Origin of the sequence: Citrifermentans bemidjiense Bem (genome assembly GCF_000020725.1) — a bacterium.
Classification (GTDB): domain Bacteria; phylum Desulfobacterota; class Desulfuromonadia; order Geobacterales; family Geobacteraceae; genus Geomonas; species Geomonas bemidjiensis.
This window is the reverse complement of record NC_011146.1, coordinates 745,317-801,362: the sequence shown is the minus strand read 5'-3', so window position 1 is coordinate 801,362 and position 56,046 is coordinate 745,317. Positions and strand designations below refer to the sequence as shown.

General features: G+C 62.4%; 55 protein-coding genes and 1 pseudogene (2 of these 56 running past the window's edge). 27 read left to right on the top strand and 29 right to left on the bottom strand.

Features of this window, described 5'->3' with window-relative positions; translation table 11 throughout:
* From GBEM_RS03355 to GBEM_RS03325, 7 genes are all read right to left on the bottom strand, one after another.
* On the bottom strand, window positions 1-13 hold the beginning of the coding sequence (locus GBEM_RS03355; RefSeq protein WP_012529113.1) for a cytochrome b/b6 domain-containing protein. It extends 722 nt beyond the left edge of the window; only the first 13 of its 735 coding nucleotides appear in the window; its start codon is at window positions 11-13; the stop codon falls past the left edge of the window.
* Window positions 10-1,089 (bottom strand): multiheme c-type cytochrome, encoded by a 1,080-nt coding sequence (locus GBEM_RS03350; protein WP_012529112.1) that lies wholly within the window; start codon window positions 1,087-1,089, stop codon window positions 10-12. The genes GBEM_RS03355 and GBEM_RS03350 overlap by 4 nt, the downstream gene beginning before the upstream one ends.
* Before the next feature lie 45 nt (window positions 1,090-1,134).
* The gene (locus tag GBEM_RS03345) at window positions 1,135-1,794 is read right to left on the bottom strand and encodes a DNA-binding transcriptional response regulator (protein WP_012529111.1); all 660 of its coding nucleotides are present in this window, start codon (window positions 1,792-1,794) and stop codon (window positions 1,135-1,137) included.
* A gap of 29 nt (window positions 1,795-1,823) precedes the next feature.
* On the bottom strand, window positions 1,824-2,090 hold the full coding sequence (locus GBEM_RS03340) for a hypothetical protein (protein WP_012529110.1): 267 nt from the start codon (window positions 2,088-2,090) through the stop codon (window positions 1,824-1,826).
* A 570-nt stretch (window positions 2,091-2,660) separates the two neighbouring features.
* The gene (locus tag GBEM_RS03335; protein WP_012529109.1) at window positions 2,661-4,085 is read right to left on the bottom strand and encodes a sigma-54-dependent transcriptional regulator; all 1,425 of its coding nucleotides are present in this window, start codon (window positions 4,083-4,085) and stop codon (window positions 2,661-2,663) included.
* Between the two features lie 7 nt (window positions 4,086-4,092).
* The gene (locus GBEM_RS03330) at window positions 4,093-6,405 is read right to left on the bottom strand and encodes a hybrid sensor histidine kinase/response regulator (protein WP_012529108.1); all 2,313 of its coding nucleotides are present in this window, start codon (window positions 6,403-6,405) and stop codon (window positions 4,093-4,095) included.
* Window positions 6,406-6,667: 262 nt separating this feature from the next.
* On the bottom strand, window positions 6,668-8,077 hold the full coding sequence (locus GBEM_RS03325) for a sigma-54-dependent transcriptional regulator (RefSeq protein ID WP_012529107.1): 1,410 nt from the start codon (window positions 8,075-8,077) through the stop codon (window positions 6,668-6,670).
* Window positions 8,078-8,631: 554 nt separating this feature from the next.
* On the opposite strand from GBEM_RS03325, the gene GBEM_RS03320 reads away from it, so the two are divergent.
* From GBEM_RS03320 to GBEM_RS03280, 9 genes are all read left to right on the top strand, one after another.
* Entirely contained in the window at window positions 8,632-8,883 is a 252-nt protein-coding gene (locus tag GBEM_RS03320) for a hypothetical protein (protein ID WP_012529106.1), read from the top strand.
* 77 nt (window positions 8,884-8,960) lie between these two features.
* Window positions 8,961-9,347, top strand: a complete 387-nt coding sequence (locus tag GBEM_RS03315; RefSeq protein WP_012529105.1) for a response regulator — start codon at window positions 8,961-8,963, stop codon at window positions 9,345-9,347.
* Between the two features lie 73 nt (window positions 9,348-9,420).
* A complete protein-coding gene (locus GBEM_RS03310; RefSeq protein ID WP_012529104.1) occupies window positions 9,421-9,669 on the top strand; it encodes a hypothetical protein in 249 nt (82 codons plus the stop codon).
* A gap of 39 nt (window positions 9,670-9,708) precedes the next feature.
* A complete protein-coding gene (locus GBEM_RS03305; protein ID WP_012529103.1) occupies window positions 9,709-9,891 on the top strand; it encodes a hypothetical protein in 183 nt (60 codons plus the stop codon).
* A gap of 62 nt (window positions 9,892-9,953) precedes the next feature.
* The gene (locus GBEM_RS03300) at window positions 9,954-10,478 is read left to right on the top strand and encodes a cytochrome c3 family protein (protein WP_012529102.1); all 525 of its coding nucleotides are present in this window, start codon (window positions 9,954-9,956) and stop codon (window positions 10,476-10,478) included.
* Window positions 10,479-10,523: 45 nt separating this feature from the next.
* The gene (locus GBEM_RS03295; RefSeq protein WP_012529101.1) at window positions 10,524-11,432 is read left to right on the top strand and encodes a 4Fe-4S dicluster domain-containing protein; all 909 of its coding nucleotides are present in this window, start codon (window positions 10,524-10,526) and stop codon (window positions 11,430-11,432) included.
* 2 nt (window positions 11,433-11,434) lie between these two features.
* Window positions 11,435-12,790, top strand: coding sequence for a polysulfide reductase NrfD family protein (locus tag GBEM_RS03290; RefSeq protein WP_012529100.1), 1,356 nt, complete (start codon window positions 11,435-11,437; stop codon window positions 12,788-12,790).
* 92 nt (window positions 12,791-12,882) lie between these two features.
* Window positions 12,883-13,725, top strand: a complete 843-nt coding sequence (locus GBEM_RS03285) for a hypothetical protein (RefSeq protein WP_012529099.1) — start codon at window positions 12,883-12,885, stop codon at window positions 13,723-13,725.
* Between the two features lie 37 nt (window positions 13,726-13,762).
* The gene (locus GBEM_RS03280) at window positions 13,763-14,317 is read left to right on the top strand and encodes a hypothetical protein (RefSeq protein ID WP_012529098.1); all 555 of its coding nucleotides are present in this window, start codon (window positions 13,763-13,765) and stop codon (window positions 14,315-14,317) included.
* 12 nt (window positions 14,318-14,329) lie between these two features.
* Here GBEM_RS03280 and GBEM_RS03275 read toward each other — a convergent pair whose 3' ends face one another.
* The 4 genes from GBEM_RS03275 to GBEM_RS21685 all read right to left on the bottom strand — a co-directional run bounded on the left by GBEM_RS03275 (window position 14,330) and on the right by GBEM_RS21685 (window position 20,031).
* A complete protein-coding gene (locus tag GBEM_RS03275; protein ID WP_012529097.1) occupies window positions 14,330-14,566 on the bottom strand; it encodes a hypothetical protein in 237 nt (78 codons plus the stop codon).
* A gap of 143 nt (window positions 14,567-14,709) precedes the next feature.
* On the bottom strand, window positions 14,710-17,178 hold the full coding sequence (locus GBEM_RS03270; protein ID WP_012529096.1) for a molybdopterin-dependent oxidoreductase: 2,469 nt from the start codon (window positions 17,176-17,178) through the stop codon (window positions 14,710-14,712).
* Window positions 17,179-17,235: 57 nt separating this feature from the next.
* Window positions 17,236-19,248, bottom strand: a complete 2,013-nt coding sequence (locus GBEM_RS03265; protein WP_012529095.1) for a dihydropyrimidine dehydrogenase subunit A — start codon at window positions 19,246-19,248, stop codon at window positions 17,236-17,238.
* Window positions 19,249-19,794: 546 nt separating this feature from the next.
* Window positions 19,795-20,031: a hypothetical protein gene (locus tag GBEM_RS21685; RefSeq protein ID WP_226373986.1), complete on the bottom strand. Its 237-nt coding sequence runs from the start codon at window positions 20,029-20,031 to the stop codon at window positions 19,795-19,797.
* Here GBEM_RS21685 and GBEM_RS21920 point away from each other — a divergent pair.
* The 3 genes and pseudogenes from GBEM_RS21920 to coaE form a co-directional block, all read left to right on the top strand.
* Window positions 19,928-20,356: pseudogene (locus GBEM_RS21920) on the top strand (flagellar assembly protein A); the annotation flags it as partial. The gene GBEM_RS21685 and the pseudogene GBEM_RS21920 overlap by 104 nt on opposite strands.
* A gap of 70 nt (window positions 20,357-20,426) precedes the next feature.
* On the top strand, window positions 20,427-21,290 hold the full coding sequence (locus tag GBEM_RS21915) for a FapA family protein (protein WP_264175527.1): 864 nt from the start codon (window positions 20,427-20,429) through the stop codon (window positions 21,288-21,290).
* A gap of 43 nt (window positions 21,291-21,333) precedes the next feature.
* A complete protein-coding gene (gene coaE, locus GBEM_RS03255; protein ID WP_012529093.1) occupies window positions 21,334-21,954 on the top strand; it encodes a dephospho-CoA kinase in 621 nt (206 codons plus the stop codon).
* A gap of 39 nt (window positions 21,955-21,993) precedes the next feature.
* Here coaE and GBEM_RS03250 read toward each other — a convergent pair whose 3' ends face one another.
* Complete coding sequence (locus tag GBEM_RS03250) at window positions 21,994-22,776, bottom strand: IclR family transcriptional regulator (protein ID WP_012529092.1); 783 nt, start codon at window positions 22,774-22,776, stop codon at window positions 21,994-21,996.
* A 326-nt stretch (window positions 22,777-23,102) separates the two neighbouring features.
* Here GBEM_RS03250 and GBEM_RS03245 point away from each other — a divergent pair, with 326 nt between their 5' ends.
* The 6 genes from GBEM_RS03245 to GBEM_RS03220 all read left to right on the top strand — a co-directional run bounded on the left by GBEM_RS03245 (window position 23,103) and on the right by GBEM_RS03220 (window position 28,282).
* On the top strand, window positions 23,103-24,731 hold the full coding sequence (locus tag GBEM_RS03245; RefSeq protein WP_012529091.1) for a sensor histidine kinase: 1,629 nt from the start codon (window positions 23,103-23,105) through the stop codon (window positions 24,729-24,731).
* A gap of 185 nt (window positions 24,732-24,916) precedes the next feature.
* Entirely contained in the window at window positions 24,917-25,144 is a 228-nt protein-coding gene (thiS, locus tag GBEM_RS21600) for a sulfur carrier protein ThiS (RefSeq protein ID WP_012529090.1), read from the top strand.
* A 69-nt stretch (window positions 25,145-25,213) separates the two neighbouring features.
* Entirely contained in the window at window positions 25,214-25,996 is a 783-nt protein-coding gene (locus GBEM_RS03235) for a thiazole synthase (protein WP_012529089.1), read from the top strand.
* Entirely contained in the window at window positions 25,993-26,649 is a 657-nt protein-coding gene (gene thiE / locus GBEM_RS03230; protein ID WP_012529088.1) for a thiamine phosphate synthase, read from the top strand. The genes GBEM_RS03235 and thiE overlap by 4 nt, the downstream gene beginning before the upstream one ends.
* 2 nt (window positions 26,650-26,651) lie before the next feature.
* Complete coding sequence (locus GBEM_RS03225) at window positions 26,652-27,608, top strand: TIGR01212 family radical SAM protein (RefSeq protein WP_012529087.1); 957 nt, start codon at window positions 26,652-26,654, stop codon at window positions 27,606-27,608.
* 17 nt (window positions 27,609-27,625) lie between these two features.
* Entirely contained in the window at window positions 27,626-28,282 is a 657-nt protein-coding gene (locus tag GBEM_RS03220; RefSeq protein WP_012529086.1) for a fumarylacetoacetate hydrolase family protein, read from the top strand.
* 403 nt (window positions 28,283-28,685) lie between these two features.
* On the opposite strand, the gene GBEM_RS22005 is transcribed toward GBEM_RS03220, so the two are convergent.
* The 8 genes from GBEM_RS22005 to glyQ all read right to left on the bottom strand — a co-directional run bounded on the left by GBEM_RS22005 (window position 28,686) and on the right by glyQ (window position 39,887).
* A complete protein-coding gene (locus GBEM_RS22005) occupies window positions 28,686-30,914 on the bottom strand; it encodes a putative bifunctional diguanylate cyclase/phosphodiesterase (RefSeq protein ID WP_012529085.1) in 2,229 nt (742 codons plus the stop codon).
* Window positions 30,911-31,744: a PstS family phosphate ABC transporter substrate-binding protein gene (locus GBEM_RS03210; RefSeq protein ID WP_041262584.1), complete on the bottom strand. Its 834-nt coding sequence runs from the start codon at window positions 31,742-31,744 to the stop codon at window positions 30,911-30,913. The genes GBEM_RS22005 and GBEM_RS03210 overlap by 4 nt, the downstream gene beginning before the upstream one ends.
* A 394-nt stretch (window positions 31,745-32,138) precedes the next feature.
* A complete protein-coding gene (locus GBEM_RS03205; protein WP_012529083.1) occupies window positions 32,139-32,966 on the bottom strand; it encodes a PstS family phosphate ABC transporter substrate-binding protein in 828 nt (275 codons plus the stop codon).
* 137 nt (window positions 32,967-33,103) lie between these two features.
* Complete coding sequence (locus GBEM_RS03200) at window positions 33,104-33,553, bottom strand: YaaR family protein (RefSeq protein ID WP_012529082.1); 450 nt, start codon at window positions 33,551-33,553, stop codon at window positions 33,104-33,106.
* A 93-nt stretch (window positions 33,554-33,646) separates the two neighbouring features.
* A complete protein-coding gene (locus tag GBEM_RS03195) occupies window positions 33,647-33,847 on the bottom strand; it encodes a cold-shock protein (RefSeq protein ID WP_012529081.1) in 201 nt (66 codons plus the stop codon).
* A 166-nt stretch (window positions 33,848-34,013) separates the two neighbouring features.
* Complete coding sequence (gene ppdK, locus GBEM_RS03190; protein WP_012529080.1) at window positions 34,014-36,758, bottom strand: pyruvate, phosphate dikinase; 2,745 nt, start codon at window positions 36,756-36,758, stop codon at window positions 34,014-34,016.
* A 190-nt stretch (window positions 36,759-36,948) separates the two neighbouring features.
* Entirely contained in the window at window positions 36,949-39,012 is a 2,064-nt protein-coding gene (glyS, locus tag GBEM_RS03180; protein ID WP_012529078.1) for a glycine--tRNA ligase subunit beta, read from the bottom strand.
* Window positions 39,012-39,887: a glycine--tRNA ligase subunit alpha gene (glyQ, locus tag GBEM_RS03175; protein ID WP_026843081.1), complete on the bottom strand. Its 876-nt coding sequence runs from the start codon at window positions 39,885-39,887 to the stop codon at window positions 39,012-39,014. The genes glyS and glyQ overlap by 1 nt, the downstream gene beginning before the upstream one ends.
* Before the next feature lie 248 nt (window positions 39,888-40,135).
* Between glyQ and merA the strand changes: the two genes are divergently transcribed.
* Window positions 40,136-41,542, top strand: a complete 1,407-nt coding sequence (gene merA, locus GBEM_RS03170; protein WP_012529076.1) for a mercury(II) reductase — start codon at window positions 40,136-40,138, stop codon at window positions 41,540-41,542.
* A gap of 146 nt (window positions 41,543-41,688) precedes the next feature.
* A complete protein-coding gene (locus tag GBEM_RS03165) occupies window positions 41,689-42,726 on the top strand; it encodes an HD-GYP domain-containing protein (protein WP_012529075.1) in 1,038 nt (345 codons plus the stop codon).
* A gap of 16 nt (window positions 42,727-42,742) precedes the next feature.
* On the opposite strand, the gene GBEM_RS03160 is transcribed toward GBEM_RS03165, so the two are convergent.
* The 5 genes from GBEM_RS03160 to def form a co-directional block, all read right to left on the bottom strand.
* Window positions 42,743-43,585, bottom strand: a complete 843-nt coding sequence (locus GBEM_RS03160; RefSeq protein ID WP_012529074.1) for an NlpC/P60 family protein — start codon at window positions 43,583-43,585, stop codon at window positions 42,743-42,745.
* Window positions 43,586-43,657: 72 nt separating this feature from the next.
* Window positions 43,658-44,683, bottom strand: a complete 1,026-nt coding sequence (locus tag GBEM_RS03155) for a polysaccharide deacetylase family protein (RefSeq protein WP_012529073.1) — start codon at window positions 44,681-44,683, stop codon at window positions 43,658-43,660.
* Window positions 44,684-44,690: 7 nt separating this feature from the next.
* A complete protein-coding gene (locus GBEM_RS03150; RefSeq protein WP_012529072.1) occupies window positions 44,691-45,461 on the bottom strand; it encodes a DUF116 domain-containing protein in 771 nt (256 codons plus the stop codon).
* A complete protein-coding gene (gene fmt, locus GBEM_RS03145; protein ID WP_012529071.1) occupies window positions 45,451-46,407 on the bottom strand; it encodes a methionyl-tRNA formyltransferase in 957 nt (318 codons plus the stop codon). Before fmt ends, GBEM_RS03150 begins: the two co-directional genes overlap by 11 nt.
* Complete coding sequence (gene def, locus GBEM_RS03140) at window positions 46,404-46,922, bottom strand: peptide deformylase (RefSeq protein ID WP_012529070.1); 519 nt, start codon at window positions 46,920-46,922, stop codon at window positions 46,404-46,406. The genes fmt and def overlap by 4 nt, the downstream gene beginning before the upstream one ends.
* 284 nt (window positions 46,923-47,206) lie before the next feature.
* On the opposite strand from def, the gene GBEM_RS03135 reads away from it, so the two are divergent.
* Complete coding sequence (locus tag GBEM_RS03135; RefSeq protein ID WP_012529069.1) at window positions 47,207-47,836, top strand: LexA family protein; 630 nt, start codon at window positions 47,207-47,209, stop codon at window positions 47,834-47,836.
* Between the two features lie 254 nt (window positions 47,837-48,090).
* On the top strand, window positions 48,091-48,285 hold the full coding sequence (locus GBEM_RS21175; protein WP_148212886.1) for a hypothetical protein: 195 nt from the start codon (window positions 48,091-48,093) through the stop codon (window positions 48,283-48,285).
* Window positions 48,286-48,302: 17 nt separating this feature from the next.
* Here GBEM_RS21175 and GBEM_RS03130 read toward each other — a convergent pair whose 3' ends face one another.
* The 3 genes from GBEM_RS03130 to GBEM_RS03125 all read right to left on the bottom strand — a co-directional run bounded on the left by GBEM_RS03130 (window position 48,303) and on the right by GBEM_RS03125 (window position 50,876).
* Window positions 48,303-48,908: a flavodoxin family protein gene (locus GBEM_RS03130; protein ID WP_012529068.1), complete on the bottom strand. Its 606-nt coding sequence runs from the start codon at window positions 48,906-48,908 to the stop codon at window positions 48,303-48,305.
* Between the two features lie 82 nt (window positions 48,909-48,990).
* Entirely contained in the window at window positions 48,991-49,152 is a 162-nt protein-coding gene (locus GBEM_RS21390) for a hypothetical protein (protein WP_012529067.1), read from the bottom strand.
* A 119-nt stretch (window positions 49,153-49,271) separates the two neighbouring features.
* Window positions 49,272-50,876, bottom strand: a complete 1,605-nt coding sequence (locus tag GBEM_RS03125; protein WP_012529066.1) for a thiolase family protein — start codon at window positions 50,874-50,876, stop codon at window positions 49,272-49,274.
* A gap of 117 nt (window positions 50,877-50,993) precedes the next feature.
* On the opposite strand from GBEM_RS03125, the gene GBEM_RS03120 reads away from it, so the two are divergent.
* Both GBEM_RS03120 and GBEM_RS03115 read left to right on the top strand, forming a co-directional pair.
* Window positions 50,994-51,347 (top strand): VOC family protein, encoded by a 354-nt coding sequence (locus GBEM_RS03120; protein ID WP_012529065.1) that lies wholly within the window; start codon window positions 50,994-50,996, stop codon window positions 51,345-51,347.
* Complete coding sequence (locus GBEM_RS03115) at window positions 51,344-51,913, top strand: hypothetical protein (RefSeq protein WP_012529064.1); 570 nt, start codon at window positions 51,344-51,346, stop codon at window positions 51,911-51,913. The genes GBEM_RS03120 and GBEM_RS03115 overlap by 4 nt, the downstream gene beginning before the upstream one ends.
* 19 nt (window positions 51,914-51,932) lie before the next feature.
* On the opposite strand, the gene GBEM_RS21170 is transcribed toward GBEM_RS03115, so the two are convergent.
* Window positions 51,933-52,343 (bottom strand): hypothetical protein, encoded by a 411-nt coding sequence (locus GBEM_RS21170; RefSeq protein ID WP_012529063.1) that lies wholly within the window; start codon window positions 52,341-52,343, stop codon window positions 51,933-51,935.
* A gap of 157 nt (window positions 52,344-52,500) precedes the next feature.
* Here GBEM_RS21170 and GBEM_RS03110 point away from each other — a divergent pair, with 157 nt between their 5' ends.
* The 3 genes from GBEM_RS03110 to GBEM_RS03100 all read left to right on the top strand — a co-directional run.
* Window positions 52,501-53,805, top strand: coding sequence for a pyridoxal phosphate-dependent aminotransferase (locus GBEM_RS03110; RefSeq protein ID WP_012529062.1), 1,305 nt, complete (start codon window positions 52,501-52,503; stop codon window positions 53,803-53,805).
* 432 nt (window positions 53,806-54,237) lie between these two features.
* Entirely contained in the window at window positions 54,238-55,071 is an 834-nt protein-coding gene (locus tag GBEM_RS03105; RefSeq protein ID WP_012529061.1) for a CheR family methyltransferase, read from the top strand.
* A gap of 25 nt (window positions 55,072-55,096) precedes the next feature.
* Window positions 55,097-56,046, top strand: partial view of a methyl-accepting chemotaxis protein gene (locus GBEM_RS03100; protein ID WP_012529060.1) — the 5' portion only. It continues 325 nt past the right edge of the window; only the first 950 of its 1,275 coding nucleotides appear in the window; its start codon is at window positions 55,097-55,099; the stop codon falls past the right edge of the window.

Genomic DNA, 56,046 nt, shown 5'->3' with positions numbered 1-56,046 from the left:
AATTTTCGCTCATGACTTATGCTCCTTTGTGTTCCTGTTTTTACGGGTCAAGAAGCGCACAAAGCCGTGGCCTACCGGCATGATCAGTCCGCCGCAGATGATGGCGAGGCCGATCTTGTTCAAGGCGCCGTTCTTGGTCGACCCCATCATGTAGAAGTCGGGCGTGCCGTAAAGTGCGTCCAGGACCGCTCCCTTTTCCACCGGCACGCGGCTGTAGCTGCCGTCGGCTTCCGGCACCGCGATGAAGCTTGTCTGCATCAGGGCCGGGCCTGAGGTGTGGCAGAAGGTGCAGTTGCGGCGGTCGTCGAGGATCTCGAACTTGTGCGAGACGGAGACCGGCGTCATCATGCCGTGCAGGCGCAGCGAATTCTGGCTGCGGTTGAAGACGCGCAGCTCCTCAAGCGAGACGTAGTTGTCGCGGTTTTTGTCGATCAGCGAGACGATCTCCTTCCCCCCGGACATCTGCTTCAACTCGTCGTACCCCGCCACCTCCTGCTTGCCGAACATCGAACCGTTCTTGCTCTTCACTATGTACATGCTGATGAAATACTCCTTCGATCCGGTATGGCAGGTTATGCACGGCAGCATCCGCAGGTGCAGTTCCGACTGGGGGAGCCACTCGCCGTGCCTGGCCGTCATTTCCAGCGTGTTGTGGCAGTTGGAGCACATGGCGTTGATCTCCTGCCCGGAGATCTCCTTGGGGCTGTGCACCATGTGCGGGTTGTGGCAACCGTTGCAGGTGGTCTTTTTGACGTGCAGCCCAGTGGCGTATTCCCGGTCCACGTCGGCATGGCACTCGCCGCACCCAGCCCTTGCCACCTTCGCGCCGTCCGGATGGGTGGCCGGGACCGCCGCGTGACAGGCCTCGCACCCGATCCTGGCGTGGGTGGTCTGGTTGAAGTGCTTGGTGTCGATGAAGAAGCCTTTGGGCACCTGCGCCGAATCGCCGTGGCAGGCTAGGCAACTCTCGTTCTTGCCGGCCTCCTCACCGTAGGAAAAAGCCGATGCGCCGGGTTGCGCCAACACGCTCAGGCAGACCCAGGCGGCAATCGACAGCGTAAGAAAAAATGCGGTTTCCCTGTATCTCACGTACCCCTCCTTTTGCCGGGGATCGCTTCCCCCAGCGGCTTTGGGTTATTTCTTTTCGCCCTTCGCTTCCTGTTTTCGCACCGCCCCCAGCTTGCGCATCGGCGCCGGCAGGGTGATCCGGAAAACCGGCAGCAACTGCGTCACGAGAAGCAGCGCACAGAAAGCAAGGAACAACCAGATCGCCATGCTGCTTCCCTGCTCCATGCTGGCTGCCGTGGCCAGTGCTACCAGGCTCGTACCGCAAACAAGAACCGCCAGGGGGGCCAGCCAGGAAAGCAATCCCCCTTCCTGTACGGCCGGCTCCGGCGTTGCTGCTGATCTGACGCGCTCCTTGTTGAAGGCGCATTCCACGGCAAGTCCCAGTTCCTCGTTGTCCGTAGCATCGGCCGGTTTCAAGGCGTGATAGAAAATCCCTTCCTGGCGCACCTGCCGGGCCTGTGCCAGCGGCATCTCGTCGGAGACGAGGATGACGTGCAGGTGGCGGTTGCATTTCTTCAAAAGGTGGATCAGGTCTGCCGATGAGATCTTCTGATCGAAATCGTTTCCCAAAAGCAGGACCGGCGTTTGTTTCTCCAGAATGTTGCAAAGTACATGGACTGCCGAATCGGTCGTTTCCACCCGGTACCCCGCCTTCCTGAAGTGCTCAGCCACTTGGCTGCGGAAGTCGGCGTCCCGGTCCGCTATCATGATTCCCCGCTCGTCCATAACTCACCTCGCGCCCTAGCGCCGCTTCGCTACTTCTTCTCTTCCACCGTCGCTTTCGCCTTCTTGCCGACCAGGCCGTAGATCCCCTTGATCATGGCGCTGAAGAGCATGACGCCCGGTATCACCTGGACCACGATGATGGCGCCGATGAAGAACAGGAACAGCTTCGCCATGACCCCGCTCCCCTCGGATACATCTGCTATGCCGGAGATGAGAAGGGTACCGGCCAGCACGACGCCTATGATCGACCAACTCGTCACTTTCCCTGCCAGTGAATTTTCGGTTTCCTTTTTCATGGCTATCTCCTTTTTTCATTTGATTCCCCGTGGGGTTACCCAGGTATTAGCATAGAGGGTGCCGAAACCGTATTTTCTTGATTTAACGCGTGATAACAGCAAGTTAGCGACAGAGAACCGACAAAATGGCGATATCGGGCTGAAGCCACTGAGGCGGGAAGGAGCGGCAGAAAAATAATTGTAATTCCGGCAAGTTAGATTTAAAGGGAGGCGGGTTCAGCAGTTGGGGCAGGTTTCCTGCCGCACAGGAATTTCCTGCGCCGCAAGAATGAAGTGATGGCATTTCCCTCACCCGGCCTTCGGCCACCCTCTCCCAGAGGGAGAGGGGATGGACAAGCGATCTGTTTGCCGTTTTTTCTGGTTCCCAAGCTCCAGCTTGGCACCAGGGTGAAGCTGAAGCTTCGTACTGGCATTGCGTTCCCAAGGTGGACCTTGGGAACGAGAACAAAGAGGCGGGTGGCTGGTCTCCCCTCGCCCTCTGGGAGAGCGGGGGTGAGGGAAAGAGCAGAGAGGTGAGAATATGGCGGGAGTGAGGGGACGGCGGGAACGACCGGGGAGACCGGCGAAAAGCTACGGAGAGCGGTGCAACTCGTGGGTTTTCAAAAGCGCGTACAGCCGCGACTGCGACAGCCCCGAAAGCCTGCAAGCGGCGGGGATGTCGTTGTGGGCAACCGACATAAGGTCGGCAAGATATTGCTTCTCGGCCTTGGCATAGATGGTCTCGCGGAAGTCGTTGAGCCTCGGGAGCTCGCCCTCGACCGCCGGCGGCGCGCTCTGCTCCTCGGCTGCAGGCGGCGCCCCCCGGTGCCCGACGCCGCTCTGGGCGACCTGGGCGCGGATGGCGGTGGGGAGATGCTGCGCGAAGAGCACCGGCTCCTCGCGCGCGGAGATGACGGTGCGCTCGATGGTGTTGATGAACTCCCGGATGTTGCCGGGCCAGCCGTAGGCCATCAGCGTGGCCATGAACTCGGGGCAGCTCCCTTTGGGGGAGAGTCCGTTGCGCTCGCAGAACTTGTCCATGTAGTAGCGGGCCAGCTCCTTGATGTCGTCGCGGCGCTCCCTTAAAGGGGGGAGGTTGATGACCACGGAGCTGAGCCGGAAGAGGAGGTCGCTTCTGAATTCGCCTGTCTGCGCCATGGCGTTCAAGTCCCTGTTGGTCGCCGCGACGAGCCTGAAGTCGCTCTCGATCTCCCGCGGGCTTCCCACCGGCCGGAAGCGCCTTTCCTGGAGCACCCTCAGGAAAGCCTTCTGCGTGGCAAGCGGCAGCTCCCCTACCTCGTCGAGGAAAAGAGTTCCGCCGTTGGCCTCGGCGACGAGTCCCTCGCGCGCGCGTTCCGCGCCGGTAAAGGCCCCCTTGTCGTGCCCGAAAAGGATGCTCTCCACGAGCGTTTCCGGCAGGCTCGCGCAATCGACCACCACGAACTGTTTGTCCGCCCGCTTGCTGTTTTGGTGCACGGCCCGGGCGAAGAGCTCCTTGCCGGTCCCGGTCTCGCCCATGATGAGGACCCCCGCCTCGCTCCCGGCGGCGCAGGCCACCTGGTCCAGGCAGGCGTTCAGGCTCGCGCTGTTCCCGACGATGTTCTCCCGCTTCAGGGCCACCACCCCCTTGGCCCCGGCGAGGGTCAGCTTCTGTTTGCGGTACTCCAGGGCGCGGGCCAGGGTCAGGGTGATGTCCTTGGCGGAGCACCCCTTCTCGATGTAGTCCCAGGCGCCGCTGTTGATGGCGAGTTCCGCCCCCTGGGGATCGCCGTACCCGGTCATGATGATGATGTCCGGCCTGGAAGGGGCCTGCGTCAGTCGGGGAAGGAATTCAAGACCGTTGCCGTCCGGCAGCTTCACGTCCAAGAACACCAAGTCAAAGGCCCCGGTATTGGCAAGCTCCAGCCCAGCCGCGAGGGTGCGGGCGCAGCTCGTTTCATGGCCGCTGCGCCTTCCTATCAGCGCCATCGACTCGCAAACGGTCTCTTCATCGTCGACAATCAGAATCTTCGCCATGGCCTCTTCACTCCTGCTCCCTTCCCGCCAGCACCCGCCGTATCGTCGACGCGAACTCCTCACGGTCCAAGGGCTTCAGCGCCAGCTCGCGTATCCCAACCTGTTCGGCCTCCTCTTTCAACTGCGCTTTCTCCGCCGCGGCACCAAGCCCGGTGCAGAGGATGACCGGGATGTCGGGGCGTATCTGCAAGAGTTCCCGCGAGAGCTCGGTCCCGGTCATGCGCGGCATGGTCTGGTCGGTGACCACCAGGTCGAACCCCTCCGGGTTCCCCCGGAACAGTTCCAGTGCCTGCAAGCCGTCGGCTCCGGTAGTCACCTGGTACCCCAGCCGCTCCAGCATTTTTTTGCAGCCAAAGACCACGTCCTCCTCGTCGTCCACGAAGAGGATGCTTCCGCTCCCGGACAGATCGGCCCGCTCCCCCACCACCCCCGGTGCCGTCCCGGACTGGTCGATGCGGGGGAGGTAGACCTCGAAGGTGGCGCCGCCGCCGGGCTTGCTGCTCACCGAGATGGCACCGCCGTGGTTTCTCACGATGCCGTGCACCACGGAAAGGCCGAGCCCCGTCCCCTCCGAATGGCTCTTGGTGGTGAAGAAGGGATCGAAGATGCGCTCCATGGTCTTTTGGTCCATGCCGTGCCCGGTATCCTTCACGGTCAGCTTCAGGTAGCGCCCCGAGGGGAGGTCGGGGAACCCGGCGACCGCAGCGGTGTCGAGCCCCACGTTCTCGACGGCGACGTCCAGCATCCCACCCTTGTGCCGCATGGCATGGGAGGCGTTGGCGATCAGGTTCATGATGATCTGGTGGATCTGGGTCGGGTCCGCCATGATCAGGCCGAGGTTCTCCCCCATCTCGGTCCTGATGCTGATGGAGGAGGAGAGCGAGGCGCGCATCAGGTTCAGGCACTCGGTGACGATCGGCTCGATCTGCACCGGCTGCCTCTCCTGCTCCCCCTGACAGCAGAAGGTGAGGATCTGCTTCACCAGTTTCCTGCCGCGGTAGCTCGATTTCAGCACCACGTCCAGCAACTCGCGCAGCGGGCTCTCCGGAGGGACGTCGTCCCGCGCCATCTCGGTGCAGGTGATGATCGAGGCCAGGTTGTTGTTGAAGTCGTGGGCGATCCCCCCGGCGAGCGTGGCGATGGCCTCCATCCGCTGGGCCTGGCGCAGTTGCCGCTCCAGCTTCACCTCGTGGGTCACGTCCTTTATCAGCACCGCGTAATTGCTGACCGCGCCCATGTTGTCCGCGATGGACCAAAGGGTCGCGTCTATCTCGTAGAAGTCGCCGTCGTCGTCGGTATGGATGAAGTGCCCGGTCCGGCATTCCCCTTTTTCCAGCGCGTCCAAGAGGTAACGGTAAAACCCGCCGTTCTCCTCGTCGGCGCCGAGCGTGGCGAGGTCGTGCCCGACGATGTCCGCCGCATCGAGGCCGGTGATGATCTCGATGGCGGGGTTCACGTACTTCACGGTGCCGTCGCTGTCCAAAAGGAGCAACCCCTCCATCGACTGCTCTAGCACCGAGGCGAGGAGGAGGATCTCCTTCTCCGCCTTTTTGCGCTCGGCGTCCATCCGGAGCGCTTCTATGCCGTAAGAAAGGTCTGCCGACAGTTCTTCGAGAAGCTTCACCTCCTCCTTGCCGAAGGCCCTTTTTTCCGCGGCGAAGATCACCAGCGCCCCCATGGCGCGGTCCCTCCCGACGAGCGGCAGCGAGATGGAGGAGGCGAAGCCGTGCTGCACCCCGGCCTCCCGCCAGAGCGCCCAAGAGGGGTCGTATTTGATGTTCTGCACGATCTGGGTGGTACAGGTCCTGATCGCCGTCCCGGTCGGCCCACGGCCGTGGTCTATGTCCCCCCAACTGAGATCCAGGTCGGTGAGGTAACCGTCGCGGTCTCCCCACTGGGCCACCGGGCGGACCGTCTTCCAGGCGTCGTGCTCGGCTACCCCTACCCAGGCGAGCCGGTACCCCCCCACCTCGACGATGGTGCGGCAGATCTCCTGCATCAGCTGGAGCTCGCCGCTGGCGCGCACCAGCGCCTGGTTGCAGCCGCTGAAGGTCTTGAGCGCCCGGTTCACCCTGGAGAGGGACTCGCGGCCGCGGGACGCCTCGCCGTCGCTGCGCTTGATCAGCAGGTACAAAAGGCAGGCCGTGCCGAATACGAATAAGGCATGGTTCACTGTTTCGACTGCGTCGTACATGAAGGATTGATGTGCTAGGACCGCGGGGAACAGACAGGACGCAGCGCCCCATGCGACACCGAAGGTGGCATAGGCCATGGTGATGTTGAATGGGGTCAATCTTCTCCTGCTCTCTGCATGGCTCATAGGTTGACCTCTGTCTGGGCAACAACCGTTAGAGAAGAACAATGGAACCCAGTGTAACACAGAGATCGAATCTTGCTATTGAAGGGGAGTTTTTCTGTCAGGGCGCAGGAACGCGGCGCAGTAGCAGGGAGGTTTAGACATTTTACTGTTCCTGCAAAGGCGGCGGCAGGTCCAGTGAGAACTGGGGAGATGTTGCGGGAAAGGAACAGATGAGTGCGCCAGGGATCGACTTGCCAGTTTCAAACCAGTTGCTCTGCAGTGATTACTTGCCGAAGTAGTCCTTCACCGAGATCCCCAGCCGCTTCAGCATGGTCTGGAAGTTGGGGCGCAGCATCCCGGTATCCTCGGCGGCGCGGGAGATGTTCCAGTTGCTCCGCTTGAGCGCGTTGATGACGAAGGCTTTCTCGACGTTTTCCACCGAGCGGTCGCGGATGTGGCGCTTCATCTCCTTCAAGGCCTCGGCGCTGGTCGGCACGAAGCCGTCGAACCCGGTGCAAAGCTCGGTCTCGGCGGAATCCCCCAGCTCCAGGTTCTCCTTCTGGATCACGTCCCCCTCGGCCAGCACCACGGCGCGCTCCAGGGTGTTCACCAGTTCCCTGACGTTGCCGGGGTAGGAGTAGTTTTCCAAAAACTGCATCGCCTCGGGCGAGATGCCGCGCAGGTCCTTCCCTACCTCCTCCATGAACTTGTTCATGAAGTGGCGGACCAAAAGCGGGATGTCCCCCTTGCGCTCCCTCAGGGGGGGGAGGTCCAGGGGGATGATGTTGAGCCGAAAATAAAGGTCTTCGCGGAAGATCCCCTCCGACACCATGGTCTTCAGGTTGCGGTTGGTCGCGGCTACGAGGTGTATGTTGAAGGAGACCGGCTGCGTCCCGCCGATGGGAGTCACCTGCCTCTCCTGCAGGGCCCGCAAGAGCTTCGCCTGTGTGGCGAGGCTTATGTTGGAGACCTCGTCCAGGAACAGCGTGCCGCCGTCGGCGACCATGAAGAGCCCCATCTTGGTCTGCATCGCGCCGGTGAAGGAACCCTTCACGTGCCCGAACAGCTCGCTCTCCAGGAGGTTTTCGGCAAGTGCCGTGCAATCGACGGCGACGAAGGGAAGGTCCCTTCTCGGGCTGTTCTTGTGGATCGCCCGCGCCGCCAGTTCCTTTCCGGTGCCGCTCTCCCCGGTGATGAGGACGGTTGAGTCGGTGGCGGCAACCTGCATGATGCGGCGGTAGACCTTCTGCATCTCCCGGCTGTCGCCGATGAACTGGTCGAAGCCGTGATGGCAGTCGATCTCCTTCTTCACATAGAGATCTTCCACCGTGTTCTTTTTCTGCTCCAGCGCCAGGTGCACCTTTTCCAGTATCTGTTCCGGGGTGAAGGGCTTCACGATGTAGTCGACCGTGCCGTTTTTCATCGCATCGACCGCAGTCTCCACAGTGGCGAAGCCGGTGATCATGATGACCGGGGTATCCGGCTGCAGCGTCTTCACCGCGGCAAGGACCTCGAATCCGCTCACCCCCGGCATCTTCAGGTCGGTTATTATCAGGTCGAATTCTTTTTGCTGGAGATGCTCAATGGCGACATGACCACTCTTTGCCGTATCCACCGTGAAAGAATCTCCCTCCAGTATTCTGGCAAGGCCATCTCTGATCACAGACTCATCATCAACCACGAGAATATTCATGCAAGCCACCATTTCATACTTCAGTTATAGATGCGCCACGTTGTCATGAGGTTAGACGAGGTTGTTGAGCCTGGTGCAGCCACTTTGTCCTGAAAGTTGCCGCTGTGAGGAGGCTACTGGCATAGTAGCAGTCCATCAATAGCCCACAATAAAGCTGGTGTCAACAAAAAGACATGAAAAGACATTCACCCCGCTTCCCCTCTTCAGTTCGGTGCGCCGCTTCACCCTATACACCGGGGGAGGCGGCGGAGCGAAAAACGGGTGTATTGCATAGCCATACACCACCCTACCTAAGCTTAGTACCTGAAATCATTCCCTTTTAGCTGAAAAGCCCTCTTTTTGGCTCTGAAGGGGGCAAATCGCGTGTATACCCCGCCTATACATTTCCCCCCTGAAAGCGCCTCTCCCGTGCGCTCTCCTCACGCTAACTCACCGAAATTAAACGAAGTATAAAATTAAAATTCATATGGCACGGTCGATGCTATTCAGGTAGCCAAGCCGGTAAAAGCTGTCATCCGCTGTCTGGAAACCTGAAAAAAGGAAAGGAGATTATCATGAAACTTCTATCCGCAGCTACAGCGTCACTATTGGTTACCGGAACCCAGGCCCTGGCCGCCTCCGGAGCAAAAGAATCGACGGGGCTCGGCCTTGCCGGCATCGTTTTCATAGCCTTCATCGCCGTGGTGATCCTGTTCCAGCTGCGCCCCGGCCTGAACATGTTCGTTGACATCGTGAAAGGTATTTTTTCCTCGGAGGCCGAAAGCCGCGCTCAAGACGCGGTCAAGGAGAACAAGACCGGGGTGTGACTCCTGAAACCGCCGGGCCGAGCGTCCTTTGGTCCGGTGCCCGCTTGCAACGTTCCAAGCCATGTGAGGGTAAAGCCATGCAAGGACTTCTCATAGTGGATGAAGATATGGATTGCAGAAAGCAGATGGCAGAGATGTTCATCGAGTCCGGCTACAACGTGATCGTTACCAATTCCGTGGAGAGCGCGCTCTCCGGGATACTGAAGAAGACGGCCCAGGTAGTGCTTTTGGGAACCAAGTTCGACGAGTTCACCGCTGCCGAATTGATACCGCTCTTAAAGCAGTGCAACCGCAGGCTGACCATCATACTGATCGCCGCCGGCGCGTCGCTGCCGCTCTCCAGAAAGCTCAGAAGCGAAGGGATTTTCTACCACGCGCTGAAACCGGTGAACGCCGAGGACAGGGAGGAGATCAGGCAGGCGGTGCGCTGCGCCTTCGACAGCCTGAGACCGCAGCTCGCATGACAATAGCCCAGGAACAAACCGGGTATCGCGCCCGGCACGTCCTTTTCAACATCAACTAAAAAGGAGGAACACCATGAAAACGAGAATGCGTATGTCGGCGGCAGTCAACACTGCCATAGTCTTCTTCATGACGACAGCTAACGCTTTCGCCGCCTCTACCAGCAAGGTCTTCGTCAGCAAGCTGGGGATCTTCATTTTCCTGGGCTTTTGCGCACTGGTGCTCGTGGTGCAGTTGATCCCGGCCATGATGACCCTTTACGGCATGCTGAAGGGGCTTGGCAAGGAGCAGGAGAAATCGCCGTCGCGCGTGAAGTCGCACTAGCCGCCAGGCTTTCATTACCGTCAAAAAGGAGCCACTACCATGGTCGAGCAATCACTGGGATCGATAGGACAGATCAAGGAGGTCTTCACTCTGGTCGACTTCTACCAGTACATCAAGGGGGTCGAGTACCTGATCTGCGTCGCCTTCTTCATCGGGTTCCCGATGTTCTACCGCTACCTGCACCACAAGGAGCAGCAGACGAAGACGCAAACGCATCACTAGTAGCTAGCTGCACGGTTCAAGGGAGTCCGCCTCCCCAACTCTCACAGCCAGGAGAACATGACATGTCCTCTTATAAACACCTTATAGTTGCTGCGCTTTCCCTGGGCGCCATTTCGGTGTTCACCCCTCTCGCGGCTCAATGCGCGGCGGTTCCCGACTCCGTCACCCTCAACCAGAACGGCACGCTGTACAAACCGTTCGACTTCAACCACGCGAAGCACATCCAGCAGTTGAAGGAATGCGCCGGCTGCCATCACCACACAACCGGCACGCTGGTGCTCGACCCCGATTGCGCCAGGTGCCACCAGAACTCGAGCCCCACCGCCGTGGTCTCCTGCAAGGGGTGCCACTCGGCGCAGCCTTTCTCCCCGGAGACCTTGGCCGAAAAGCATGCCGACAAGCAGCGCTACCACAAGGACAAGATGGGGCTCAAAGGGGCCATGCACCAAAACTGCATCGGCTGCCACCAGAAGGAAGGAGCCGGTCCGGTCGGCTGCCAGGAGTGCCATACCCGCACGGAAGCGGGAGAGGCGTTCAACAGCTCTTCGCGACTGGGGGCCAAACCCGCCCATGCCAAGAAGCACTAGAATCGACATCGATAGCAGCTCATTCATGATTTGAGGAGGACGCTGATGAAACGAAGAAACTTCCTGAAGGCGTGCCTGATTGGCGGGACCACCATAGCGATGGGCAAGACCAACAAGGGGTGGGCAAGTGGTTCCTTCGAAGGATACCCGGAATCGATGGGGGTCCTGGTGGATACCACCCGCTGCATCGGCTGCCGCAGCTGCGAGGCTGCCTGCAACAAGGAACAGAAACTGCCGGAGCCGGACACCTCCTTCGACGACAAGTCGGTATTCGAGGAGCCCCGCCGCCCGACGGCCAAGGCGTACACGGTGGTGAACCAGTACGAGAAGGAAAAGCCCGGAGGCCCCGTCTACCGCAAGGTGCAGTGCAACCACTGCAACGAACCGGCCTGCCTCACCTCGTGCTTCGTGAACGCCTATACGAAGACCAAGGAGGGGGCGGTCATCTACAACTCCAAGGTCTGCGTCGGCTGCCGCAACTGCATGATCGCCTGCCCCTTCAACGTCCCGGGGTACGACTACGAAAGCGTCACCAACCCGGTGATCAAGAAATGCATCCTTTGCTACGACACCCGCCTCAAGGTGGGCAAACCCCCGGCATGCGTCGACATCTGCCCTCAAGAGGCGCTCACCTTCGGGCACCGGGCCGACCTGATCAAGATCGCGCACGAGCGTATCCGCTCGAACCCCGACCGCTACCTAGACCATGTCTACGGTGAAAAGGAGGTCGGCGGCACCAGCTGGCTCTACCTCTCCGGCACCGAGTTCGACAAGATCGGTTTCGACCCGTCGCTCAGCAACGACCCGATCATTTCCAACGTGAAGGACTTCCTCGGCATGGTGCCCATGGTGCTTTCCATCTGGCCGGCACTCTTTTCCGGGATCCACCTCCTCTCCAAACACGAATCGGGGGGAGAGGGACATGACACCGAATCCAAAGAGGAGGAGCCCTAACCATGAAAAACATGATTAAACACGGCTTGGCCGTCGTCGATTCGCCCTATGACGAGTCCGGGAAGAAGCGGACCGTGGTCCAGAAGCTCCTTCTGGGGCTCTCCCCGAGCCAGTACCTGTTGCAGGCGTTCAGAAACCCCTTCAACTGGATACTCGCCGCCATCTTCGCCATCGGCATCCCGATCCTTTTGGGGCGCTTCGTCTTCGGGCTCGCCTGGGCCACCAGCGGCTCCAACGACTACCCCTGGGGCCTTTTCCTGGGCTTCGGCCTCTTCGCCATGGTGCCGCTATCCTCCTCGGGGTTCCAGTTGGGAACCGCCTGCGAGATCTTCGGCCGCCACGACCTGGAGCCGATCGAGCGGCTCGCCCTTTTGAACGGGCTTTTGGGTTACTTCTTCGCGGTAGTCTACCTGCTGGCGGACCTGGGGCAGCCCTGGCGGCTCCCCTACCCGATGGTGGTCTCCTTCGGCCCGGCGGCGGTCCTCTTCCTGGTCGCCTGGCACGTCGCCACCTACCTCTCGGTGCAGGTGGCCGAGGTCTCCACCGCCTTCTTCGAGTGGATCGGGTTCCCGGCGGGCAAGCGCGGGGTGCGCAGGATCACCTTGGGGCTCACCGTTTCCGGGATCATCCTCTCCACGCTGCACCAGGGGGCGTTAGGGGCGCTCTTCACCTACGCGCCCGGCAAGGTGCACCCGCTTTGGTATTCCTCATCCTTCCAGTGGCTGCACTTCTTCGTGTCGTCCCTTCCCGGGGGCCTTTGCATGGTGATCACGGTCAGCACCATCGCCTACAAGTTCATGGGATGGCGCACCGACAGAAGGTTCAAGGAAGCCCTCGACCGCTGCACCGTGACCCTCGCCAAAGGGGCCTGCATGGGGATCGCGACCTACATCACCATCAAGCTCATCGGCATCGCCCATGACAACAAGTGGAGCTACCTGGACAGCGGTTGGGGGCAGTGGTTCATGCTCGAGATCATCGTCGGCTTCATGCTGCCGCTCGTGCTGATGACCTACGGCGTGCACACCCGCAAGATGGGCGTCATCCGCCTGGGCGCCTTCGCCACCGTCTTCGGCGTGGTGCTGAATCGGGTCAACACCGCCATCATCACCTTCAACTGGAAACTGCCGGAAAGGGAGATCCCGCCCTGGCGCGAGGTCGTCATCAGCCTGACCATCTTCGCCATCTACATCGTGGTGTACCGCTTCATCCTGTACCGCCTACCCATCCTCTACAAGTGGAGGCAGCAGGAGGAAGAGGTCACGGTAACCGAGGCGGTGACCGCACCGGCGGCTGGCCACCGCGAGGCGAGCCCCGTGGCCGTCGCCTCCTACAGCAAAATGACCAAATTGGATTGACCCTCGCGAAACCGGCGGCGGCTCAAAGGACGAAACGAGGTCCGGCGAGCCGCCAGGGTAAGGCGCGCGAAGAGCGCAAGGGAGATGGCGCCATGTTCGACAAGATCGCAGGAAGGGCCCTGGTCCCCGTAGGCATAGTGGTAACCGGATTTCTCGTGGTCTGCTTCGTGCTCCTTTACGCCGCCATAAAGCAGGTGGTGATCCGCGACTCCATACTGCAGGCGAACAACCTGGCCGGCGTCGTGCTCAAATCGACCCGCTACGCCATGATGAAGTCCGACGCCGAACTGAACCGGGCCATCATCCAGAACATCAGCGCGCAAAGCGGCGTGCAGCACGTCAGGATCTTCAACAAGAAGGGGGTAGTCGCCTTCTCCTCCAAGCCGGAGGAAGTGAACCGCCAGGTGGACAAGAAGGCCGAAGGGTGCGTCATGTGCCACGAGAAGGAGGCGCCGGTTTCGACCCTGGGGAGCATGGAGAAGGCGCGGCAATTCAAAAACGCCGCGGGCGAAGGGGTTTTGGCCATAATGGCCCCGATCTACAACGACCCGGAATGCGCCAACGCCGCCTGCCACTTCCACCCAGCAAGCCAGAAGGTCCTGGGCACCCTGGACATCGGTCTCTCACAGGAGGCGACCCAGGGGGCACTGGCATCCATCAAGATCCAGATGCTGATTTTCTCACTCTTGACGCTGGTGCTGACAGTAGCCGGGGTGATCACTCTGTTAAAGATGATCGTTTTGGTGCCGATGAGGAAGCTGCAGGAATACACAGAGAGAAGCGAGAGGAACTCTGAAACATTGCGTCCTACGAATCTGCCTTACGAGCTTGACAAGATCGCTCAATCTTACTACTTTATCAGAGTTAAATTAAACGAGATTGAGCAAGGATCCTTCAAGCCGGTCAACAACGCAGCCCCCTGCCGGAACAAGTAGCTGTAACTTAAGCCAGTGTCAGCAATCGAGTGTGTGAATGGAGCAGGCGGAGAACGATAAGACAGGGGTTATGGGGCAGGCGCCGTGCGACTCGCAGGCAGCGTTGCGCCAGGGACTTTTGGACGAGATAAAGCGCCTGAAGAGGTTCTCCAACCGGGGACTCTGGGCGCTTTCCCTGTTTCTGCTTTTGAGCATGCTGGCCTGGCGCGAGTTCTGGTTCCTCCCGACGCCCCAGGCCGTGATCCAGGCGCTGGGCGCGCCCCCGACGCCACTCATGATCAGCCTGGTGCTGGTGCTCTACACCTTTTCCGCCATCATCCTGAGCCTCTCCCGGATGATGGCCGGGCTCAGGCACCCGAGCAGCTTCTGCCACGTCGGCTACTTGGCCGGCTTCTACCTCTTCTACTATTTCGCCGAGGCCTTGGCCGACAACTACTGGGCGGTCTTCGGCGCCGGGTTCACCATCCTCTGCCTGGAGAGCTACCGCATCTGGACCTTCTGCAGCGACCAGGTCGGGAAAAGGACCGAGCAGCTCGCCTTCCTGGACCGAAACGGCCGTCTCCCCCCCGAGGAAGATTCCCCCGAGTTGTAAATTCCCTTCACCTCAGTTCTCGGCGACCTGCCGCTTCTCGTAGCTGCTGCAGGGGCGGCCGGTCTTCATGCGCGGCACGTCCAGCACCGTGTAGATGGTGCAGTGCCCTTTCACGTTCAGCTTGCAATCGAGGTAGCCGCAGACCACGTAGGCGCGGTCGTTGGGGCCGGTAAGGACCTTGTCCAGGGTTTCGGCGACCTCGCTGTTGGCGCCTGCCAGGACCGCCACACGTGCCAGTTTCTCATCCATGGTACACCTCCCGATAGATGCGGCTTGATACTGCGACAGCGGATCGAATGCCAGCCTAACATTTGCCGTCAAGGCTTGCCAGCAAAAAGGCCCCGGTCGGAAACCGGGGCCTTTTTCGTTGCATGAGCGGTTGCGCGTAGGCGCTACCCCTTCTCCACCTTCACCTCGGCCAGGTTGCAGCCGCCGGCAAGAAGCGCGTTGGCGTTCAGTTCCCGGAAGTGCGAGGGGGCGAAGAGGAGCCCCGGCTGCAGCTTGTCGCTGATCTTCGCCGGCGCGGTGAAGGACGCGTTAGCCGAGATCACCTTGACGCTCCCCCCCTCTTCTATGCCGAGCTTGCCGGCGTCGGCCGGGTGCAGCTCGACGAACCCTGCCGGGGCGACGCTCAGGTTCGCGTCGGAGCGGGTGGTGGAGGTGCCGTTGTGGAACCCGATCGGGCCGACCAGGAGCTGGAACGTCGCCTGTGTGGGCGCGGCCGGCTTGGCGATGGGGGCGAGGGCGGGCGCCACCTTGCCGTTACCGGACTTCACGAAGCCGTTCCTGGAGCCGTCGAACGGCTGGTAGGCCGGGATTTCGCTCTTGATCTGCGCCATGAGGCTTGCCGGGGTGAAGGAGGGGACGGTCCCGGTGACCTTGCCGTAGAGGTCGGAGACGATGGCCCAGTCCTCGCGGGCGGCGCCGGGGGCGGCGGTCGACTTGAAGATCGGCTGCACCCGGTTGTCGAGCGAGGTGAAGCTTCCGCTCTTCTCGGCGGCGGCGGAGGCGGGGAAGACCACGTGGGCGAACTCGAGGGAATCACCCTGGAACACGTCCTGGACGATGAGGAGTTCGAGCTTTCCGAGCGCCTTCCTGATCCTCTGGTTGTCCGGGAAGGAGGCCAGGTCGCACCCGAGAAGGTAGAGCGCCTTGATCGAGCCCTCTTCGATACCCTCGACCATCCCCCAGAGGTCCTTTCCGTCGGCGCCGGGGGCGACCCCCATGTCGAGGAGGCCGACCGTGTTGTTCTTGGCGTCGACCGGGAAGAGCCCACCGCCTTCCTTCGCGGCCGAACCGGTCAGGATGGCGAGATCGGCGAGCGCCGATATCTTCTGGGCGGCGTCTGCGCTTCTGATCAGGTCGGCGCCGAAGACGATGGAGACGCGGCTTTTGCCCGCGATGAGCGAGGCGGCGTCGGCCACGGCCTTTTCGGTAACCCCTGCCTGGCTGCAGAGCTCGGCCATGGTGAGCTTGTCGAGGGCGTCCTTGATCGCCTCGGAGCCGGCCGGAAGCACGCCGCCTGCGGCGAGGATCCCCTTCATCAGGGCGTAGATCACGGAGAGCTCGCTCCCCGGGAGGTGCTTCAGCTGCGCGTTGGAGAACTTCCTCAGCTTCACGTCGCGCATGTTGACCAGGACGAGCCGCGCGTCCTTCTTGGTGGCGGCCTTGATCACCCGGTATTCGAGGCCGGTGGCCTCGGCGTTCAGGTCGCAGCCGAAGACCAGGATGGCCTGGGCGTTGTCGAGGGCGTCGATGGTGGTGCTGGCACCGGTGAAGCCGAAGCGGCGCGACATCTGGGCCTGGGCCTGGGCGAAGCCCAAGCGTGCCTCGGAGTCGACGTTCGCGGAGCCTATCGCCTCGGTGAGGAACTTTTTGAAGAGGAAGTTCTCCTCGTTGGTCACCCTGGGCGAGCTAAGGCCTGCGACGGCCTTGCCGCCGTTTTGGGAGACGATCTGCTTCAGCTTGTCGGCCGCGGCGGTGAGGGCGGTCTCCCAGTCGGCTTTGGCCAGGCGGCCGGAGCCGTCGCGCAGCATCGGGTCCGAGATCCGCTCCAGCGAGTGGAGGTAGCGGTAGCCGAAGCGGCCGTTGATGCAGAGGTTGCCGTTGTTGTAGCTGCCGTCGTCGCTCGTGACCCGCTCGATGCGGCCGTTTTTGGCATGGTAATCGATCTGGCAGCCGGCGCCGCAGAAGGCGCAGACGCTGGGGACCGTGTTGAAGGACCAGGGGCGACCCTTGAACTTGAAGGGCTTGGTGATGAGAGCCCCGGTCGGGCAGGCGGCGACGCAGTTGCCGCAGAACTCGCAGTTGAGCGGTTTGCCGTCCACCGTGTCGATGATGGCCGCCTCACCCTTGTTCACCACCTCGATGGCGTCGCAGCCGACGATCTCGTGGTCCACCTTGACGCACTTCTCGCAGAGGATGCAGCGGTTCGGGTCGCTTTCGATGAGCGGCCAGTCGTAGCGGATCGGGCGGCGCTCGAGGACCGCCGAGTACTCCTGCTTGTTCGCGTCCAGCGCGTAGCAGGAATCCTGCAGGTCGCACTCGCCGCCGGCGTCGCAGACCGGGCAGTCCAGCGGGTGGTTCACCAGCATGAGCTCCATGATCTTCTTGCGCGCTTCCCTGAGCGCCGGGGTGTCGGTGGTGACCTGTATCCCTTCCTTGACCGGGGTGTTGCAGGCGGTCATGGTGCGCTCCACGCCGGCTACCTCCACGGCGCAGACGCGGCAGGCGCCGGTCGGGGAGACCTTCTGCAGCCAGCAAAGGGTCGGGATCTTGATCCCGACTGTGGCCGCGGCCTCCAGTATGGTGGTACCTTTTTCGACCTGCACGCTTTTGCCATCGATGGTTAAGCTGACCATATAAGAAACCTCAATATTTCCGTGAATTGAATTTAACAGGTCCTGCCAGCGAGCCCCTTAGACCGCAACCATGGCGACGCGGTAGCAGCGCAGGCAGCGTTCCGCCTCGCGCACCGCCTGGCTGTTGGCGTAGCCAAGCTCCACCTCGCAGTAGTTCTTGTAGCTCGCCCTCTCCTTGCCGTGCACCTCCGCCTGGTGCTCGCGGGAGGCGCTGTCCAGCCACTGGACGTTCTCGTTTTTGTCGTAGACGCCGAAGTAGGTGAGGATGTCCTCCATCCGCTCCTGGTCGGTAAGCGAGACCCCTTTCCCTTCGAGGTAGCGGGCGATCACGTTGGCGGCGCGGTGGCCGCTTCCCACGCAGGCTACGACGGTGAGCGGGCCGATCTCGGCGTCGCCCCCGGCGAAGACGCCGTCGCAGTTGGTGATGAGCGTCCTGGAGAGATCGTTCCCCATGCCGTCCTTCAGCGCCTTGCCGTCAGGCCCGGAGAGCGGGATGTGCTTGGTGACGATGGTGCTCCACTTGGTGGTGTCGATCCCCGCCTCGGCCGGGATGAAGGAAAGGTCCGCATCCTGGCCGATGGCCGGGATGATGGTGTCGCACTCGATGACGAACTCGGAGCCGGGGACCGGTTCGGGACGGCGGCGCCCGGAGGCGTCAGGCTCGCCCATGGCCATCCTGATCAGCTCGACCCCGGTGACCTCGTTCTTGTCGTTGGCGACGACGCGGGTCGGGAGCACCTGGAACTCGAAGCGCACGCCTTCCTCGTCCGCCCCGTCGACCTCCCAGACGTCAGCCGGCATCTCTTTCCTGGAGCGGCGGTAGACCAGCACCGATTCCTCGGCCCCTTCCCTGAGCGCCACCCTGACGCAGTCGATGGCGGTGTTGCCGCCGCCCACCACGAAGACCTTCTTCCCCATGCCGGTGGGAAGGCCCAGGTAGACGTTTCTCAAAAAGTCGATGCCGCCGGTGAGGAAACCCTTGTAACCCTTGTCCTCACCCTCGACCCCCATCGGTTTCGAGCGGTGCGCGCCCGGGGCGAGAAAGACCGCGTCGAACTTCTGCCTCAGCTCGTCCAGCGTGATGTCCTTGCCGATCCGGGTGTTGTAGACGATCTCGACGCCGAGCGAAGAGATGATGTCGATGTCGCGCTGCAACAGGTGGCGCGGCTGACGGTACGGGGGAATCCCCACCGCGACCATGCCGCCCCCCAGGGGAAGCGCTTCGTAGATGGTCACCGGGTACCCTTCCAGCGCCAGGTAGTAGGCTGCGGCAAGGCCTGCCGGACCCGCGCCCACGACGGCCACTTTCTTCGACTTCTTCTCTTTGGGGACCATGGGGGGAAGGTGGCCGTGCTGCCATTCGTAGTCGGAGGCGCTTCTTTTCAGCACCATGATGTTGATCGACTCGTCCACGTTCTTCCTGCGGCAGGCCGTCTCGCAGGGATGCGGACAGACGCGCCCGCAGACCGACGGAAGCGGCATGGAGTCGCGGATGGTGGAGAGGGAGTCGCCGAAGCGGTAGTCCTTAACCGCCTCGATGTAGGCGGGGATGTCGATATGGGCCGGGCACTTGTCCATGCAGGGAGCCGTGTACTTCTCGATGTAGCTGAACTCCTTCGAGAGGCTCTTGGCGCCGCGGACGTAGTTGACGAAGGCGTCTCGGAAGTGGGTGACGGCGTCGATGACCGGCACGGACGAGCTCGGGCAGAGGGTGCATTTGCAGTGCTTGAGCACCTCCCCCAGGTCGAGGATGGTGTCCAGGTCCTGCTCGCTGCCGCGCCCCTCGACGATGGCGAGAAGCGCGTCCATCATCACCCGCGTCCCCTTCTTGCCGGGGGTGCATTTGCCGCAGACGTACTTGGTCTGCACTCGCTTCATGTACTCGGCGACCATGGCGGGGACGTCGACGTCCTTGTTGTAAAGGATGATCCCGTCCCAGCCGATAAAGGCCGAAAGCGGGCGCTCTCCGTCGTAGCTGACCGGGAGCTTGAAGCTGACCTCTTTGGCCTCGCCCCCCTTGCGGTTATCAACTATGTTTCTGCCCCAGCTGGAAAAAACAACCTCTGCCACTTAGGCCTCCGAAATAGCTGTTAGATTTCACCTTTTTAACGGCTAAATGTTTACATTTATTAAGCAAATCGTATTGGTCAGATTGTATACAGTATCCAGTTTTTACCACATCACTCAGCTCTAATCAAGTGAAAAATCGCTCGGATTATCGCCGGTGTAGCTCGTATACAACATCGGGCTGCGAACCCCGCGTGCGTCCACTTTTCCCCTGCCTGATTTAATTGTTGTTTTTAATCCGGTTCCGACCTAACATCCCCCGGACGCCTTGGCGACCGCCGCGACGGCACCCTTTCGGGCGGAAAAAGCGCCTTGCTGCAGCATTTATTAAATCTTTCCCGCGAAATGCCGATATATATTGCGACAGCGCGCCGACAAAACGGCGGGCGCCTTGGGCGGAGGGGTTATGCAGAGCAATCGTCTCGAAGGGACAGGAATCGCGTTCAAATTGAGCCCCGACCAGAGGGTGCTCACCGCTTCGTTCACCCCGGTGGTGAACAAGCAGGGGATCACCCAGGAACAGCTGGAGGAGGCGATCGCCGAGGAAGGCTACGGCGACCTCTTCATCTCCCAGGACGCGCTCGGGCAGTTCCTGAAGAAGTGGGAAGTCTCCCCCATGGCGTTCTCCCTGCAGATAGGGGAGCGGCGCGACGCCACCCTCGCCATCCAGATCCCGGACGACATGATGCAGGCCGTCATGACCATCCAGCCCGCCTGCGGGGGGCGCCGCATCACGGTCGAAGAGGTGGAGCAGGAGCTGGCGGCCAGGGGCGTAGTCTGCGGCATCCTCTACGACGAGATCAGGTGCGCCGTCGAAGCGGGCGAGGCGTCGAAGCTCGTCATCGCAGCGGGCACCCCGCCGGTACCTGGCGACGACACCCAGTTCATCTCGCTCATCCCGGAGATAACCGCCCAGGCGCCGCTGGTCTCCGATGACGACACGGCCGACTACCGCAACCTCGGGGACATCGTCAGCGTAAGCCTTGGCGACCCGCTTTTGCGCCGCACCCACCCCACCCAGGGGATCCCCGGGATGAACCTTTTGGGGGTCGAACTCCCCACCACCGACGGGGTCGAGCTCTCCTTCGCCGAGAACCTCACCGGGATCGCCTGCGATCTCACCGACTGCGATCTCCTGGTCGCCGCCATCTCAGGGCACCCGGTCATCGTCCCCCCGGGGGGTGATCGTCGACCCGGTCTTCAAGGTGAAACGGGTCGACCTCTCCACCGGCAACCTCCACTTCAAGGGATCCCTCGAGATCGAGGGGGACGTGCTGGAGGGGATGGAGGTGAGCGCCACCCACGACATCAACGTCGGAGGGATCGTCGAGGCGGCGATAGTCACGGCGGGGGGGAACATCGTGGTCAGCGGCGGGGTGATCGGCCACGGCAAAGGTGCGCAGGGGAAGGTGGAGAACCGCAAGGAGATGGCGCAGCTGGAGGCGGGAGGCACTGTCTGGGTGCAGTTCGCCGAGAACGCCCTCATCAACGCCGGGGGCGAGATCGTGGTCAAGGAACTCTCCATGCAGAGCGAGCTCACCTCAGGCTCCAGCATCACGGTCGGCGAAAAGGGGGCGCGCAAAGGGCACCTCATCGGCGGGGTCTGCCGCGCCGTCTCGCTGGTGCATGCCGTGGTGGTCGGCTCCCACGCCGGGGTCCCCACCGTCATCGAGGTGGGGGTCGACCCGGCGCTGAACAAGAAGCTCGAGATAGTGCTGGACGCCTTAGCCGAGAAGGGGCGCCTCATCGAGGAACTGGGCAAGACGCTCGCCTACGTGCGCGAGAACCCCGGGAAAATGGAGCCGGGCCTTCTGGCCCTCAAAGAGCGGATCTACGCCAAGTACCAGGGGGAGATCGCCGAACTGACCGGCGAGAAGAAGCGACTGGAGAAAAGAATGGAGATCAACGCGCAGGCAAGGGTGGAGGTGGAACGCGACGCCTTCCTGGGGACCCAGATCAGGATCGGCTCGACGGCGCTGATGATCGAGGAGGACCTGACCAACCCGACCTTCGCCCTGGGCGAACAGGGAATCATCTACTCATGAAACCAGCCTCACCCGACTACAAATCGTTGCGCCGGAGTGAGCGATGCGCATCATAGGGCTCACTGGGGGAATAGCCTCGGGAAAAACGAGCGTGGCGAACCTCCTGGAACGGCTCGGCGCGCCGGTCGTCGACGCGGACCAACTGGCCCGGGAGGTGGTGGAACCGGGCGAGCGGGCGCTGGCGCAGATAGCGGAGAGCTTCGGCAAGGCGGTCTTGAATGCGGACGGAAGCCTGAACCGGGCGGCCCTTGGGGAGATCGTCTTCGCCGACCCGGAGAAAAGGCGAAAGCTTGAGTCGATCACCCACCCCGCCATCAAGGAGCGGGCCGAGGAGAAGCTCGCGCGGCTAAAGGCTGCGGGGGCGAAGACCGCCTTCTACGTGGCGCCGCTCCTGATCGAAGCGGGGATCACCTCTAGGGTGCACGAGGTCTGGGTGGTCTACCTCGACCACGAGACCCAGTTGGCCCGCCTCATGGCGCGGGACGGGCTCTCGCGCGAGGCGGCGCTTTCGCGCATCGCTTCGCAGATGCCGATGGAGGAGAAGAAGCGGCTGGGAAGGGTCGTGATCGACAACCGGGGGAGCAGGGAGGATCTGGAGGCAGAGGTGCTAAGGGTCTGGCGCGAGGAGATCGCGGCCGGGCAGCCCCCCCCCGCCGAACCGTAGAACTGAAAAAGAAAAGGCCCCGCGAACGGGGCCTTTTCTTTATTTGTGGTAGCCGAGCTTGTGGGAGATCTCCTCGCCGGAGCGAATCACCAGCGGGATCAGCTCCTTCTCCAGGCGCTCGTCGGTGAAGCGCATCGAGGGGCCGGAGATGCTCACCGCGCCGATGATCCTGCGGGTGTAGTCGCGGATCGGGGCGCCGACGCATTTCACGCCGACATCCATTTCCTCGTCGTCTATGGCATAACCCTGGTCCGCGATCACCTTGAGGTGCTTTTTCAGCTCCTCGCGGTCGATCACCGTCTTCGGGGTGTAGCGCTTCATCTCCTTGGTGGGGAGGTAGTTCTCCAGTTCCTCGTCGGTCATGTAGGCGATCTGGACCTTCCCTGCCGCTGTGCAGTAGGCGGGGAGCCGGGCGCCGACCCTCGGCACCACCCTCACGGTCAGGTCGGTCTCCACCACGTCGAGATAGACGATGTGGAACTCCTTGAGGATCGCCACGTAGGTAGTCTCGTTGCACTCCTTCACCAGCGTCTCCAGCACCGGGCGGGACTGCCTTAAAAGCCCCATCTGCTTGATGAAGGTCTGCCCCAGTTCCAGGGTCTTGAGCCCCAGCCGGTAGTTCTCCGTGACCCTGTTCTGCTCGATGTAGTTTCTCGACTCCAGGGTAGCGAGAAGCCTGAAAACGTTGTTCTTATGAAGCTTGAGCCTTTTGCTCAGCTCCGTCACGCCCAGCTCGTCCACTTCGTCGTGAAACTGCTCCAGCAGGTCGAGAGCGTGCGAAACGGCCTGGATGATGTACTCGGATTTCTCTTTTTTCGCCATTGGCTGCACCTATTCTGTTATGGAAAAAATTTCAAACAGTATTAACTAGGACATTTAATAAAAGCTGTCAAGGAAATAAATAGCTTGATAAACGCTTTTAATGTGATTAAACTCGCGCTAGCCGATTCGCGCCCAGACGCCCTCGTCCTTCCCTGCCAAAACAGCGCAAACCGCTTTCCCGGCGACACGGACGGGGGATAGCACCGGTATGTAGTGAAAATGTAGAATAATGTTCTAAAGAAGTCAAGCAGCAAAAAAGCATGTCGCCATGCGATTTTAAAACAGGACCAACACGACTGAGGCAGCATCCCGAGGACGGAGAGCCTGTGCGTCTCAACCTGATTTCCAAACTTGCCATCGCCACCAGCCTGGTGCTCTTGAGCACCATGGCGCTCTTCGCCTATCTCAATTTCCGTAGCCTTCAGGGCCTGCTTTTGCAGGAGGCCATCTCCGAGGCGGACCGCATCAGCGAAACCATACTGCGCACCACCCACAACCAGATGCTCAGGGACGACCGCCCAATGTTCTACAAGACCCTGGAGGAGATGGGGAGCCAGCAGGAGGTGGAGCGGATCAGGCTGATCAACAAGACCGGACGCATCATCTTCTCCACCAAGGACGCCGAAACCGGGTTCCTGCTGAAAAAGAACACCGAGGTCTGCGCCGTCTGCCATGGAACCACCCAGCTCCTGCTGACCGCCTCCTCCAAGCACAGGAGCCGGCGCTTTTTCAGCGAAAGCGGCGGCGAGCTTCTGGGGATCACCAGCGCCATCTACAACGAGGAAAGCTGCTACACGGCAAGCTGCCACTTCCACCCGGAAAACTTCAAGGTGCTGGGGGTTCTCGACGTGGTGGTCCCGCTGGACCGGATGCACTCGGTCCTGGACGCCTTCCGCAACCGCAGCATCGCCCTCACCGTTTTGGTCCTCACCCTCACCGCCCTTTGCATCACCCTCTTCACCCAAAAACTGGTGAACCGCCCGGTGCGCGAGCTTCTGGAGCACACCCAGATGCTCTCGCGTGGGGAGCTGGACGGCCTGGTGGAAGGGTTCGCCAACGACGAACTGGGGGAACTCGCCGACTCCTTTAACGCCATGACCCTGAACCTGAAAAGGGCGCGCCAGGACCTGGAGGGATGGGGGCGGGACCTGGAAGAGATGGTGCAGCAAAGAACCTACGAAGTGACCCAGATGCAGGCGCAACTGATCCGCAGCGAAAAGCTTGCCTCGTTAGGCGAGCTGGTAGCCGGCATCGCGCACGAGATCAACAACCCCCTCACCGGGATCCTGGTCTTCGCCTCGCTGATCCAGAGCAACAAGAAGCTCGATGAAACGCTCAGAAACGACATAGAGACGGTGATCAGGGAGACCAAGCGCTGCGCGGGGATCGTAAAGGGGCTTCTGGAGTTCGCCCGCTGCTCGCCCCCCCAAAAGGAGCTGCACAGCCTGAGCGACATCTCGGAGGCGGCGCTCACCCTGATCCAGCACCAGATACTGTTCCAGGACGTGAGCATCATCCGCGAGTACGCAAGCGATCTCCCCAAGCTTTTGATCGACGCGAATCAGATCGAACAGGTGCTGGTCAACATGTTCGTCAACGCCGGGCACGCCATGCTCGGCGAAGGGGTGCTGCACATCGCGACCGGTATGGAATCGGACGAGGGGGCGGCCTTCATCAGGATCGTGGACAACGGCTGCGGCATCTCCGAGCAAAACCTCACCAAGATCTTCGACCCCTTCTTCTCCACCAAGGCCAACAAAGGAACCGGCCTCGGGCTCTCCGTCTCCTACGGGATCGTGCAGGAGCACGGCGGGCGCATCGACGTCACCAGCGAAATCGGGGTGGGGACCGCCTTCACCGTGACCCTCCCCCTCCCCGACCGCGCATCCGTCACCCCCCTGGCACCCACCCCGCTCTCCCCCCCCGGCGACCCGTCCTCCCTTCCCTGCGCCTGATCCTGTATACGAGACGACTGCTCCCCCTTCCTCCCCCTCGCGGCAGCGCAACTGCGCGGAAGAAAACGATTGACAGCGGCAAGGCATATTGATAGTTTACGGCATTCGTCCCCTCGCCCTGCGGACCCTGAGAAGGCCCCGGCGGGAGAGAACCGCTAACCGCCGCGCGCAACACCGGAGCAGCAGTGAACATCACCACCAACGGCGACGCCGTATCCATCGATCCCCTTACCGTTCAAGAGTACCTCCTCTCCCTGGGCATCGACCCGCGCCGGGTCGCCGTCGAGCTGAACCTGGAGATCCTTCCCAAGGCACAGTACGAAACCACGGACCTCGCAGAGGGAGACACCCTGGAGATAGTCCAGTTCGTGGGAGGAGGAAGCCTTCCGGCTTCCCTGCCCAAGGCAGGATAACGAGCGCCCGCCGCACCCGGGCCGGGGTCCCCCGGATCCTTCCGGGAAATAGATAATTGGAGAATCGAGATGACCCAGACAAACGACAAGCTCGTTATTGCAGGACGCGAATTCGACTCCCGCCTCATGGTCGGCACCGGAAAATATGCCGACTTCCAGCAGATGGTGCGCGCCATCGAGGTTTCCGGGGCGCAGATCATCACCGTGGCGGTGAGAAGGGTCAACATCTCGGACCGCAGCAAGGAGTCGCTGCTCGACCATATCGACCTGAAGAAGTACACGCTCCTTCCCAACACCGCCGGCTGCTACACCGCCGAGGACGCCATCCGCACCTGCCGCCTGGCGCGCGAGGCAGGGCTCTCCGATTTCGTGAAACTCGAGGTGCTGGGCGACGAGAAGACGCTCTATCCCAACAACGAGGAGCTCCTGAAGGCGGCCAAGGTGCTTCTGGCCGAGGGATTCACCGTCCTTCCCTACACAAGCGACGACCCCATCATCTGCAAAAAGCTGGAGGACATGGGATGCGCCGCGGTGATGCCGCTGGGAGCCCCCATAGGCTCCGGTCTCGGCATCCGCAACCCCTATAACATCCAGATCATCCTGGAGAGCGTCAAGGTGCCGGTCATCGTGGACGCGGGGGTCGGGACAGCCTCGGACGCTGCCATCGCCATGGAGCTCGGCTGCCACGGCGTCCTCATGAACACCGCCATCGCCGGGGCCAAGGACCCGGTCGCCATGGCAGAGGCGATGAACTGCGCGGTGCGCGCGGGGAGGCTCGCCTACCTGGCCGGGCGCATCCCGAGGAAGCTCTACGCCAGCGCCTCCTCCCCCTTGGCGGGGCTCATCGGGTGAAAGAGCTGGAATCCCCCTGGATAGACTTCAACCTCTACCTGATTACCGGCAGGGAGGAGACGCAGGGGCGCCCCCTCGGGTACGTGGTCGAGGAAGCGCTTAAGGGCGGGGTGCGCGCGGTACAGTACCGCGACAAGGACGCCACCAGCAAGGAACTCTACGAGACGGCCCACGAGCTGCGCCGCCTCACCTCGCGCTACGGCGCGAAACTCATCATCAACGACCGCGCCGACATAGCGCTCGCCGTCGACGCCGACGGCGTGCACATAGGAAGCGCCAGCATGCCCATCTACAAGGTGCGGCGGATCCTGGGAGAGCGGAAGCTGATCGGGGTCTCCTGCCACAACAAGGCGCAGGCCATCGCAGCCCAGGAGATGGGGGCCGACTTCATCACCTTCGGCCCGGTCTACTACACCCCCTCCAAGGCCCCCTACGGCGACCCGGTGGGGACCGCAAAGCTTCAGACAGTGGCGGGACTTTTGCAGGTCCCGGTCTTCGCGCTCGGGGGGATCAAAAAGGAGAACTGCGCCGAGGCAGCCGGCTGCGGCGTGCGCGGCGTCGCGCTCATCTCCGCCGTCCTCTCCGCAGCCGACCCGCGCGAGGCGGCGAAGAAGCTCATCGCCCTTCTCCCCCCCCTGGAGCACGCCGACTGAACATGACCGGATCCCCCATCCATAGCGAGCTCCGCATCAACTCCTACGGCTCCTACCTGAGAAGGCGCTTTTCCTGCCGCGTCTCCAAGGTGAACGTGGACGGCGGCTTCACCTGCCCCAACCGCGACGGCAGCCGCGGCACCGGCGGCTGCATCTACTGCGACAACAGCTCGTTCTCCCCCAAGGAGACGGTAGCCGTCATACCCATCGAGGAGCAGATGGCGGCCGGGATGGCCTATCACCGGACCCGCCTGGCGAGCGAGAAGTTCATCGTCTATTTCCAGAAATTCACCAACACCTACGCGCCCGTGGAGAAGCTCTCCGATCTGTACCGGCGCGCGCTTTCGCATCCGGACGTGGTGGGGATCTCGGTCGGCACCAGGCCCGACTCGATCGACGACGACGCCGTGGCGCTTCTGACCGAGCTTGCCCGCGACCGCTACGTCTGCGTGGAACTGGGGCTTCAGTCCATCGACGACGCCATCCTCACCGGCATCAACCGCGGCCACACCTTCGCCGAGTACCTCTCAACCGTGGACCGGCTTGCCGGGCGCGGCATCGACATCTGCACCCACCTTATCTACGGCTTTCCCGGGGAAAAGAGGAGCGGCTTCGTCAAGGGGGCGCGGCTCATCTCCTCGCTCCCGGTGACCGCGGTGAAGCTGCACCAGCTGCACGCGGTGGAGGGAACCAAGCTCGCCCGCATGTACCGCGACGGGAGCTACCTCCCCATCTCCCTTGCCGAATACGTAGGTGCGGCCTGCGACTTCCTGGAAGAGCTCTCGCCCAAGGTCTCGATCCAGAGGCTATACGGCTCGGCGCCCCTCTCCATCCGGGTCGCGCCCAACTGGAACCTGAAGAACAACCAGATGTGGTACGCGGTGGTGAACGAGCTGAAAAGGCGCGGCAGCTGGCAGGGGTGCCGGGTGGGTTGCGAGATGCGCGCGGTGAACGGCTAGCTAAAGCGAGGAGAAACATGAAGACGGCAAGGGTCAAGGGAGAAGCAAAAGAGTATCGGATCGGCAAGATCCTCTGCATCGGGAGGAACTACGCGGACCACATCAAGGAACTGGGGAACGAGACCCCGGAACGCCCGGTGATCTTCATGAAGCCGGCCTCCAGCGTCATCGGCGAAGGGGAAGAGATCGTGATCCCCCCCTACTCCAGCGACTGCCACCACGAGGCGGAGCTGGCGCTTTTGATCGGCACCGGCGGGAGCGATATCCCTCCCGCTGAGGCGTTAGGCCACCTGGCCGGGTACGGCGTAGCCATCGACCTGACCCTCAGGGACGTGCAGGCGGAGCAGAAGAAAAAGGGGCTCCCTTGGGAGATCGCCAAGGGGTTCGACACCGCCTGCCCCCTCTCCGACTTCGTGCCGGCAGGTGCTGTGGCCGACCCGCAGGCGCTCACCATCACGCTCAGCGTCAACGGGGTCAAGCGGCAGGACGGCTCGACCGGCCTCATGATCCACCGCATCCCGGAGCTCATCTCCTACCTCTCCTCCATCTTCACCCTGGAGCCGGGCGACCTGGTGCTGACCGGCACACCGGCCGGCGTCGGCCCGATAAAAAGCGGGGACAGCGTCGTCGCCGAAATTACCCAAGTGGGGAGACTGCAGGTCTCGGTCAAATAAATAAAAAGGAGAATCGAATGAAAAACGAACAAGAGTGCCCCGAATGCCAGGGGCTCATGGTGCTGATACCCGGTTGAGGCGGCCTCTTCTGGCGGTGCCAGAAGTGCGGCAAGAAAACCCCGCTCGACCCCAAAAACAAAGGGTGCGGCTGCGGCGAATAAAAAAAGGGGGCTCCTGAGAGCCCCCTTTTTTTGGGGTCATCGAAATATACCGGGGAAAGCCGCTCTTGGTTCCCCCTCCCCTTGCGGGAGGGGGTTAGGGGGTGGGGAAAGGTGCCACCATTTCCGTACGTTGCAGCTTCACCCACCCCCCGTCCCCCTCCCGTCAAGGGAGGGGGGGACTCTTCTCCCCGGAATTCCCGTTGTATCCGTCAAATCCGCGTGCGGCGCCTTTGACTTTGCCTCTAGGCCTGAAGCTCCAGCCAGTCGGCGTCTTCGCCGGGGGGAAGGCCCGCTGCGGCCTTGCTCGCCAGCACCTCCAGGAGCTTCTCCTCGGGGAGCGGCCGGTAGAAGTAGTACCCCTGGAACTCGTCGCAGCCGCGCCGCATCAGGTGCTCCGCCTGCTGCCTCGTCTCGACCCCTTCCGCGATGACGTGGAGATCCATCGCCTTCGCTATGCCGATGATGGCGTCCACAATGGCCCTGTCGTCCGGGAGCTCGCAGACGTTGTTGATGAACCCCCTGTCGATCTTCAGGTGGTCGATGGGGAAGTTCTTCAGGTACTGCAGCGAGGAGTAGCCGGTCCCGAAGTCGTCGATGGAGATGGAGACGCACAACCCCTTGAGGCGGCAGAGCTTTCTCACCGTCTCCTCGACGTTCTTGATCAGGCAGGTCTCGGTCAATTCCAGCTCCAGCCAGGAGGGGTGGACGCCGCTTTGCAGCAGGGCATCCTCCACCGTCTTCGACAGGTCCCCCTGGGTGAACTGTCTCCCCGAGATGTTCACCGCCATCCGCACCGGCATGACCCCTGCGTCCTGCCACTGCCTGAGCTTGGCGCAGGCCGTGCGGAGCACCCATTCCCCAAGCGGGAGGATGACGCCGGTATCCTCGGCGAGCGGGATGAAGGAGTCGGGCATCACCCTCCCCTTTTCCGGGTCGTTCCAGCGCAACAGCGCCTCCACCGCGGTGATGCGCCCGGTCTTGCTGTCCAGGATGGGCTGGTACTCAAGGAAGAATTCCTCGCGCTCCACGGCCCCCCTCAGCTTGAACTCCAGCTGCATCCGTTCGTGCAGCCTTTCGTTCAACTGCGCGCTGTAGAAGCAGAAGCCGCCCTGCCCCTGGCTCTTGGCGTTGTACATGGCGATGTCCGCGTTCTTCAAGAGGGTCTCGGGTACATCCCCGTCGTCGGGGAAAATGGAGATCCCCACGCTCACCCCCACGTAGACCTCCCGGTCGCAGACCTGGTAAACCGGGGTGATGGCGTTGATCAGGTTCTTGGCGATGGCGCTCGCGTTTTCGTCCTTCTCGAAGGTCGCCGCCACCACGAACTCGTCCCCCCCGAGCCTCGCCAGGGTATCCCTCTTGCGCACCATCTTCTGCAGGCGCTTTGCCACCTCGACAAGTATCTGGTCCCCCGCCTTGTGCCCGAGCGTGTCGTTGATCACCTTGAAGCCGTTCAGGTCCATGAACAGGGTGGCCACTTTCACCCCCTCCCGCTGCGCGGTCCCGATGGCCTGCTCCATCCGGTCCAGCAGCATGCGGCGGTTCAAAAGCCCGGTGAGGCTGTCGTAGTAGGCGAGCCGCTCCAACTGCTCCGCGGTCCTCTTCTTCTCCGTCACGTCCTCAAGGAGCGTCGCCACCATGCCGTACCCCATGGGGAAGGCGGTGAGCGAGAAGATGCGGCCGGTGGAGTTTTGCTCCAGATCCAGGCTCACCTCGCCCCGGGCCTGCAGCGCCCCGAAGACCTGCTCGGCGCATTCCGCGAAGAGCCCGTCCAGAAGCTCCGTGATCCAGCCGCCGATGTCGTCCCTGCTGAAGCCGAACACGTTGATGGCGGCAGGGTTCACGTCGGTCAGGACCAGGTCGGCGGAGCCGTCCTCACGGCGGGAAGCCCGGTACAGCGCCAGCCCTTCGTTGAGCGACTCGTACACGGAGCGGTACTTCTCCTCGCTCTGCTTCAGGACCCGGTACGCCTCATCGAGTGCGCGCAGCGGCACGGTCCTCAGCCGGAAGAAGGCGTACGCCCCCACCAGGGCGCCCCCGATAAGGGCCAGGAGCGTCTTGATCAGAACCGGCTGCAACGAGCGGGAAACCTCGAGGAGGGCCACCTCGTGCCCGGCATCGTGAACGGGGAAGGAGAGTGCGAAGACCGGCCGCGGCAGCGGCTCCCCGCTCTCCGCGATCACTTCGCGCTTCAGGTTGTAGATCCTTCTTATTTCCTTTACGCCGCTTTTGGAGCGGCGCCCCAGCAACTCCTTCAGGCGCAGTTCTTCGAACTCCCACATCTGCGGGTTCGCCACCACGAGCGTCCCTACGAGGCGGGCGTTGATTTCCCCTTCGGCCTCGACCACGCCCCTCATGTGAGAAAAGGACATGACGAAGTAGATAGCGGGGGGAACCACCGTCAGCATCGTGGAGACGATCAGCGCAATGAAGGTGGTCCTGCGCCGGATGTTTTGGCTTTCCTGGGTCATTTAATCCCGGTCGGCAGCAGCCCGTGCCTGACTGCCAGCGACTTTCCCTTCTTAGAGTAGAGGAACTTCACGAACTTCTCCGTCGCGGCGGAGCTCTCTTTCCTGGTCACCAGGTAGAGCGGCTTGACGTAGGGGTACTTCCCCCCGGCCAGGGTGGCGACGCTTCCCTGCATGCCGTCCAGACGCAGGACCTTGACGCTCCCAGGCTGGGAGAGGGGAAGGGTGAGCGCCAGGAAGGCGATCGTCCCCGGGGTCCTTTTCAACGCGTCGAACCCCTCGTTATCGGTGATGGCGAGCAGCATGTCCTTGCGCGACTGTGCGGCTGTCACGGCCATGTCCATATCGGGCGAGATGGCGCGCACGAGCTTGGTGTCGACGTCCTCGTTGGGGCGCAGCACCACGCGGACGTAGTCGCCGTTGGGCCACTTGGGGATCTTCCCGGAGTACATGTCGATCACCTCTTTCAGCGAGATGTTGCTCTGCTTGGTACCGGCATGGGTCACCACCACGAAAGGACTCTTGCCGTATTCGAGCTGGACCAGCCCCTCCGCGCTCTCGGCCGGCTTCAGCGGCCGCCCGGAAATGGCAAGGTCCAGCGCGCTCTTGACCGTCGCCTTTATGGAGGCCGTGCTCCCCAGGCTTTTCTCCAGGTGGACCTTGATCCCCTTATTCTCCTTCTCGAAAACCTCGACGAGCGGCGCCATCAGGGCCACTCCCGCTCCGGTGCCGCTGATCCTTACAATCTCCTGGGCCGGTGCCGCCTGTCCCCATCCCAGTGCCAGACAGAGGACCAACGCTATGGGGATGAACCGCTTCTCTACCATGCTCATGCAACCTCCTCGTCGATTATCTTTTCAGAATGAGCCCGGAACGGGTCGGAACATGCTTTTCAACGTATCGGCCCCGGGGCATTCCCGCTTGAGGTATTTTATCATGAAAAGCGCCCGGCTCCATCTTCATGAATTGCCTGCCAGCATTCTTCCCACTTTGCGAAGGGTTTCTGGTTCCCAAGCTCCAGCTTGGGAACCCAAGGCAGCGCAAGCTCCAGCTTGGCACCCGACGGAAGCTGGAGCTTCAACTGGCATTGCGTTCCCAAGGTGGACCTTGGGAACGAGATTCAATCCCGTGGCAAGCCGCACTTTGCCCCCCTCCCCTTGCGGGAGGGGGTTAGGGGGTGGGGGAAGGTGGCATCATTGCCAGACGTTGCGGCTTCACCCCCCCGTGTCACTTCCCTGCGGCCGGAAGCAACCCGTGCTTCTGCGCCATTGCCCGCGCCTTCTTGGAGTCCAGGAACTGCACGAACGCCTTTACTCCGGGGGAGGGGTTTTTCCTGGTCACAAGGAAGATCTTTTTGGCGTAGCCGTACTTCCCTGTCGAGAGATTGGACAGGGTCGGCTCCACGCCGTTCAGGCGCGCGACGTTGACTGTGCCGGGCTCGGAAAGGGGCATGATCAGGGGGATGAAGGAGATGGTTCCTGCAGTCTTCTTGAGGTGGTCGAAGGTCTCCTGGTCGGTGATGCCCATCAGCATGTCCGGTCGCGCGTGCGCCGCGGTGACCGCGCGGTCCATCTCCGGAGAAAGCGAACGGAGCACCGCCGTGTCGATGTCTTCCTTGGGACGCAGGACCACGCGTACGAAGTCGCCGTCCGCCCACTGTCCATGGGTCCCGAAGTACATGGCGGCAAGCTGCCCGGTGGTCACGTTGTCGAGCTTGGTGCCGCGGTGGGTGACCACGGCGTAGGGGGTCCTGCCGTACTCGTACCAGGCGACTCCCGCTACCTTTTCCTGCGGCTTGAGCTCGCGGCCGGGAACGGCGACGTCAAGCGCACCCTTGGCGATGGCCTTGAGCGACGCGGCGGAACCGACGCTTTTCTGCACGTCAAAGGTGATCTCCGGGTGGCTCTTCTGAAAGGAGGCGATCAAAGGCTTCATCAGGGTCACCCCGCACCCCGTACCGTTGAGCCTGATAGTTTCCGCGGCGGCCGGCTGCCAGGACAAAAGGAGAAAGAGCAAGGCCAAAACGACCCCGCGGGGGAGATACGGGTGAGACATGATGCGCTCCTTTCGGCTGTCCGACGGTGAAAAAAACAGGGCTGGTCCCGGGAACGGATTTGAGAGGGGCAACCTTTACAACATCGGCCGCATCCTTCATTAACTTGAGGGTTTTCGTTAAGTTACGAAAACTCCCTTTATAGGAGGAAGTCGACCACCAGCCCCTTGATCTTGATGATCTGGGAGACGATGCGGATGTGGTCTTTCTGCTCGCGCATCACCAGGTGGTAGAGGAGGTCCGCCTCCTTGTCGATGACCGAGATCACCTCGTGGGCGCGCCCGGTCACGCCGCCGCTCAAAAGTTCCACCCGGTAGGCTTCGGCCGTGACCTTGCGAGCCATGGTGCCGATCAGCTCGCGGAACACCTTGAAGTTGGCGATGGTCGGCTCCTGCTCCAGGACCTCGCCCGCCTTGTCGATCTCCTCCTTCAGACGCTTTAGTTCCCCTTCGTACTCGGTGCCGCTCTTGGCGATGGCCGTGAGCCGCCCGGCGAAGAGCTGCCCGGAGGAACCGGCGACGCTTTTGGCCGGGGTCCCCTTCCCTTTCTTGGCGACGCTGCGTGATTCGCTCTTTTCGTCGATGCGCATCTGGAGGTACTCCGCGCCCCGCGGCGGCAGTGCGGCGGGGAAAACAAAAAGAGCCCCGGAAATCCGGGGCCCAATGATGGTGGATAGGCTTAGCTAGTTCTTTACCACGTTGGCCGCCTGCGGCCCCTTGGCGCCCTGCACGACGTCAAAGGTGACCGAGTCACCCTCGACGAGGGACTTGAAACCGTCTCCCTGGATCGACGAGAAGTGCACGAACACGTCCACCCCGTTATCCTGCTCGATGAAGCCGAATCCCTTAGCGTCGTTGAACCATTTCACCACACCGTTTGCCATTACTTTTTCTCCCTTTGCTGCTTGTTGTTGGATGGGGGGCGACTGCGCCGCCCCCCCCTTTGTGCGTCTTCGACGCATCTGCTGCCTGCCCTATTACACGTTTACGGAAAAAGTGTCAAGTCTGCCGGCTACAGGCGACACCTTTGCCGGGTGCAGCATGCGGGAATCAGGCGGTCGCCGCGGGCTGCTGCGAGGCGTCACTCCCCTTTCCCCCGCAGCCGCATCCCTTCGCCGCGGAGGCGGCCTTCGCCTCGGCGTTCAGCGTGGCGTGGGCGGCGGACAGGCGCGCGATGGGTACCCGGAAGGGGGAGCAGGAGACGTAGTCGAGCCCGACTGAGTCGCAGAAGATGACTGAGGCCGGGTCGCCGCCGTGCTCGCCGCAGATGCCTAGCTTGATCCCGGGACGGGTCTGGCGCCCCTTCTGGCAACCCATGCGCACCAGCTCGCCTACCCCCTGCTGGTCCAGGGTCACGAACGGGTCGTCCTCGAGGAGGCCGTTCTCCACGTAGAAGGGGAGGAACTTGCCGGCGTCGTCGCGGGAGAGACCGAAGGTGGTCTGGGTCAGGTCGTTGGTGCCGAAGGAGAAGAATTCGGCCTCGGCCGCGATGGCGTCGGCGGTGATGGCCGCGCGGGGGAGCTCGATCATGGTCCCGATCAGGTACTCAACCTTCACGGCGTAGCGCTTGATCACGTCCTCGCAGACCCCGACCGAGTTGGCGCGCAGCACCGCGAGTTCCTTGGTCGTTGCCACCAGCGGGATCATGATCTCGGGGACGATGTCGAAGCCCTCTTCCTTCACCAGCTCGCAGGCAGCCTCCATGATGGCCTGCACCTGCATGTCGTAGATCTCCGGGAAGGTGATGCCGAGGCGGCAGCCGCGGTGCCCGAGCATCGGGTTGAACTCGTGCAGGAACTCGACCTTGTGCTTCAGGGTCTGCACCGAGACCCCCATGGTGGCGGAGAGCGCCTCGATGTCCTTCTCCTCCTGGGGGAGGAACTCGTGCAGCGGCGGATCGAGGAGGCGGATGGTGACCGGAAGCCCCTTCATCTCGCGGAAGAGCCCCTTGAAGTCGCCCTTTTGCATCGGGAGGATCTTGGCGAGCGCCTTCTTCCTGCCTTCCAGGTCCGCGGAGAGGATCATCTCGCGCACCGCCGCGATGCGGTCCGCTTCGAAGAACATGTGCTCGGTGCGGCAAAGGCCGATCCCCTCGGCGCCGAAGTCGCGGGCGGTCTTCGCGTCGTGCGGGGTGTCGGCGTTGGCGCGGACCTTCATCCTGCGGAACTTGTCTACCCAACCCATCAGGGTGCCGAAGTCACCGCCTACGCCGGCGGCGACGGTCGCGACCGCGCCCTTCATCACCTCGCCGGTGGAGCCGTCGAGAGTGATGACGTCCCCTTTCTTGATCACGCTCCCGTCCTTGGCTACGAACTGCGCCTGATTGTAGTCGACCTTGATGTCGCCGCAGCCGGCCACGCAGCATTTGCCCATGCCGCGGGCGACGACCGCCGCGTGGGAGGTCATGCCGCCGCGGGCGGTCAGGATGCCCTGCGCCGCGTGCATGCCGTGGATGTCCTCGGGGGAGGTCTCGACGCGGACCAGGATCACCTTGTGCCCGAGCTTCGCCAGCGTCTCTGCCTCGTCGGCGGTGAAGACCACCTCGCCGGAAGCGGCCCCAGGCGAGGCCGGAAGCCCCTTGGCTATCACCTTCTTATCGGCCTTCGGGTCGAGGGAGGGGTGCAAGAGCTGGTCCAGCTGATTGGGAGCTACGCGCAGCACGGCGGTCTTCTCGTCGATAAGCTTCTCAGCCACCATGTCCACCGCGATCTTGATGGCCGCCTTGGCCGTCCTCTTGCCGCTTCTGCACTGCAGCATGTAGAGGATTCCCTTCTCGATGGTGAACTCGATGTCCTGCATGTCCTGGTAGTGGCGCTCCAGGATGTCGCGGATCTCGGCCAGTTGCTTATAGCACTCGGGGAGCACCTCCTCCATGCTGGGGAGGTCGCCCGGCTTGTACTTGGCCCTGTTGATCGGCTGCGGGGTGCGGATGCCGGCGACGACGTCCTCGCCCTGGGCGTTCACCAGGTACTCGCCGTAGAAGTAGTTCTCGCCGGTAGAGGGGTCGCGGGTGAAGGCGACGCCGGTGGCGCAGTCGTTACCCATGTTGCCGAACACCATGGACTGCACGTTGACGGCGGTGCCCCAGTCGGCGGGGATGCTGTTGAGCCTTCTGTAGGTGATGGCGCGCTGGTTCATCCAGGAGCCGAACACGGCGCCGATGGCGCCCCAAAGCTGCTCTTTCGGGTCCTCGGGGAACTCTACCCCCAGGGTCGCCTTGACCTTCGCCTTGAACTCGCCCACGAGCTCCTTCCAGTCGGATGCCTTGAGGTCGGTGTCGAGGTGCACGCCGCGGGCGTCCTTCTTCTGCTCCAGGAGGTGCTCCATCTCGTCCTTGGGCATCCCCATCACCACGTCGGAGTACATCTGCACGAAGCGGCGGTAGGCGTCGTAGGCGAAGCGCTCGTCGCCGGACTGCGCGATGATCCCCTGCACCGTGGTGTCGTTAAGACCCAGGTTCAGGATGGTGTCCATCATGCCGGGCATAGAGGCGCGGGCGCCGGAGCGGACCGAGACCAGGAGCGGGTTCTTGGCGTCGCCGAACTTCTTCCCCATAAGCGCCTCGACCTGGGCCAGGTTCTTTTCCACCTCGGCCGCCAAGGAGGAAGGGTAGTTGCGGTCGTTCTTGTAGTACTCGGTGCAGACTTCGGTGCTGATGGTGAAGCCGGCGGGGACCGGGAGACCGATGCTGGTCATCTCGGCGAGGTTCGCCCCCTTACCGCCCAGAAGCTCCTTCATCTTGGCGTTGCCGTCCGCCTTGCCGGCGCCGAAAAAGTACACATACTTCGTTCCCATTGAAATCCTCCTTAGATGTTTTTAATAAGTCCCAAGCTTAACGTATACAAATTATTTTTTGAAAGGCAAACAGCCGCCGGCCTGGGTTCCAGGCGCGTACGGCTGTTTACGTGAGCGTTATTTTTGGTCTTCTGTGCTGCGGATGTGGTCTTCATGTTCCCGTTCATCTGCTTTTGCCGCAGCTTCATCATCAGGGCGACAACCTCGAGAAGTCCGCCAGGCTTCCGAAGAGCCTCGCTATGCCGGTGAGAAGCGCCAGGCGATTCTGGCGCACCCGTTCGTCCTCGGCCATGACCATGACCTTTTCGAAGAAGAGGTCGACGGCGGGCTTCAGCGTCGCTATCTCGGTCAGGGCCGCCAGGTAGTCGGCCTTTTTGAGCGCTGCCGCCACTTTGCCGGAGACCTGCGTCAGCGCCTGGTGCAGTTCACCTTCGGCGGCGTCCTGGAAGAGTTCGGTCGAGACCGGGGTATCCACCCCGTCCTTGACGATGTTGCAGACCCTTTTGAAGGCGACGGCCAGGGGGCCGAAGTCGTCGCGGTTACGGAAGCCTGCCAGTGCCTCGATCTTCGCTGCCGCCTCGACCAGGTCGTCGAAGGAGACCGACACCACCGCCTCCACCGCGTCGGAGGGGAAGCGGTCCGCCATCAGGTTCACGAAGCGCCCGCGGAAGAAGTCGAGGACGTCCTTTTGCACCTCGGCAAGCGGCCGGGTCGCCTTGGCGGAGAGGAGATCGAGCGACGCCTTGACGAAGTCGGAGAGCGGCTCGCGGTACCCCTTGTCCAGAATGATGTTGATGATGCCGAGCGCCGAACGCCTGAGGGCGTAGGGGTCGGCGGAACCGGTGGGGATGAGCCCAACCGAGAAGCAGCCGCAGATGGTGTCCATCTTGTCGGCCAAGGAGACGAAGGCGCCGATGTCGGAGGCGGGAAGCTCGCCCCCTGCCTGGGTCGGGAGGTAGTGCTCGGCGATGGCGTTGGCCACAGCCTTCTCCTCGCCGTCGTGGAGCGCATACTCGCGCCCCATGATCCCCTGCACCTCGGGGAATTCCCCGACCATGCCGGAGACGAGATCCGCCTTGCAAAGCGTCGCCGCGCGCTCGACCTCTTTGGTCACGGCGGGGTTCAGCCTCTGGGCCAGGCGTTTGCCCAGCTCGCGGAAACGCTCCATCTTCTCGTAGGAGGTGCCGAGCTTCGCCTGGTACACCACGCTCTTCAGGGACTCGACGCGGGCTTCGAGCCTCACCTTGTGGTCCTCGTCGAAGAAGAAGCGGGCGTCGGAGAGGCGGGCGCGGAGCACCCTCTCGTTCCCCTTGACCACCACCTGCGGGTCCTCGGTGATGGTGTTGTTGATGGTGATGAAGCCGGGGAGGAGTTTCCCCTCATCGTCCACCAGGGAGAAGTAGCGCTGGTGCTCGCGCATGGAGGTGATCAGCACCTCGCGCGGCACCACCAGGAAATCGGGTGAGAAGGTGCCGTGCACCGCGCTCGGGTACTCGACCAGGTAGCTCACCTGCTCCAGGAGAGCCTCGTCGGGAAGGACGTTCCCCTTGGCCTGCTTGGCCACCCGCTCGATCTCGGCGCGGATGATCTCTTTGCGCTTATTCGGGTCGGGGATGACGAAATGGCGCTCGCACTCCTCTAAGTAGTGGGCCAGGTCGCGCACCGGGAAGGAGGTATTGGCCATGAAGCGGTGGCCGCGCGAGGCGCTTCCGCTGTCGATGTTGCCGAAGGAGAAGGGAACCACCTTGCCGTCGAAGAGCGCCACGATCCAGTGGATGGGGCGGGCGAAGCGGACGTCGAAGTCGGCCCAGCGCATCGACTTCTTGAAGGGGATGTTCCCGATCAGGCGCGGCAGGAGTTCGGGGAGGAGTTCTGCCGTAGCGCGGCCTATCTCGCTTTTCACGGCGGCGAGATACTCGCCTTTCTCCGTGGTCACGAGCTTCAGCTGCGAGACATCGATTCCCTGGCCGCGGGCGAAGCCCTGGGCTGCCTTGGTGGGGTTCCCGTCGGCGTCGTAGGCGTGGCTTTTGGCCGGCCCCATCGCGGTCAGTTCCGCGTCAGGCTGCCTCTCGGCGACCCCCTTAACGGCCAGCACCAGGCGGCGCGGGGTACCGAGCGTCACGATCTCGCCGTACTCGATGCGGGCGCTGTCGAACTCTTTCTTGATCAAAAGCTCCATGTCGGCCATCGCCTTGGGGACGAAGCCGGCCGGGATCTCTTCGCAACCTATCTCCAGAAACAGGTCCTTAGCCATTAGAGCCCTCCTTTCAGCAGCGGGAAACCGAGCCGCTCGCGCATCTGCAGGTAACCCTCGGCGCAGAGCCTGGCCACGTTTCTCACCTTGCCGATGTAGGAGGCGCGCTCGGTGACCGAGATGGCGCCGCGGGCATCCAGAAGGTTGAAGGTGTGGGAGCATTTCATCACGTAGTCGTAGGCGGGAAGTACCAGACCCTTCTCCACCAGCCGCACGCACTCCTTCTCGTACATCTTGAAGAGCTGCAGCAGCATGTCGACGTCGGCCTCCTCGAAGTTGTAGGTCGAGAACTCCACCTCGCTTTCGTGGTGGATGTCGCCGTACCTGACCCCCTTGACCCACTCGAGGTCGTAGACGTTGTCCACGCCCTGCAGGTACATGGCGATCCTCTCGCAGCCGTAGGTGATTTCGGACGATACCGGCTTCAGGTCGATGCCGCCGGCCTGCTGGAAGTAGGTGAACTGGGTGATCTCCATCCCGTCGAGCCACACCTCCCAACCGAGACCCCAGGCGCCGAGCGTCGGGCTCTCCCAGTCGTCCTCGACGAAGCGGATGTCGTGCTTGCCCGGGTCGATGCCGAAGGCGCGCAGGCTGTCGAGGTAGAGGTCGAGGATGTTCATGGGCGAGGGCTTCATGATCACCTGGAACTGATAGTAGTGCTGCAGCCGGTTCGGGTTCTCGCCGTAGCGCCCGTCGGTCGGGCGGCGCGAAGGTTCGACGTACGCCACCTTCCACGGCTCGGGACCGAGCACGCGCAGGAAGGTTGCCGGGTTGAAGGTACCGGCCCCTTTTTCCGTATCATATGGTTGCTGGATCACGCATCCCTGCCCCGCCCAATACCCCTGCAGGGAAAGAATCAGCTCCTGGAATGTCAACACGCCGCCTCCGATCAACTCGTTATTTCAGACTCTGCGTCCATCGCAAAAAAAGTTTACTGTATCCAAACAGTTAGGCTCGCCAGATTACAATACCTGAGAAGCGGCTGTCAAGGAATATCGCCCGTCAACAAGGCAAAAACTGTGTCTTTTACCCCGGTCAATGGGGAAAGGGTGCAAAGGTCTCTTTATTCTTCCCGTTTACCGAAACTGGCGTTCAAGGTACACTGAGGTGGGGGTAATTTCAGATGAACCAGCAACCCGAAATCATCATCATAGGCTCCGGCTCCACCGCCTTTGCCGCAGCGCTCAGGGCGCAGGAGCGGGGTGCAGCCTCCATCATGATCGAGCGAAGCGCCCTCGGCGGGACCTGCATCAACTGGGGGTGCATCCCCAGCAAGACCCTGATCCACGCGGCGCTCTTCCGGCACGAGGCGACGCTTGGCGAGCGGCTCGGGCTGGGGGCGCTGAGCCAGGCGCTCGACTTCCCGCTTTTGGACTCCCACAAGCTGGACGTGGTGCAAAGGCTGAGAACGACCAAGTACCTGGACGTGCTCAAAAACGTCCCGGGGCTCACCCTGGTCAAGGGGATGGCGGTCTTCACCTCCCCGGACACCGTCCGGGTCGGGGAGCGGCGCCTCACCGGGAGCCGGTTCCTCATCGCCGCCGGGGGCGTCCCCCGCGTCCCCCCCATCGCAGGACTCGACGAGACCCCCTTCCTGACCAGCAAGAGCGCGCTGATGCTGAAAAAAATCCCCGTATCGCTCACCATCATCGGCGGCGGCGTCATCGCCCTGGAACTGGGACAGATGTTCCTTAGGCTGGGGGTAAAGGTAACCGTCCTTGAGCACGGGCAGAGGGTGCTTCCGGCGATCGAGGCGGAGCCCGCCCTGGCGCTGCAGGACGTCCTCGCCTCCGAGGGGATGCGCATCATCCTGAACGCCTCGGTGCTGAGCGCCTGCCGGCATGGCGACGGCGTGAGGGTCGAGGCGCTGGTCGGGGGGGAACGCACCTGCCTTGATTCGCAGCAGCTCCTCGTGGCCGTCGGCACCGCCCCCGCCACCGAAGGGCTTGGCCTGGAGCAGGCCGGGGTGCAGGTGGACCAAAGGGGGTTCATCGTGGTGGACGAGCAGATGCGCACCTCCTCCCCCGGGATCTGGGCCGCAGGCGACGTCACCGGCCGGATGCAGATCGCCACCGTCGGCGCCCGCGAGGGGATCGCCGCCGTGGACAACATGCTGGAGACCGGCTGCAACTGCGCCCTCGACTACCAGACCCTCCCTATGGCCATCTTCACCGACCCGGAGGTCGGAACCGTCGGCTACACAGAAGAGGGAGCGCGCCGGGCCGGGTTCGAGGTAGAAAGCCACACCATCCCCGCCTCCGCCATCGCAAAGGCGCACGTCACCGGGGCGCTCGCCGGCGCCGTCAAGATCGTCGCCGAGACAGGAACCGGAAGGATTCTGGGCGTGCACCTCTGCCTGCACCGCGGGGCCGACATCATCAACGAGGCCGCACTCGCCATCCGTTGCCGCATGACCGTGGCGGAGCTTGCCGACACCCTCCACGTCTACCCCTCGATGGGTGAAGGGTTGCGGCTCTGCGCCCAGGCCTTTAGCAGAAACCTGGACCATCTCTCCTGCTGCGCCGAATAGCCCAAGGCTCCCCCGCCCCCGCTTCCCATTAGTTTAAAATTGACAACAATTTCATGAAAGACTACTATGCCTCAAATTGGTTGCGGCTAACGGACCGAGACGGTTCCGCGCCGCATCAGCGTCAGGCGCAGACGGGGGCGGTGAAGATGGCGGCAGAGATACTCTTTGTGGACGACAACAAACTGGTACTCCAGGCGCTGAGCGACCTACTGAGGTCGCACGGCATCGCCCCCCTCGCCGCCAGCGACGCGGAAGAGGCCCTGGAACTCTTCAAAAAGCACGAGATAGCGGTGGTGGTCTCGGACAACCAGATGCCGGGGATGTCGGGGCTGGAGTTCCTGCGCGAGCTCAGGAACGTCTCGCCGGACACCGTGAAGGTACTCATCTCCTCCCACGTCGACCTCCCGACGGCGCTTGCCGCCATCAACAGTTCCGAGGTCTACCGCTGTATGATGAAACCGTGGAAGGACGAGGAGATCGTCGAGGTGGTGCAGGAGGGGTTGAGGCGCTACCGCACCATTCATGACATACGGCGCGAGGACGAGGCGGTGCTCCGTTCCCTGGCGCAGACCATTGAGCTCAAGGACCCGAGCACCAAGGGGCACTGCGACCGTGTCGCGGTCTACGCGCTTTTGGTCGCCGAGGCGATGGGGATAGCGAAGGAGATGCAGCGGCAGATCAAGTACGGAAGCTGGCTGCACGACTGCGGCAAGATCGGGGTTTCGGAGTTCATACTGAACGGTCCGGGCAAGTTGAGCGAGGACGAGTTCGAGACCATGAAGATGCACACCGACTGGGGGGTGGACGTGGCGGAAAAAGCCGACCTGTCCCAGGTGGCGCGGAACATCATCCACTACCATCACGAGAAGTACGACGGCAGCGGCTACCCCTGCGGGCTCATGGGGGAGGAGATTCCCATCGAAGCGCGCATCGTTTCGGTGGCCGACGTCTACGACGCCCTCACCTCGGACCGGTCCTACCGCAAGGCATATACCTTCGAGAAGGCGCGCCAGATGGTGCGCGAGATGGCGGGCACGGCGCTGGACCCGGCGGTGGTCGAGGTGTTCCTGGCCGTGGTCCCCGACGGGCCGCTACCGTCGAGCGAGGAGTTCCCGGAGTGCGACTCCCACCGAGCGGGCGGGAAGAAGCCCCTCAACCTGGTGCTTCCGGCCGCTACCTGCTGATTGCCGCGCGGCCCGGCTAGCGAAGCCAGCGGCGCACCACGAAGCTCTTCACCCCGGCAGCCCCCTTCGGATACCGGTCCGCCGGCTCCCTGGTCCGCATCAGTTTCTTCAGGGTCTCCTCCCTGGAGGAAAGCACCACCCCTTTTTTCCCGCCGCCGCACCCCATCACGCTCTGGATGATCGAATCCTCGTCCACAACCATCATCACGTGCCCCTTGTAGACCACGAGGTCCAACGGCTCCAGCTTCTTGGCGATTTCCGCCGCGGAGAGCCCCGCCACCTTCACCCCTTTTCCGTAGCGGGTGAGGTACGAGCTGTTCCTCGGGGTATAGCCGTCGGTCGCCTCGTAGAGAAGCCCGGTGCAATCCACCCCGTAAAGCGGGTCCCCCTGCGGATAGAGCGTCCTCAAAAGCGGCACCCCCTCCTTGAAGTTACCCCCCCAGACGTAGGGTCTCCCCACCGCCGAGAGGAGCCTTTTCCTTATCTCGGCCGTCTCGGGAAGGGTCCGTTGCCGCTCGCGGGGCGTTCCCTCCACCGTCTCCACGAAGCGCGCGTCCACGAAGAGGCCGGTCTTGGTCGGGTACGGGTAGTCGTTGCTGGTGACCCGGTACACCTTGACGCCGTCCTTTTCCTGCTCCCCCTCGATCCGGAACAGGGTGCCGGGAAAGGCAACGAACTCGACGGGGCGCACCCCTTTGCAAGGGTCGAGCTTCACCTTGCCGCTGAAGGTCCTGGCGAAGTCGGGGGTGTTTAAGACCGGGGTGGCTGCGACGGCGACGGCGTAGCGGGGGGAATCTGCGGCATGGGCTGCGGGAGAGAATATGGGAAGCGCCAAGAGCGCGAGGAACATCGTCTTCATCTCTTTATCCTCTAAGACTCCAGCAAGTCCCCCCTCCCCCAGCGGGAGGGGGTTAGGGGGTGGGGGTAGGTGCTATTTGCGCTGCGTGGCAAGTTCACCCACCCCCCTGCCCCCTCCCGTCAAGGGAGGGGGAGAGATGGGTTCCGCCTTGGCGCCGAAGGCGGCGGCAAGCGGCAAAAGGCGCGGCGCCTTTTCCTTCAAGATCGGCAAGAGCAGCTTCACCCCTTTTGGCTCGTTGCCGTTGCCGTGCACCAGGATGAAGCTTCCCGGGCGCGGCGCCTCTCCCTTGGCAAGCCAGGCGTCGCTCCCGATGGGGATCAGCGAGAGTTCCTTGAGCCGCTGCATCCAGGCTCCGTCGGAGACAAGCCCCGGGAAGCGGAAAAACGGGGAAGGGACCAGCCCTTGGGAGAGCAGCAGCTCTTCTGCCTGAAGCACCTCCTGCATCGGGTCGGTCCCCGGAGCGAGCAGGAAGTTCTCCGCCAGGGGGACCTTGGGGTCGTAATGGTGGTGGTACGAATGGTTCACCCAGGTCACGGCCAGTTTCCCCGAGGCTATCGCCTCTTTCAGGTAGGAGAGTTCCTGCGGATGAGTGGACAGCCACACTCCGGAGATCATTACGGCCACCGGGACGGCGCGGCCATGGCCTAGCGCTGCGGTCGCCTCGAAGAGCTCCCGCTCGAAGGGGCGCTTGGAGGGGCAGAGGTCGACGGTGAGGAAAAGCCCCTGAACCTGCGTCTCGGCGTGGACTGCCCCGCCGTTTTGCAGCCGGTATGGCGGGGAGTTGTACTTATTGAGCGCGCGGGCGAGCCTGGTGGCGCGGAAAGCGTCAGCGCCGGCGTCGCCGCTTCTTTTCGGCGAGTCGGCCGGGAGATCGTAGCTCGCAAGCGTTTCCGGGTCGACGGCGAGCAGGCGCGGCACGCCGTCGCATTTGAAACTGCGGACCGCGAGGAGCCGTTTGCCGGAGCGGTCGCTTACCGGCTCCCGGATGACGCGATATTCCGTTATCTGCGCGGCCTGCGCCTGTGCGGCGCAAAAAAACAGAAAAAGCGCCAGAAAAAGAGAAAAGGCGGGGATTTTCGCCAGGGGGGATCTGCTCATAGGATTTTTACACCAAGACGCTGCGTAGAGCGGCTTCTATCTTGTTCACGTCGACCCGCGTGTCGATGCAGGGGCCGTAGGGGCGATCGTTCAGGACCCCGATCACCGGGAGGGGGTAACAGTCCTTGATGCCGGAGGTGAGGTCGCGCTCGCAGGCGACGGCCAGTACCAGCTTGGGACGCTTTTCGATGATGACCTTGCGGGCCAGGGTGCCGCCTGTGGCGACGGAGATCTCCACCTGGTATTTCTGCGCCAGTTCGGCGAGCCCCATGATGTCGCACCTGCCGCAACGCAGGCACTTGGTGATGTCGCCGGTGACCTTGATCTCGCATTGGGAGAGCTGCAGGCAGTGCGGGAGCAGGATCAGGATTCGGTCGGGCTTGACCTTGAGGCGTTGCGAGATGACCAGGGAGTTGTTCATGGCGACGAAGGACTGGCGGATGGTGTCCTTGGAGATGCCGCAGAGGCTGCCGATCTGCTCGATGAGCGGCAGCAGGAACTTGATCACCACTCCACGCATGAACTTGGTGCCGAGGATGTCCTTCCCGAGCGCCGTGGTGAGCACCAAAAGAAGGGTTCCTAGGACCGCCATGCCGGAGAGGACGGCGAATACCATGCCCACTATGCGCGGCAAGCCGGGATGGATGTTGGTGAGCCCCATGGTCGGGATCCACCACCCAAGGTAGATGAGCCCCACCACCAGGAGGCAGGTCACCCCCATCAGTGCCACGAAGAGGCGCTTCCGGGGAGGCCCCTGATATGGCCCCTTATACCCCAACGGAAGCATCCTTCTTTCCGAGCAGGCCGCCCGGCTGGAGTTTGTACCCTGCGAGGAAGTCCCCCGCCGGCAGGCGCTTCTTGCCTTCGAGCTGCAGTTCCGCGATCACCAGGCTACCCGTGCCGCAGGCGACCTCGATGCCGTCACGGCCGCAGGAGAGGATCTCGCCCGGCGCGCCGCTCCCGGAAGCGGTCTGAACGCGGAAGACCTTCAAAAGCTTGTCGTCCAGGAAGCTGTAGGCGCCCGGCCAGGGGGTCATGCCGCGGACCTGGTTCTTGATGGCCTGCGCATCCCGGCTCCAGTCGATGAGACCGTCCTCTTTTTTCATCATCGGGGCGTAGCAGGTGAGCGCGTCGTCCTGCTTCTCCGGGACCAGTTCGCCCCGGGCCAGCCGGTCCAGCGTCTCGGCGAGGAGCTCCGCCCCAAGCTGCGACATCCGGTCGTGCAGGCTCTGGGTATCTTCGTCGGCGCCGATGGGGGTGGAGCGCTTCAGGAGCATGTCGCCGGTATCGAGCCCCACGTCCATCATCATGGTGGTGACCCCGGTCTCGTTCTCGCCGTTGATGATGCACCAGTTCAAGGGCGCGGCGCCGCGGTAGCGCGGCAAAAGCGAGGCGTGCACGTTGATGCAGCCGTACTTGGGGATGTCGAGCAGCGCCTTGGGCAGGATCTGCCCGAAAGCTATCACCACGATGAGGTCGGGGTTAAGTCCCCGGATCTCTTCGATCGACTCGGGAAGCCGCACCTTAACCGGCTGCAGCACCGGTATCCCGTGCTGCTCGGCGACGACCTTCACCGGCGGGGGGAGGGTCTGCTGCCCGCGCCCCTTGGGGCGGTCGGGCTGGGTGACCACGGCCACCACCTTTTCGCCGCGCTCGATCAGCGTGCGCAAGGTGGGGCAGGCGAATTCGGGGGTCCCCATGAAGACGATGCGCATACCGGTCATCGGTTAAGCTCCTTTGCTTCGTCCAAGGCGCGCTGGTATCGCTTGCGGAAGATCCCTTTCTTGAGCGGGGAAAGATGGTCGATGAAGAGCACGCCGTCCAGGTGGTCGATCTCGTGTTGGAAAGCGATGGACAAGAGGTCGTCGGCGCGGAAGGTCACTTCCTCGCCCTCCAGGTTGAGCGCCTTCACCACGATGCGGGCGTGCCGGCGCACGTTGGCGGAGAACTTGGGGACCGACAGGCACCCTTCCTCCTCGAACGCCTCCCCCTCGGCGTGGACGATCTCGGGGTTGATGGCCACGATCAGCTCGGGCGTCTCGTCCTTGCCGGAGACGTCGATGACGATGATGCGCTGGTGCACCCCTATCTGGGGGGCGGCAAGCCCCACTCCGGGGGCGTCGTACATGGTCTCGGCCATGTCGCGAGCCAACTCGCGGGTCTTGTCGGTGATAACGGTAACCGGCAGTGAGCGCTTCTTCAGCTCAGGGTCCGGATAGGTGAGTATTGTTCGTATCATACTGGTCCTTCCTTTGTCTTCAGAACTATCGCGCCACTATATAAAGTTGCCGGCAAAAAATCAACGAGATACTCATGAGCAACGTCCCCCTTCAGAGGGGGGAATAAGTGGCGCCTGCTTCCGCAGCTGGAGAGGGGGACACGAATATCTCAGAGAAATTCCCTATTGCCCCAAGCCGCCGGAACTGCTACTGTTAAATTACTAAAGGCATGAGCGAAAGTCGCGAAGGCGCCACATGCCACCCCAAAATGCGGGTGATATAGATCAATTCCCTGGAGATAATAATGCCGTCCACCGAATACCATGCAGAAACAGGGGTGAGGATCAAGAAGGCAAGGCTAGCGCTGGGGCTCACCCAGAAGGAATTCGCCGCCTCCCTGGGGATCGTCCAAGGGTTTCTCAGCGGCATCGAGACCGGCAGGAAGCGCCCTTCCGACACGCTGCTGATCGCCCTCTCGCACACCTTCGGCATCAACGCCCAGTGGCTGAGCGACGGAAGCGGAGAGAGCTTCAAAAACCAGCCCGGAGCCGAACAGCCCAATGTCAGCCGCGCCCCGCTTCTGGAGATGATACCGGACAGCTTCCCCGACGACCCCGGCGCCATCAGCCGCTACATCTCCGTCCCCGACCTCCCCGAGGGGTGCTACGCCATCGTCTGCTACGGCGATTTCATGTCTCCCACCATCCGTGACGGCGACGTGGTGATCTTCAGGCCGGAGAGCGAACAGAAGAAAAGCGGGGACATCATCATCGTCCACAACCGCTGGGGGGAACCGATCCTGCGCAGGTACCGCGTCAAGGACGACGAGATCTACCTTGCTCCCGACAACCCCGCTTATGCTCCCTTTCAGCCCGACGACGGCACCCGCACCATCGGCATCGTGGTGGATGTCTGGCGCAAGGTCATCATCTAACCCCTGCCGTTTCTGGACTCCGGCACCCGCGCGCCTTCCCTGCGTGCGTGTGCTCCGCCGCCTGGCTCCCGTCAGCCGGCTTGCCCCCCCTCACGTCAATATCCCGTCACAACCCCACCGAAAGTCAAAAAAACTTGCGCCAAAAACGGCCTAAACCGGAGTCGCAACCGCGCAATTCCGGCATGTTACGCGGAAGGAACGTATCTTGCTTTCATGAATCGCTGAGTCGGCCCATGACCGGCGGGAGGGTTCATGTGAAACAAGAAACAACGAAAAGTGTGAAGATTTTTGAAGGCACCCCCCTGCTGGACGCCGATGCGGCACTGCCGCGGCTTCTCGCTACGGGGCGGGCCGATGCCCCCGCAGCAGCAACCCGCAACAGGCTCACCCGCTCGCGCCACCTCTGGAGCCGTGAAGACGGTTTCACCATGGCCGGGGGGAGAAGGTAGCCACCCCGAAGCATCCCTTACGACACCAGCTTTTTCCCCAAAAGACGCGCCCGCGCCAGTGTCCTTGACCCAGGTCCCTGGCGTTCCTCGAGAGCCGCGAGCCCGACCAGGAGCACCCCCACCGTCCTACCCCCCAGAAGTTCCGCAGCCCGACGCAGCACCTTCACGATCGGGGTCAGAAACCGCGCCATGAAAGCGGGCGCCGCGCTGGAAGCGACGAGCACCGCGCGCCGCGGCCTCTCTTTGCTGCGGGGTTTCGGTGCAGCCGTCCCCCAGGGCCAGTAGACATAGCAGGCCAGGCGCTCGATGAAGCGTTTCATGAGCGCGGTGACGGTGCCGAAGTTCATCGGGGAGGCGAGCACCACTGCGTCCGCCCCCTCGACCAGTTCCAGCACCCTGGCCATCTGATCGGCGATGGGGCAGATGCCGCGCGCGCCTTCTCTTTCCTGGGTGCAGAGCCGGCAGTTGGTGCAGAACTCTATCTGCGTGTCCAACAGGTAAAGCTTCTCGACCTCGCCCCCTTCCCTGGCAGCCGCTGCGAGGATTTCGTCCACCACCTGATCGATCATTCCCCCCTTGCGGTAACTTCCGACTATGGCAACTACTTTCGCCTTGCGAGTCATGACACCTCCGGGATGAATCAGCGACCTCCGCCGGAGGGGACTGGCTCCGTCAGGTGCCTGTCCCCCTTCGGGATGTTTTCCTCTATCGCCCCTGCCCCTCGCGCGCCTTCTGCTCCTCGCGCGCCTTTTGCTCCAGTTTTCGCCTGCGGCGGCCGCCGAAAAACGACTCCTCGATCACGATCGCGATGAAGAGAACCACGAAAAGGGCGAAAATCACCCCGAGAATCTTGAACAACAGCGTCATACTGCAGACTCCTTTTTTGAATCAAACCCTTTGCCACGGAGAAAATCTGAGAAAACCTAAAAAAGGTAAAGCGACGGACGTTATCACCCGGCCGGGAGGCCGGTGTCAAGGCAAAGCCGCTAGCTCCCCCCGGTGAGCTTCTTCCAGCCGCTTCCGGCGAACTCCAGCACGCCGCTCATGCTCCTTTGGTAGAACTTCCTGACCGGGATCCGGTTTACCAGTATCCCTTCTTCGCCTTGCTCCAGTCTCACCTGGTCCCCAGACCTGAGCTGCACCACCTGCCGGTAGTGCTCCCCACCGACCCCGAAGAGGAAGGAGTAGCGGGTCCCGTTCACCAGGCAGGAAACGATGATGATGATTCCCTCCGGGTCGCCGGTCTTGAAATCGAAGCGGGTGGTGGCGGCGACGAAACGTCCCTGCACCTCCCCCGAGGCTTTCAAGAGCTCGCCGACGTTCATCTGCTTGGGCTTCATGCGCCCAAGCGGCGGGAGCCCCCAAGGGGTGAGTACTGGGCGGGAGCGCTGCCGGTAATGGCTGCTCCGCTCCAGGAGCGTCACCACGTTGTTGTTGATCGGCCCGCCGATGGAGTGGGCGAGACCCATCTGAAAGCGGCCGGAGGTAATGAGCCGGTGGTTCTCGACGATCTGGATCATGCCGGTGGCGCCTAGCGGATGGCCGCGCCCCTTCAGCCCGCCGGTTATGTTGGTCGGAAAGGCTCCCTGCTCGCCGGTAAGCTCGTCGTTCAAAAGCGCTTCCACGATCCGGCGCCGGTGCACGAACCCCAGGTCCACCATGTTGATCGGCCCGAAGCCGTTGAACGGATCGTGCATGTTCACGTGGATCTTACCGGCGAAGTCGGCGATCTTCTTGATCCCGGCCATGGCATAGGCCTCGGCCGCGGCGCGCACGGTGGCGGGGAAGCTGTGGAAGTAGGGGCGGTCGGCGATGGTGGGGATGTCGGTGGCGCTCCCCACCCCGGAGACGATCACCTCGTGCGGCGTCGCCGAGAGGAGCACGGCGGCGACCCCGTCGGACATGGGGCAGAAGTCGTGGTAGCGCAAAGGCCACCAGTAGCGGTAATTCTTGCCGGTAACGATCTGGCGGTAATACTCCTCCAGCGGGATCTCGAAGCCCAGATGCGCCTCGGGGTTGCGCGCGGCATAGCGGTGCGCCCGCTGGGTCAAAAGGGCGGAGAAGGCGGTCCACTCGTCGATGGAAAGCTTCAGCCGCTCTATCAGGGAGCGCGCCACGAGAGCCCCGCAGGCCGGCATGGAGAGCCCGAACTCCGCCTCGTCCTTGTCGATCACGCCGGCGACGATGCGGGTGGCCTGCCCGGTGGGGACGTCGCTCATCTTCTGTATCCCGATGGCGAGGACGTGGTCGCAGCGGCCGGAGGCGATCTGCAGGTAGGCGTATTCGAGAGCCGAGGCGCCCGAGGAGGAGGCGGTGTCGATCAAGACCGATTTGGCGCCGGAGATCCCGAGGACGCCGGCGATCTTGGCCGCAGTGTTGTCGACCCCCGAGAAGGCAACCGGGTTCTGGCAGCCGACGACGACGGCGTTTATGTCGGAACGCTTGAGCCGACTGCCGGCGAAAACCTCTCCTGCCTTTTCGGCCATCTCCAAAAAGCTCAGGGCTTCGCGTTCGCGCCCGTTATAGCGCCCGACCGGAGCCATGAAAGAGGAGGCGACATAGACCTCCCGAGGCTTGAATTGTTGCGTCACATGCCCCCCTTGCGGTGGGCTTCCGGCCCCCTGAAACGGCTGAATACCGCTTGCCAGCGCCCGCCCACTCTGCTATGTATTGAAAGCTTTCGCACAATATCATCCAAGGCGGTTCCAATGGTAGAGAAAATTAAGAATATCGTGGTATTCGTCAACGACTTCCCGGCGGCGCGCCGGTTTTACCGCGAGCAGCTCGCTCTCGCCCCCGGGCAGGAGACGGAATACATGATGGAGTTCCTCCCCGCCGAGGGTACCGCCCTCGGTGTCGCGCTCGCCATGCACGACGACGCGAAGAAGCTCGTCGGGCGCCACACCGGCATCACCTTCAACGTGAAGGGGCTCGAGGATCTCTGCGCGAAGCTTACCGCCGGCGGCGCCCGCTTCACCGAGCCGCTCATGGTTACCCCCTACGGGAAGATGGCCGTCGTGGCCGACCCCGACGGAAACGAGTTCGCGCTGGTGGAGATGTGAGGCTTCCCGCCGCCCTGCTCATAGTGGCGCTGGCCGCCGGCGCGGCCTACTCGGCGCCTGCGGCGCCGCGCCCCTACAGCGGCTGCGGCATCCTGACGCTGAGACAGTGGGGGGCGCTGCAGTCGGCGCCCCTTCCGCTTTACCGCGAACCGGGTGTGCAGCGCATCGCCGAGAAAAGCGCCGCTGCGCTGCCCCGCCTGGCGGGCGACGGCGTCGAGCCGCTGGTGGCGGCGAGCGAGCGGCGCGGCAACTGGACCCGGCTCTCGCTTGACGAAGCGGGGCGGCAGGGTTGGCTGGAGCAGCAGCGCGGCTGGGAATACGCGAGCTGGGAGGAGTTCCTCCCCGGCCGCACCGTCCGCGTGCTCCCCGGACTGAAGAAGGGGTGGTACCAGCTCAAGGGGGCACCCACGGAAGAGGCGGCGGGACTCGCCTCGCTTTCCCGGGACCAGTTGGTACAAGTGCTGGAGGTCGAGGAGGACTGGGTGAAGCTGGAGCGTCCCTCAGGCTGGTTCAGATGGCGCGACCCCGACGGCCGTCTCACCGTCTCCCTTAAGACCTCGAGGTAGACAAAGCATCTGCCTTTGTTCATCTCGGACACTTTCCAATTCCTGCGCCGAGCGCCGTGTTTTTCTTCCAAGTGATCATTTTCTTCTCCCAAGTGACGTTTTTTTCGTCCAAATGATATTTTTTGGGTCCAAGTGATGTTTTTTGGGCCCAAGTGATGTTTTTCTCGGCCCAAGTGATGTTTTTTTCTTCCAAGCGGTATTTTTTTGAGAAAAAAGTACCACTTGAATCAAAAAAATGACATTTTTTATCGGGAAAGTAACACTTGGCTTCAAAAAATGTCGTTTTTTCAAAGGAAGTGATACTTTGCGCCGGAAAAGTAACTTTTCCGCGGGCGGAAGTTCTCCCCCATTCATGAAAAACATTGACATCGACAGCACTGCATGCTATTTGAGGCGTCATGTATACTAACAGCGTTACATCACGTGGCACCGTCCACGAGGCAGCAGCGGCCAGACCCTTCTAGAGCCGCCACTGCTGATTCAGAAAACAAGAGATACTGAAGGCCGTGGGGGACCCCCGCGGCCTTTTTTTATACAAAATCCGGTTTTAGCTGCAATAAACGCATAACGTCCTAGGGGGAAAAAGAATGCGCAACGAGATAGTCGCTCCCGGCGCGGGAGAACTTACCTACGAGATCAGGAACATCGTTACGGTTGCCGAGAAGGTGCAACGCTTAGGGGTGAAGATCAACTGGGAGAACATAGGCGACCCCATCGTCAAGGGGGAGAACATCCCGCTCTGGATGAAGGAGATCGTGGCGGCCGAGGCGATGAACGACGACAGCTACGCCTACTGCCCGACCCGCGGCGTCCTGGAGACCCGCGAGTTCATCTGCGAGATCACCAACAAGCGCGGGGGCGCGCAGATCACCCCCGACGACATAATCTTCTTCAACGGCCTGGGCGACGCCATCGCCAAGGTGTACGGCAACCTGCGCCCCGAAAGCCGCGTGCTCATGCCCTCCCCCACCTACACCACCCACTCCATCGGCGAGGCGGCCCACGCGAACGCGGTGCCGGTCTGCTACCGCTTGAAGCCCGAGGACAACTGGTACCCGGACATGGACGACCTCGAGTGCCACGTGAAGTACAACCCGCAGATCGCCGGGATCATGATGATCAACCCGGACAACCCGACCGGGATGGTGTACCCGGTGGAGGTGCTGAAGCAGATCGTCGAGATCGCGAGGAAATACGACCTCTTCATCATCGCCGACGAGGTGTACAGCAACATCGTCTACAACGGCGAGAAGACGGTCCCCATCTCGGACGTAATCGGGCAGGTCCCCGCGATCGCAATGAAAGGGATCTCCAAGGAACTCCCGTGGCCCGGCTCCCGCTGCGGCTGGATCGAGGTGTACAACGCCGACCGCGACCCGCGCTTCAACAAGTTCGTCAACTCCATCCTCTCCTCCAAGATGAACGAGGTCTGCTCCACCACGCTGCCGCAGCGCTGCCTGCCGGCGGTGATGAAGCACCCCGAGTACCACAACTACCTGAACGAGCGCATCACCCGCTACGAGAAGATGAGCAACATCACCTATGAGGCGCTCTCGAAGGTGCCGGAGCTGGCCGTGAACCGCACCAACGGCGCCTTCTACATGGCGGTCCCCTTCAAGCCGGGGGTCCTGAACAACACCCAGACCCTCCCCATCAAGAACCCGGAGATCCGGCAGTTGGTCGAGGGGATCGTGAACCAGCCGGGAGTGGCGCCGGACAAGCGTTTCGTCTATTACATCCTGGCGCACACGGGGATCTGCGTGGTTCCCCTCTCCTCCTTCAACACGGAGCTCCTCGGGTTCAGGGTAACCCTCCTGGAGCGGGACGAGGCGGAGTGCCGCAGGATCTACCGGACCCTCACCGAGAACATCGCCACCTACCTCGCCTCCTAGAGGAGATAAAAAAAGCCCCGCCGCAAGCGGGGCTTTTTCTTTGGCTAGAGCTGATTTATCTAAGGTCTTGAAATCCCCCCTGTCCCCCAGCACTGCCCGGTTAGGTATTTACACTTATCTAGATCAAGCAGTTTTCAGCTCTCCCCCTCCCGCAAGGGGAGGGGGGATCAAGAGCGGCTTTCTTCTGGTTCCCAAGCTCCAGCTTGGGAACGAGACGGTTGATGCAGTTTGGGGGTGAGGAAAAAGGGAATGTGGGAGCTCGCAGGAAACGCCGGAGGGTGAAAGGGACAAGGTTGCGTGTTGATTGACTTTTGCGGCCCAATTATGTTATTCGTTTCCCATTTGTGCTGTTCTCCCCCAATTTTCAACAGAGGTTCAGATGTCCTCGAGCATGCGAGGCAGGCGGCAGTGCCCGGCAAAGGGCGACCCACGATGATAGACGGTTTTAAAGGCGGCACCGAGCCGGACATCGCCCCGGAAACCTTCGACGTCATAGGCCGCATCCTGAAGGCACGCTCCGGCTTCACCCTGGACGGTTACAAGGACAAGTGCGTCAAAAGGCGCATACACATAAGGGTCCGCGCCACCCAGTCCCCCTCCCCCGAGGCTTACGGCATGCTTCTGACCGAAAGCCCCGCCGAGCAGGAGCGCCTGCTGCGGGTACTCACCATCCACGTTTCCCATTTTTTCAGGAACCCCCCCGTCTTCGAAAGGCTCGCCGTCGATATCCTGCCGCAGCTGATAAGCGAGCGCAGGGAGCTCAACATCCTCAGTGTCGGCTGCGCAGGGGGAGAGGAGCCGTACACGGTCGCCTTGATCCTCAAGGAACGGTTTCCCCAGGCGCTGGAAGAGGGGCGCATCTCCCTTCGCGCCGTTGACGTCGACGTCTCTACGCTGGAGCACGCAAGAGAAGGGGTCTACCACCCGGACCGGCTGGCCGAGGTCCCGCCCGAACTTTTGTCGCGCTGGTTCACCCCGCAGGACGGGCGCTTTCGCCTGTCCCAGGAGATCCGCTCCCTGGTCAGCTTCAGCCAGGCGGACCTGAACCAGCCGCAGCAGTGGCCGCGCTGCGACCTGGTGCTGTGCCGCAACGTGCTGATCTACTTCGAAAGAGAGCGCCAGGAGACCATCCTGAACGGCTTCGCCGACGCCCTGTTCCCTGGCGGCTGCCTGGTGCTGGGAAAGTCGGAGACGCTTTTTGGCGCCCCACGCAACCGTTTCAAGACCTTCTGTCCCGTGGAGCGCATCTACCGGGCCATCGCCTAACCAGCAGAATAAGGAGCTCGCCGCAATGTACATTCAAATCGGGTACAAGTTCATCCTGGGATTCCTGACCGTGGTCGCGGCCGTAGCCTTTGTCCCCTCGTGGGTGGCTGCCCTGGACTACTCCCCCGAACTCACCAGCATACTCTCCTACGTAGTCGCGCTCACCATAGGGCTCATCCTCGGCTCCTTCTTCTCCAAGAGCTTCACCAAGAACATCGCCCTCCTGCGCGGGGCCACCGAGTCGATCAGCGAGGGGGATCTCTCCAGCGACCTCGTGTTCCCGGCAACCCGTTTCCCCGACGAGACCCACAGCATGGCCGTCTCCATTAACGCCATGCTGGTAAGCCTCAGGACCCTGGTCCGCCAGATCCGGGAGACGGCCGAAAGGGTTTCGGAATCCACCAGGACGCTCAACTCCTCCGCGCTTGAAATCAACGCCTCTACCGAGGAGGTGGCGCAAGCGATCGAGCAGATCTCCGGCGGCGCCGAGACCCAGGCCGAGATGCTCGTCCGCAGCTCCAAGGTGATCCACGAGATGGCGATCTCCGTCGACCTGGTGGCGCGCCGGGCCAGGGAAACGGCCAAAGCCGCCCGCGAGACCAGCATCACGGCGCAGCGCGGCGGCGAGCTCGCCAACGATTCGCTGGAGCGGATGAAGAGCTTCTTCGACAGCGTCGAGCTGATTGGGATGCAGTTCATGGACCTGAACGGCAAGCTGCAGCAGGTAGGGAAGATCGCCGACTTCATCGTGGACATGGCGCGCCAGACCAACCTCCTCGCCTTGAACGCGTCCATCGAGGCGGCCCGCGCGGGAGAATACGGCAAAGGTTTCGGCGTGGTTGCCGAAGAGGTAAGAAAGCTCGCCGACGGCAGCGCCAAGAGCGCCACAGATATCGTGGAGATGATCGACCTGGTCAAGATGGAAAGCCGCAAGCTGCAGGAGACCATCACCGACAGTTCGCGCGGCATCATCGC

What these genes read in the sequence shown, in the direction of transcription:
- GBEM_RS03210 (WP_041262584.1), bottom strand. Translation starts at nt 31,744, where the DNA reads ATGAGCATGGTAGAGAAGCGGTTCATCCCCATAGCGTTGGTCCTCTGT.
- GBEM_RS03130 (WP_012529068.1), bottom strand. Translation starts at nt 48,908, where the DNA reads ATGACTCGCAAGGCGAAAGTAGTTGCCATAGTCGGAAGTTACCGCAAG.
- GBEM_RS03160 (WP_012529074.1), bottom strand. Translation starts at nt 43,585, where the DNA reads ATGAAGACGATGTTCCTCGCGCTCTTGGCGCTTCCCATATTCTCTCCC.
- GBEM_RS03290 (WP_012529100.1), top strand. Translation starts at nt 11,435, where the DNA reads ATGAAAAACATGATTAAACACGGCTTGGCCGTCGTCGATTCGCCCTAT.
- GBEM_RS03200 (WP_012529082.1), bottom strand. Translation starts at nt 33,553, where the DNA reads ATGCGCATCGACGAAAAGAGCGAATCACGCAGCGTCGCCAAGAAAGGG.
- GBEM_RS03155 (WP_012529073.1), bottom strand. Translation starts at nt 44,683, where the DNA reads ATGAGCAGATCCCCCCTGGCGAAAATCCCCGCCTTTTCTCTTTTTCTG.
- GBEM_RS03165 (WP_012529075.1), top strand. Translation starts at nt 41,689, where the DNA reads ATGGCGGCAGAGATACTCTTTGTGGACGACAACAAACTGGTACTCCAG.
- GBEM_RS03195 (WP_012529081.1), bottom strand. Translation starts at nt 33,847, where the DNA reads ATGGCAAACGGTGTGGTGAAATGGTTCAACGACGCTAAGGGATTCGGC.
- GBEM_RS03300 (WP_012529102.1), top strand. Translation starts at nt 9,954, where the DNA reads ATGTCCTCTTATAAACACCTTATAGTTGCTGCGCTTTCCCTGGGCGCC.
- GBEM_RS03235 (WP_012529089.1), top strand. Translation starts at nt 25,214, where the DNA reads ATGACCCAGACAAACGACAAGCTCGTTATTGCAGGACGCGAATTCGAC.
- GBEM_RS03220 (WP_012529086.1), top strand. Translation starts at nt 27,626, where the DNA reads ATGAAGACGGCAAGGGTCAAGGGAGAAGCAAAAGAGTATCGGATCGGC.
- GBEM_RS03110 (WP_012529062.1), top strand. Translation starts at nt 52,501, where the DNA reads ATGCGCAACGAGATAGTCGCTCCCGGCGCGGGAGAACTTACCTACGAG.
- glyS (WP_012529078.1), bottom strand. Translation starts at nt 39,012, where the DNA reads ATGGCTAAGGACCTGTTTCTGGAGATAGGTTGCGAAGAGATCCCGGCC.
- GBEM_RS03280 (WP_012529098.1), top strand. Translation starts at nt 13,763, where the DNA reads ATGGAGCAGGCGGAGAACGATAAGACAGGGGTTATGGGGCAGGCGCCG.
- merA (WP_012529076.1), top strand. Translation starts at nt 40,136, where the DNA reads ATGAACCAGCAACCCGAAATCATCATCATAGGCTCCGGCTCCACCGCC.
- GBEM_RS03305 (WP_012529103.1), top strand. Translation starts at nt 9,709, where the DNA reads ATGGTCGAGCAATCACTGGGATCGATAGGACAGATCAAGGAGGTCTTC.
- GBEM_RS03330 (WP_012529108.1), bottom strand. Translation starts at nt 6,405, where the DNA reads ATGAGCCATGCAGAGAGCAGGAGAAGATTGACCCCATTCAACATCACC.
- GBEM_RS03285 (WP_012529099.1), top strand. Translation starts at nt 12,883, where the DNA reads ATGTTCGACAAGATCGCAGGAAGGGCCCTGGTCCCCGTAGGCATAGTG.
- GBEM_RS03310 (WP_012529104.1), top strand. Translation starts at nt 9,421, where the DNA reads ATGAAAACGAGAATGCGTATGTCGGCGGCAGTCAACACTGCCATAGTC.
- GBEM_RS03270 (WP_012529096.1), bottom strand. Translation starts at nt 17,178, where the DNA reads ATGGTCAGCTTAACCATCGATGGCAAAAGCGTGCAGGTCGAAAAAGGT.
- GBEM_RS03340 (WP_012529110.1), bottom strand. Translation starts at nt 2,090, where the DNA reads ATGAAAAAGGAAACCGAAAATTCACTGGCAGGGAAAGTGACGAGTTGG.
- GBEM_RS03275 (WP_012529097.1), bottom strand. Translation starts at nt 14,566, where the DNA reads ATGGATGAGAAACTGGCACGTGTGGCGGTCCTGGCAGGCGCCAACAGC.
- GBEM_RS03345 (WP_012529111.1), bottom strand. Translation starts at nt 1,794, where the DNA reads ATGGACGAGCGGGGAATCATGATAGCGGACCGGGACGCCGACTTCCGC.
- GBEM_RS03105 (WP_012529061.1), top strand. Translation starts at nt 54,238, where the DNA reads ATGATAGACGGTTTTAAAGGCGGCACCGAGCCGGACATCGCCCCGGAA.
- GBEM_RS03205 (WP_012529083.1), bottom strand. Translation starts at nt 32,966, where the DNA reads ATGTCTCACCCGTATCTCCCCCGCGGGGTCGTTTTGGCCTTGCTCTTT.
- GBEM_RS03320 (WP_012529106.1), top strand. Translation starts at nt 8,632, where the DNA reads ATGAAACTTCTATCCGCAGCTACAGCGTCACTATTGGTTACCGGAACC.
- GBEM_RS03120 (WP_012529065.1), top strand. Translation starts at nt 50,994, where the DNA reads ATGGTAGAGAAAATTAAGAATATCGTGGTATTCGTCAACGACTTCCCG.
- GBEM_RS03335 (WP_012529109.1), bottom strand. Translation starts at nt 4,085, where the DNA reads ATGGCGAAGATTCTGATTGTCGACGATGAAGAGACCGTTTGCGAGTCG.
- fmt (WP_012529071.1), bottom strand. Translation starts at nt 46,407, where the DNA reads ATGACCGGTATGCGCATCGTCTTCATGGGGACCCCCGAATTCGCCTGC.
- GBEM_RS03315 (WP_012529105.1), top strand. Translation starts at nt 8,961, where the DNA reads ATGCAAGGACTTCTCATAGTGGATGAAGATATGGATTGCAGAAAGCAG.
- GBEM_RS21685 (WP_226373986.1), bottom strand. Translation starts at nt 20,031, where the DNA reads ATGCCGCAGACTACGCCCCTGGCCGCCAGCTCCTGCTCCACCTCTTCG.
- GBEM_RS03295 (WP_012529101.1), top strand. Translation starts at nt 10,524, where the DNA reads ATGAAACGAAGAAACTTCCTGAAGGCGTGCCTGATTGGCGGGACCACC.
- def (WP_012529070.1), bottom strand. Translation starts at nt 46,922, where the DNA reads ATGATACGAACAATACTCACCTATCCGGACCCTGAGCTGAAGAAGCGC.
- coaE (WP_012529093.1), top strand. Translation starts at nt 21,334, where the DNA reads ATGCGCATCATAGGGCTCACTGGGGGAATAGCCTCGGGAAAAACGAGC.
- GBEM_RS03250 (WP_012529092.1), bottom strand. Translation starts at nt 22,776, where the DNA reads ATGGCGAAAAAAGAGAAATCCGAGTACATCATCCAGGCCGTTTCGCAC.
- GBEM_RS03135 (WP_012529069.1), top strand. Translation starts at nt 47,207, where the DNA reads ATGCCGTCCACCGAATACCATGCAGAAACAGGGGTGAGGATCAAGAAG.
- GBEM_RS21390 (WP_012529067.1), bottom strand. Translation starts at nt 49,152, where the DNA reads ATGACGCTGTTGTTCAAGATTCTCGGGGTGATTTTCGCCCTTTTCGTG.
- GBEM_RS03325 (WP_012529107.1), bottom strand. Translation starts at nt 8,077, where the DNA reads ATGAATATTCTCGTGGTTGATGATGAGTCTGTGATCAGAGATGGCCTT.
- GBEM_RS03225 (WP_012529087.1), top strand. Translation starts at nt 26,652, where the DNA reads ATGACCGGATCCCCCATCCATAGCGAGCTCCGCATCAACTCCTACGGC.
- GBEM_RS22005 (WP_012529085.1), bottom strand. Translation starts at nt 30,914, where the DNA reads ATGACCCAGGAAAGCCAAAACATCCGGCGCAGGACCACCTTCATTGCG.
- ppdK (WP_012529080.1), bottom strand. Translation starts at nt 36,758, where the DNA reads ATGGGAACGAAGTATGTGTACTTTTTCGGCGCCGGCAAGGCGGACGGC.